The organism is Roseateles sp. NT4, assembly GCF_051857475.1.
Classification (GTDB): Bacteria; Pseudomonadota; Gammaproteobacteria; order Burkholderiales; family Burkholderiaceae_C; genus Pelomonas.
On sequence record NZ_JBPZGZ010000001.1, the window covers coordinates 1,897,688 to 1,952,222 of the forward strand.

Sequence of the window (54,535 nt, forward strand, 5' to 3'; positions counted from 1 at the left end):
GCGGCGCTGCTGTTCACGCTGCTGCATCTCGCGTTGCTGCTGCTCGCGTTGCTGCATTTCGCGCTGCTGTTGCTCACGCTGCTGCTGTTGCTGTTGCTGCATTTCCCGCTGCTGCATGTCCTCGCGGCGCTGCTGCATCTCGCGTTGCTGGGCTTCACGATGCTGGGCGTCGCGTTGCTGCATTTCACGTTGCTGTTGCATCTCGCGCTGCTGGGCTTCGCGCTGCTGCTGCTGCTGCTGTTGTTGTTGTTGTTGCTGCTGCTGTGGCTGGGCACGCCAGGGCATGTTGTCGCCACCGCGCTGCGGCTGCTCGAAGCCAGGCCGCTGCTGAGGCGTCTGCGGCTGCTGAACCACCGCCGGCACGGCCGGCTGAACCACGGCGGGCATGGGCGCCTGCGGCTGGGTTTCGGGTCCACGGCGCACCGGCACCTGGCCTTCGCTTCGCCAGCCCATATTGGGCTCGGGGCCGCGCGGCGTGCGATGCGGCAGATTGCCTTCGGCGGGCCGCGTCGGGGCGGCGGGCAGCACATTGGCCAGATCACCGCGACCGGGCGCCACGGGCAGCGGGCGCGCCCAACCCGGCTCGGCCTTGCGATCGGGACCGCGCACCGGCAGGGGCTGGATGGCCGCGCCGGGCGCCGGCAGCACGCTGACCGCCGTCGGCACGTCACGATAGCGGTGCGGGCGCTGCACGGTGACCGGGTCACGCACATCCCGCGGGTCGTTGACGCGGTTCACATAGCGCGGGCTGTGGTGATAGCCCGGCACAAACACCTCGCGCGGCGCCAGCGGGTACCAGCCAAAGCGCGGCGGTGCCGGACGGCTGCCGACGCTGATGCCCACGCTGACCGAGCCGCCCCCCACCCAGCCGACCAGAGCCGGGGCATAGACGGGGCGGTGCACATAGGGGCCTGGCGCCCAGCACCAGCGGCCACCCCAGCTGACCCAGCGGCCGTAGTGGAAGGGCGCGAAGCCCCAGGGGGCGTCGTCCACCCAGGTCCAGCCCCAATGACGCGACCAGGCCCAGTGGCCATAGCGGTAAGGCGCCCAGTCGGCAACAGCGACGGTCGTAGGGATCCAGACCGTGCCGTAGTCGGGCGCGGTTTCCCAGCGGCCGTAACGGTCCAGATCCTCGGCACCTGTCATCTCAGGCGACACATAGCGGGCCACCGGGCGCTCGCCCTCCTCGCGGCTCTCGGCCAGCACCCAGTCACCAAAGCCGTCGCTGAACAAAGGCCCACGCTCGGCGCGCGGGCCGTCCGGCCACCAGAACTCGGCCTGCTCACCGGTACCCAGGGACACGGGCGAGGCGCCCCGCGCCCATTCGAAGCGCAGCCGCCCTTGCCACACATAGGCCTTGGTGCCACGGTCCAACTGCTCGACGCGGTACAGGCCCTCGCGCTCCGGCTGCACCGTGCCTTCGCGGGTGCGCAGCCGGGTCTCGGCGGCGTTCTCGGGGTTGCGCAGCCGCAGGGCGACGTCGCCGCGGTCGATGTTCAGCAGGGTCTGGCCTTCGTCGAGCTGGCTCAGCTCGACGTCGCTGCGCTCGTCGACCCAGATGGTCGTGGAGCCGGCACGCAGGCTGACGCGGCCACGGTCGTCGGTGCGCACCCGGTCGCCCTCGCCCACCGTCTGGTTGCGCGTGAGGCGGGTCCATTCGCGGCTTTCGTGGTCGAACAGCCAGGCGTCGCCGACAACGTTGACGACGCGCGCCGCGCGGGTGGGCGGGTCACGGTCGGCGTCCTGGGCTTTCACGGCCGGCGCGATGGCGATCAGCAGCGTCAGGGCCAGCGCGCGCCAGCGGCTGCGGTTCAGGACAAGCTTGGATTCGATGGACGTGGTCATGAGCTGATGCTCCTTTACGCCTGCGCAACGCACAAGCCCGCGGTGAGGTGCACCGCATTTACAAGTGTTTCCATCTCAATCGTCGTCCGACGCCGGGTCCAGCTCCGGGAAGAGCACGGACGTGAAGCCAAAACGCGTGAAATCCTTGACCCGCATCGGGTAGAGGACACCGTCCAGATGGTCGCACTCATGCTGGACGACGCGGGCATGGAAGCCGTCGGCAATCCGGTCGATGGGAGTGCCATCGGCGTCGAAGCCGGTGTAGCGGATGCGTTCGTCGCGCTCGACGACGCCGCGCAGGCCCGGCACGGACAGGCAGCCTTCCCAACCCTCCGTGCGGCCGCCGTCCAGCACTTCGATGGTCGGGTTGATCAGCACGGTGGGCGGCACCGGCGGCGCATCCGGGTAACGCACGTTCTTGGTGTAGCCGAAGATGACCAGGCGCAGGTCCACGCCGATCTGCGGCGCGGCCAAACCAGCGCCGTTGGCCGCGGCCATGGTTTCGAACATGTCGGCAATCAGCGCCTTCAGTTCGGGCGTGCCGAACTCGGCGATGGGCTGGGCGACGCGCAGCAGGCGCGGGTCGCCCATCTTCAGAATCTCGTGAACGGCCAAGCGGGCCTCCTTCGGCTATCGTCGCCCGATTCTAGGAACAGCCTTCTTCATGCTCGATTTCATCGACGACCTCGGCCACGGCATCTACGCCATCGACACCGGCTTCCAGCGCCCGCGCTTCGACGCCGCCTATCTGATGGTGGAGGACGGCCGCGCCGCCTTCATCGACACCGGCACCAACCACGCGGTGCCCCGCCTGTTGGCGGCGCTGAATGCGCTGGGCCTGGCCACCGACGCCGTGGACTGGGTCATTCCCACCCACGTCCACCTCGACCATGCCGGCGGCGTGGGTCTTTTGATGGAGGCCCTGCCCCGCGCCAAGGCCCTGGTCCACCCGCGCGGCCTGCGCCACATGGTCGACCCGAAAGCCCTGTGGCTGGGCGCCCTGGCCGTCTATGGCGACGAAGAGATGCAGCGCAGCTACGGCAAGCTCGTTCCGGTGCCGGCCGAACGTGCCGACGCCACGCATGACGAGCAGGTCATCTCGCTCGCCGGCCGGCCCCTGCGCTTCATCGACAGCCCCGGCCACGCCAAGCACCACCACGCCATCTGGGACGAGAAGAGCCGCAGCTGGTTCACCGGCGACACCTTCGGCCTGTCCTACCGCGCCTTCGATGTCGACGGCCGCGCCTGGATCCTGCCGACCAGCACGCCCGTGCAGTTCGAACCCGACGCGCTGAAGGCCACGGTGGCCCGCCTGCTGGCGGCCGAGCCCGTGGCCATGCAGGTGACCCACTACGGCCGCATCGGCGGTTCGGTGGAGGAAGTGCGCCGCCTGGCCGCCGTCATGCTGGAGCAGGTGGACGAGATGGTCGCCCTGGCCGAGCTGCTGAAGGAGGTCCCCGGGCGCCACGAGAAGCTCAAGGGCGGCCTGCTGGCGGCCTACTTGGCCCGCGTGCAGGGCCATGGCTACCGCGGCAGCATGGCCGACGCCGCCGATTGGCTGGCCCTGGATGCCGAACTGAACGCCCAGGGCCTGGAAGTGATGCTGGACCGCCCGGCCCGCTGACGGGGCGGCGCGCCCCGGGCCGGTGCAATCCACCGCACCGCGGCAGTGCCGCGATCCTGCGAGCCACAGCCACAGACCTGGGAAGAGCGCCGCCGGCGACGCAGGCACGCGTCTTGCGGTGAGTTGAGCGGAAGCCCGCGCCGCAGCGGTCTTCTCCTCGCCAAAGAAGGCGAACCTCAGCGCCCTAGCGCACCCCGCTGGCCCCGCCCGAGCAGACAGCTGCTCGCGGGGCCTTCTCTTTTGTGCCTCCGACCTGGCCGCTCCCCGCGGCCCGGTCGATCGCGCCTGCCCGCAGTCAAGACCATGCACATCGTCCTCATCGGCCACGGAATGGTCGGCCAGAAGTTTCTCGAATCGCTTGCCGAAGGCCCCGCGGCGGCCGACGTGCAGGTGACCGTGCTGTGCGAGGAACCGCGCCCGGCCTACGACCGCGTGCATCTGTCGGAGTTCTTCTCGGGCAAGTCGGCCCAGGACCTGTCCCTGGTGCCCGAGGGCTTCTTCGAGAAGACGGGCTTCAAGCTGCGCCTGGGCGCCAAGGCCGTGGCCATCGAGCGCCGTGACCACACGATCACGCTGGCCGACGGCGAGGTCGTCCCCTATGACAAGCTGGTGCTGGCCACCGGCTCCTACCCCTTCGTGCCGGCCGTGCCGGGCCGCGACCGGCCCCACTGCCATGTCTACCGCACCATCGAGGACCTCGAGGGCATGCAGGCCAGCGGCAAGGTGTCCAAGAGCGGCGTCGTCATCGGCGGCGGCCTGCTGGGCCTGGAATGCGCCAAGGCCCTGCGCGACATGGGACTGCACACCCATGTCGTCGAGTTCGCGCCGCGCCTGATGGCCGTGCAGATCGACGAGACCGGCGGCCGCGTGTTGCGGACCAAGATCGAGGAACTCGGCGTCGAGGTCCACACCAACCGAAACACCGTCGAGATCACCGACGGCGTGACGGCCCGCCACCGCCTCGTCTTCACCGACGGCACCTGGCTGGAGACCGACATGCTGGTCTTCTCCGCCGGCATCCGCCCGCGCGACGAAGTGGCCCGCCAGTGCGTGCTGGCCATCGGCCCGCGCGGCGGCGTCATCATCGACGACCACTGCAGCACGAGCGACCGCAATGTCTACGCGATTGGCGAATGCGCGGCCTGGAACGAGCAGACCTATGGCCTGGTCGCGCCCGGCTACGAGATGGCTCGCGTGGCCGCCCGCCATATCGCCGGCGACAGCGAGGCCGCCTTCCCCGGCGCCGACCTGTCCACCAAGCTCAAGCTGATGGGCGTGGACGTGGCCAGCATCGACGACGCCCATGGCAAGACGGCCCACTGCCGCAGCTACCAATACGTCGACGAGCGCAGGCAGGTCTACAAGAAGATCGTCGTCAGCGAGGATGGCCAGTTGCTGCTCGGCGCGGTGCTGGTGGGCGATGCCGCCGAATACGGCACGCTGCAGCAGATGGCGCTGAACCGCATCAAGCTGCCGGCCGAACCCGAATTCCTCATCCTCCCGAGCAGCGACGGCAAGGCCAAGGTCGGCCTCGGTCCCGACGCCCTGCCCGACAGCGCCCAGCTCTGCTCCTGCAACAACGTCAGCAAGGGCCAGATCTGCGCGGCCGTCGGCGAAGGCTGCACCACCATCGGCGACATCAAGGCCTGCACCAAGGCCGGCGCCACCTGTGGCGGCTGCGTGCCCCTGGTCACGCAGGTCATGAAGTTCGAAATGGCCCGACGCGGCATGGCCGTCAACAACCACCTCTGCGAGCACTTCCCGCATTCGCGCCAGGAGCTGTACCACCTGATCCGCGTCGGCGGCATCAAGACCTTCAGCGACCTGCTGCACAAGCACGGCAAGGGCCTGGGCTGCGACATCTGCAAGCCCGCTGCGGCCAGTATCTTCGCGTCCTGCTGGAACGATTTCGTCCTCAAGCCCGAGCTGGCCGCCCTGCAGGACAGCAACGACTACTACCTCGGCAACATCCAGAAGGACGGCAGCTACTCGGTCGTGCCGCGCATGCCGGGCGGCGAGGTCACGCCCGACGGCCTCATCGCGGTCGGTCAGGTGGCCAAGAAATACGGCCTGTACACCAAGATCACCGGCGGCGCCCGCGTCGACATGTTCGGCGCCCGTGTCGAGCAGCTGCCGCTGATCTGGGAGGAGCTGATCGCCGCCGGCTTCGAAAGCGGCCACGCCTACGGCAAGTCGCTGCGCACCGTGAAGAGCTGTGTCGGCAGCACCTGGTGCCGTTATGGCGTGGACGACTCGGTCGGCCTGGCCGTCGAGATCGAGAACCGCTACAAGGGCCTGCGCGCACCGCACAAGATCAAGTTCGGCGTCTCGGGCTGCACGCGGGAATGCGCCGAGGCCCAGGGCAAGGATGTCGGCATCATCGCCACCGACAAGGGCTGGAACCTCTACGTCTGCGGCAACGGCGGCATGAAGCCGCGCCATGCGGAGCTGATCGCCAGCGACCTGACCAAGGCCGAGCTACTCCAGCTGGTCGATCGCTTCCTGATGTTCTATGTGCGCACGGCCGACCGCCTGCAGCGCACCAGCACCTGGCGCGAGAACCTCGAAGGTGGCCTGGACTATCTGAAGCAGGTCCTCATCGACGACTCCTTGGGCCTCGCCGCCGAGCTGGAGGCCCAGATGCAGGCCGTCGTCGACACCTATCAGTGCGAGTGGAAGACGGCCGTCGAGACGCCCGAGGTGCGCCAGCGCTTCCGCAGCTTCGTCAACAGCGAGACGCCGGACGAACAGATCGTCTTCGTCAAGGAGCGCGGGCAGATCCGCCCGGCGCGTGCCGATGAACGTGAGGAAGCCACCGCATGAACTACATCCCCATCTGCGACATTGACGACATCCTGCCCAACACCGGCGTGGCCGCCCGCATCGGCGACCGCCACGTGGCCGTGTTCCGCATCGGCGCCGAGCGCTTCCACGCCATCGACAACATCGACCCGCGCTCCGGCGCCAGCGTGCTGGCCCGCGGCCTGGTGGGCAACCTGGGCGAGCGCGTCGTCGTCGCCTCGCCCCTCTACAAAAACCATTTCGACCTGAGCACCGGCGAATGCCTGGAGGCCCCCGAGCAATCGGTGCGAGCCCATGCCGTGCAGGTTCGAGACGGTCGCGTGCTGGTCGCACTGAACTGATTTTTTGAAGGCGCTAGAGGAGACAACCCATGGCCTATGTCGTACCCACAGAGTTCGTCACGAAGATGGTCGACTCCGGTGAATCCAAGCTGCTGATGTCGACGCGGGACACGCTGATCCGCGCCTACATGGCCGGCGCCATCCTGGCGCTGGCGGCGGCTTTTGCAGTGACGGTCAGCGTCAATACCGGCAATCCATTGCTGGGCGCCGTCCTGTTCCCGGTCGGCTTCATCCTGCTTTACCTGATGGGGTTCGACCTGCTGACCGGCGTGTTCACGCTGGTGCCGCTGGCGGTGCTGGACAAGCGCCCCGGCGCCACCTGGGGCGGCGTGTTCCGCAACTGGACCCTGGTGTTCTTCGGCAACTTCGCCGGCGCGCTGACGGTGGCCGTCTTCATGGCCATCATCTTCACCTTCGGCTTTTCCGAGGCGCCCAACGCGGTCGGCCTGAAGATCGGCAGCATCGGCGAGGGCCGCACGGTGGGCTATGCGGCCCATGGCGCCGCCGGCATGCTGACCCTCTTCATCCGCGGCGTGCTGTGCAACTGGATGGTGTCGACCGGCGTCGTCGCCGCCATGATGTCGACCTCGGTGTCGGGCAAGGCCATCGGCATGTGGATGCCGGTCATGGTGTTCTTCTACATGGGCTTCGAGCACAGCATCGTCAACATGTTCCTGTTCCCCTCGGGGCTGATGCTGGGCGGCAAGTTCACCATCATGGACTACCTGATCTGGAACGAGATCCCCACCGTGGTCGGCAACCTCGTGGGCGGTATCACCTTCGTCGGCCTGTCGCTGTATTCGACGCACTACAAGACAGCACCGAAGAGAGTGCTCAACTGATGAGCCTCAGGCTGGCAATCGGCCAGCACTCCGAGGCCGGTCGCAAGCCGCTCAACCAGGACTTCCACGGCATCGCCCAGCCCACCGGCGCCCAACGCCGTTCGCGCGGCATCGCGCTGGCCATCGCCGACGGCATCAGCAGCAGCCCCGTCAGCCAGGTCGCCAGCGCGGCGGCCGTGCGCGGCTTTCTGGAGGACTACTACGGCACCTCCGAAGCCTGGACGGTGCGCCGCGCCGCGCAATGCGTGCTGTCCGCCACCAACGGCTGGCTGCACGCCCAGACCCAGCGCGGCGACGGCCGCTTCGACAAGGACCGGGGCCATGTCTGCACCTTCAGCGCCCTGGTCTTCAAGGGCCGTGAGGTGCATCTGCTGCATGTCGGCGACACGCGCGCCTACCGCGTGCATGCGACCGCCCTGGAGCAACTGAGCCACGACCACCGCGTGCGCCTGGACGGCGGCCAGACCTATCTCGGCCGGGCGCTGGGCATCAGCCCGCATCTGGAGGTCGACCACGCCTGCTGGCCCACCGAGATCGGCGAGACCTATCTGCTGGCCACCGATGGCGCCTACGAACACCTGGACGCGGCCCTGGTCATCAACACGATCAGCCGCCATGGCGATGACCTGCAGGCCGCAGCGCAAGCCCTGGTGACCACGGCCCTGGCGCGCGGCAGCCCCGACAACGCCACCGTCATGCTGGCCCGCGTCGAATCCCTGCCCGACACCGCCGGCCCGCCGATGCGGCACGAGCGCCTGCGCCTGCCGCCGCGCCTCGCACCACGCATGGAGTTCGAGGGCTACCGCGTCGTGCGCGAGCTCTACACCAGCGCGCGCAGCCAGGTCGTGCTGGCCGTCGACACCGAAGGCCGCGAATGGGCGTTGAAGCTGCCCTCGGCCGAGATGGGCACCGACCACCGCGCCCTGGACCGCTTCGCTACCGAGGAATGGGTGGCCCGGCGCGTCGACAGCCCCCACGTCATCAAGGCGGCGCCGGCCGAGAAGCGTCGCGAGCATCTCTTCACGGCGATGGAGTTCATCACCGGCCAGACCCTGGCCCAGTGGATGACCGATCACCCCCGGCCCGGCCTGGACGAGGTGCGCCAGCTCGTCGACCAGATCGCCCGCGGCCTGCAGGTCCTGCATCGCAAGGAGATGCTGCACCAGGACCTGAGGCCCGAGAACCTGATGATCGACCGCCAGGGCACCGTCATCCTCATCGACCTGGCCGCGGCGCATGTCGCCGGCCTGAACGAAGGCCGGGGTGATGCCCGCGCCACCGACATCGCCGGCAGCCTGCAATACACGGCGCCCGAATACTTCACCGGCGACGGCGGCACGCCGCTGTCCGAGCTGTTCTCGCTGGCCGTGCTGGCCTACCAGATGCTGACCGGCGCCCTGCCCTATGGCCTGCAGGTGCCCCAGGTGCGCGGCCCGCGGGACCTGCACCGGCTGCAGTACGTGCCGCTGCGCACCCGCCGCCCCGACCTGCCGGAATGGCTGGACCGCGTGCTGCGCAAGGCCCTGCATCCCCAGCCCGCGCGGCGCCAGCAGGCGCTGTCGGAGTTTGCGCATGACCTCTACGCCCCCAGCGCCGAGTTCATGGGCCGCGACCGCACGCCGCTGCAGCAACGTCACCCCCTGCTGTTCTGGCGCGTGCTGACCCTGGGTTTCGGCCTGTCGACGCTGCTGCTGCTGGCCCTGCGCGTGGCGGGGCGCTGACGGCAAGCCACATGCCGTCCCTCAGATGAATGGAGCGCCCCCCTAGTCTCTGGCCGGCCGCCCCTTGGTCAATCGAGACAGCCTCGCAAAATCACCGGAATCTTGCCGTACGCGACTGCCAGGAGACCAGCATGCACACCGCCTTCAAGACCTTGCCCGCTTCCTGGCTGCCGCGTGGGCTGCTGGCCGCAGGGCTGCTGGCGGCCTCGGCAGGCGCCAGTGCGCTGAACAGCTTCACCTTCGACCCGAGTGCAGCCGGCCTGGCTGGCACCTCCTTCACGGCCGACAACCTGCTGATCTCCGACTACGCGACGGTGACCCGCACCTCCACCACCACCTTCACCGAGACCGGCTTCCTGGCCATCACCGGCGCGCAGCTCGGCAACACGACGCTGACGATCCCCGGCCTGAACAGCAGCTACGGCCTTTACATCGCCTTCACCGGCAGCGGCACCACCGACGGCAACAACCCGCTGACGCAGGTTTCCGTCGGCAGCTTCACCTCGCTGACCTACACGCTCTACGGCTACAACGGCACTGCCAGCTTCGGCTTCAGCGGTACCACGCCGACCACGACGGCCGCCGCACCGGTGGTGCTGGCCACCGGCAGCCTGCTCAGCGGCGGCGTCGTCAGCTTCCCGGGCGGCGGCGCCTTCTCGCCGTCGGCCACGGCCTCGGTGTCCGTCGGCAATGTGTCACCGGCCTTCACCCTGCCCGCGGGCTTCTACAGCCGGGCCGACACCTCCTTCACCAACACCAGCTCGCAGGTGCAGCCCTTCGCCAACGGCTTCATGGTCCAGCAGGGCGGCGGCTCGATCAACTTTGCGGCCCCGGTGCCGGAGCCGATGACATCGACCCTGCTGCTGGGTGGCCTGGGTGTGATCGGCTTTTTGGCACGCCGCCGCGGCACTTCACGCTGACATCTTTGTAACCGTCACGCCCCGGGGCCTGAGGGCCTAAGGGTGACGGTGGACCAGCCCCCAAACCGAGGGAAGGACCGGTGGTCAGCCCCGGCGAATGTGTTTCAGAATGTGCTCATCCCGCAGCCAGCACCGAGAGTGCGGCACCGCCGATTCGCGGCGAGGGGCGTGGAGGGCATGAATGGGCAGTACGCCGTGGTTTCTGGAGAGCGTGGCCGCTGACGGTTCACGCGTGACGCATCGCATCGAAAGGCTGCCGTTCAGCGTGGGCCGCGATGTCGGCAATGACTTGACCATCGAGGCGCAGGGGCTGTCCCGGCGTCATGCTGAATTGCAGGCCAACGAGGTCGGCGGGCTGATGGTGGTCGACCTGGGCAGCACCAACGGCACCTTCGTCAATCACGAGCGTCTGGCCGGCCCGCGGCCGCTGGCGCCCAACGACATCATCCATTTCTGCACCGCCGAGTTCCGGCTGACCCACGACGAGACGCTGGCCGCTTCCACCGTGGCCGAGCCGCGCCCGATGCGCACGATGGTGGTGTCGAGCAACAACCCGCTGAGCCAGAACTTCGTCCGCAAGGAAGCGCAGTTCATGGAGTTCCTGGCCGGCCGCGGCCTGACCGCTGCGGCCCAGCCCATCGTCGATGCCCGCACGGGGCGCCTGCTCGCCTACGAGCTGCTGGGGCGCTGCACCCACCCCGACCTGCCCGGCTCGCCCATGCATCTGTTCATGATGGCGGCCACGCTGCGTCGTGAGGCCGAGCTGAGCGAAGCCTTCCGCTCCTACGGCGTGGCGGCGCTGGCACCCAAGGCCCAGGGCGTGCACGTCTTCGTCAATGCCCACCCGAGCGAGACCTTCTCGGAAGAGTTCTTCCAGTCCCTGCACACGCTGCTAGCCCTGCCGGTGCCACCCAAGCTGGTGGTGGAGGTGCACGAAAGCGCGGTCGTCGAAGTCGACCGCATGCGCGAACTGGCGGAGCGTCTCAAGAGCATCGGCGTGGCCTTTGCGTACGACGACTTCGGCGCGGGCCAGGCGCGCCTGAACGAGCTGGCCGAGGTGCCCGCCCATTTCGTCAAGTTCGACATGGGCATCGTGCGCAATCTGCATGAGGCCAGCGACCGCAAGCAGCGCATGGTGCGCGACCTGGTGCGCATGGTGCTGGAGCTGGGCTCCATCCCGCTCGCCGAAGGCGTCGAGCAGGAAGCCGAAGCCGAGATCTGCCGCGACATGGGCTTCCGCCTCATCCAGGGCTATCTGACGGGCAAGCCGGTGATGGTGGACAAGCTCTAGCGTCCGCGGCCCGCCAAGGCGGAGCCGACCACCACCAGACCCGCACCGGCCCAGAAGCTCAGTGGCAATGCCGTGCTCAGCCACAACGACGCGAACAGCGCCGACAGCAACGGCGTGGCATTGGCAGCGAGGCCCAGGGTGCCAACATTGCCGCGCAGGATGGCCAGATTCCACAGCGCATAGGCCGCGCCGACGGCGCTGCCGGCCAGCAGCACTTGGCCGACCGCGGGCAGCGACCAGTGCATGGATGGAGTCCCCGGCCTCAGCAGATGCAACGCCCAGAAGGCGACCGCACTCAGCGCCATGAAGAGCCAGACGCCATTGCAGCCCTTGGCGAGCCGGTTCGTGACGGTGCAGTAGAGGGCCCAGGTGACTGCTGCGCCCAAGGCCAGGCCATAACTGAGCGGGTTGCCCGTGGCGTGGGCGACAAAGCCGGACAAGCTGAAGCCATGCGCCGGCATGCAGGCCACGACGACGCCAGCAAAGGCCAGAGCCAGGCCCGTCAGCATCACGACACCCACGCGTTGGCGCAATGCAAGCGCGGAGCACACCACCGTCAAGCTGGGCCACAGATAGTTGACCATGCCGACCTCGATGGCCTCGCTGCGGCTGCGGGCCAGGCCCACGGCCAGCGCAAAGCAGAGCTGGTAGCCGACGAAGAGGGCCGTACCCAGCAGCAGATACAGGGGCGGGAAGGCCTTCAGCGGCGTGCGCTTCGTCACCGCGAACAGCAGCAGCGCACTCAACGTGTAGAGCACGGCCGCACCGCCGGTGGCCCCCAGATGCTCGGTGATGCCGCGCATGGTGCCAACCGAGGTGCTCCACAGCAGGATGGCGCCCAGGCCCATGGCGAGGGCGGCGCGAGACGAAACAGCCAATTCAACAACTCCCCGGCAAGCCGGGAAGCGGCGCCGCTCAAACGTCCAGACCCAGCTCCTGGATCTTGCGCGTGATGGTATTGCGGCCGATGCCCAGCTTCTGCGCGGCCTCGATGCGACGGCCGCGCGTGATGTCCAGGGCCGTCAGGATGAGCTGGGCCTCGAACTTCTTGGTCAGCGCATCCCAGACGTCGGTCTCGCCCGCAGCGAGGCGGGCGCGCGCGTCGGCAGCCATGTCGGCCAGCCAGCCTTCGCCGCTGCTGGTGCTGGCGGGCGCGGCGACGGGGGCCGGCACTGCGGCGCTGGGCTGCGCAGCGGGCAGGCTGGTCATGGCCGTGGTGGACGGCGCGGGGACATAACCGGGCTGCACCTCGTCCGGCAGGTCCTTGGGCTCGACGACCTGGCTGGGCGCCATGACGCTGAGCCAGTGGCAAATGTTCTCGAGTTGCCGGACATTGCCCGGGAAGTCGAAGTTGGTCAGCACCGTCAGGGCCGCATCCGACAGGCGCTTGGGCTCGACACCCAGTTCGGTCGCGCTGCGCTGCAGGAAATGACGGGCCAGCGAGGGCACGTCCTCGCGGCGCTCGCGCAGCGGTGGCAGGCGCAGGCGGATGACGTTGAGACGATGGAACAAGTCCTCGCGGAACACGCCCTGGCGCACGCGGTCTTCCAGGTTCTGGTGGGTGGCCGCGATGACGCGCACATTGCTGCGCATCGGGCTGTGGCCGCCGACGCGGTAGAACTGGCCGTCCGACAGCACACGCAGCAGCCGCGTCTGCAGCTCGAAGGGCATGTCGCCGATTTCGTCGAGGAAGAGCGTGCCGCCGTCGGCCTGCTCGAAGCGGCCGCGCCGCGAGGCCTGGGCGCCGGTGAAGGCGCCGCGCTCGTGGCCGAAGAGCTCGCTCTCCAGCAGGTCCTTCGGAATGGCCGCCGTGTTGATGGCCACAAAGGGGCCCTCGCCGCGCGGGCTGTGCTTGTGCAGGGCGCGCGCCACCAGCTCCTTGCCCGAGCCGCTCTCGCCCGTGATCATCACGGTCACATTGCTCTGCGACAGCCGGCCGATGGCGCGGAAGACGTCCTGCATGGCCGGCGCCTGGCCCAGCATCTCGGGCACCTGGGCCGCGGCTTCCTGCTCACCGGCCTCACGCTGGCTTTCTTCCTGGGCGCGGCGGATCAGCTCCACGGCACGCGGCAGGTCGAAGGGCTTGGGCAGGTACTCGAAGGCGCCGCCCTGGAAGGCCGACACGGCGCTGTCCAGGTCGGAGTAGGCCGTCATGATGATGACGGGCAGGGCCGGCAGCCGGGCCTTGACCTTGGCCAGCAGCTCCAGGCCCGAGCCACCCGGCATGCGGATGTCGGACACCAGCACCTGCGGTGAATCGTCGTCAAGCGCGGCGAGCATGTCGCGCGCATTGCTGAAGCTGCGCACCGGCAGCCCCTCGCGGGCCAGGGCCTTCTCGAGCACGAAGCGGATCGAGTGGTCGTCGTCAACAACCCAGATGGATTTCATGCGGTTCCTCAGCCCCTCCCGTCGGCTTGTGGCGTCAAGGCAGGGGCAGCGTGATTCGGAAATTCGTCAGGCCCGGCTCGCTCTCGCAATCGATCATCCCTTGGTGCTGTTGGGCGATCGTCTGCGCGAGCGTGAGTCCGAGTCCCGAGCCGCCCTCCCGCCCTGAGACCAGGGGAAAGAAGATGCGATCCCGGATCTCGGCGGGGACGCCGGGACCGTTGTCCTCGATATGCAATTCCAATGCCAAGCGCCAGCGCTGCTTGCCAATCGTGACCTGGCGGGAGACGCGGGTGCGCAGCACGATCTGGGCGTCGCCGGCCGAAATTCGCGAACCCAGCACCTGAGCGGCGTTCTGCACGATGTTCAACACCATCTGGATCAGCTGCTCGCGGTCGCCGCGGAAGTCGGGCAGGGAGGTGTCGTAGTCGCGCGGGATCACCAGGCCCTTGGGGTGCTCGATGAGCACCAGCGCCCTCACCCGCTCGCAGATCTCGTGGATGTTGACGTCGCCGACGACGTGGGCGCGGCGGTGCGGCGCCAGCAGCCGGTCCACCAGGCTCTGCAGCCGGTCGACCTCATGGACGATGACCTGGGTGTATTCGGTCAGCTCGGGGCTGCCGTCCTGCAGCTCCAGCGCCAGCAGCTGGGCCGCGCCACGGATGCCGCCCAGCGGGTTCTTGATCTCATGGGCCAGGTTGCGCGTCAGCTCCTTGGTGGCCTGCACCTGGTCGAGGCTGCGCTCGTCACGGTCCTGGCGGGCCTGCTGGGCGATCTCGATGAGTTCCACCAGCACGCGCGGCGTGCCGTCTTCCGCCGCATCCATCTGCGACACGATGACATGCACAGGCAGGCCGTCCTCGTGGGCCCAGGCGCCGCGGCGCAGCAGGGCGTCAAAACGGCTGCTGGAATAGTGGTTGGCGGCCACGCCGGCCAAGGTCTCCAGCAGGCGTTGGGCGTCGTCGAACCAGTCGGACAGCTGCGCCTTCTGCACGGTGCGGCGCGACAACCGCATGCCGTTCTCGAAAGCGGCATTGGCGAACAGGCATTCGCCGTCGGCACGCGCGACAACCACCATGGTCGCCAGCAGGTCCAGGCCGGCGAACTCGGCCGGCAGCAAGGGGGTATCAGTCATGAAGCGCCGAGGCGCTTCGCGCCTCAGGGGGGAAGTTTGCCGATCTCGCGCTTGAGCGCCTGGACATCGGACTCGTAGCGGGCGACGCTGTCCTTGAGCTCGGCCATGCGGTCCAGATACTTCTGGTAGTTGCGCTCGTCGCCGCGACGCTCGCCCTGGCCGCCGTTGAATTCCTTCTGGGCCGCGGCGAGGCGCTCCTCGGCTGTGCGCAACTCGGTCTGCAGCACACGGCGGCGCTCGTCATCGCGCGCGCGCTGCTGGCCGGCATCGACACGGCCGTCAGCACCACGCTGCCCCTCGGCCACCGGCGCGGCTCCCGTGGCGGGGCGCGGCTTGGGCGACTGCAGCACCGTGATGGGCGTGCCCTCGATGGAGCGGCAGCCCTTCTCGGCGGCTTCCTTGGCGGACAGCGCGTCGGTGTACAGCACCGGCGGACCGGGGCAGCGGTAGACGGTGCCCTGGGCTTGCGCGCCCAGGCTGGCCAGGACAAGCAGCGGTGCCAGCAATCGATTCAGCATGTGGGGATTGTGGCTCAGCGCGGGCAACAAAAAAGGGGCCGCGGCAGCGGCCCCCTTCTGCGGGGATGACACAGGCAGCGTGAAGGCTGCCCATGGCCATCACAGCGCGTAGTACATGTCGAACTCGACCGGGTGGGTCGCCATGCGGAAGCGCGTCACTTCCTGCATCTTCAGCTCGATGTAGGCATCGATATAGCTGTCGGTGAACACGCCACCCTTGGTCAGGAAGGCCCGGTCCTTGTCCAGATAGTCCAGGGCCTGGTCCAGGCTGTGGCAGACGGTCGGGATCTTCGCGTCTTCTTCCGGCGGCAGGTGGTAGAGGTCCTTGGTGGCGGCTTCGCCCGGGTGGATCTTGTTCTCCACGCCGTCCAGGCCGGCCATCAGCAGGGCCGAGAAGGCCAGGTACGGATTGGCGGAAGGATCCGGGAAGCGCGCTTCGATGCGGCGGCCCTTGGGGTTGCCGACATAGGGAATGCGGATCGAGGCCGAGCGGTTCTTGGCCGAGTAGGCCAGCTTGACCGGGGCTTCGAAGCCGGGCACCAGGCGCTTGTACGAGTTCGTACCGGGGTTGGTGATGGCGTTCAGGGCGCGGGCGTGCTTGATGATGCCGCCGATGTAGTACAGGGCGAATTCGCTCAGGCCGGCGTAGCCGTCACCGGCGAACAGGTTCTTGCCGTCCTTCCAGACGGACTGGTGAACGTGCATGCCGCTGCCGTTGTCGCCGACGAGCGGCTTGGGCATGAAGGTCGCGGTCTTGCCATAGGCGTGGGCGACGTTCTGGATGATGTACTTCTGCAGTTGCAGCCAGTCGGCGCGCTGCACCAGCGAGCTGAACTTGGTGCCGATTTCCATCTGGCCGGCGTTCGCCACTTCGTGGTGATGCACTTCGACCGGGATGCCCATCTGTTCGAGGATCAGGCACATCTCCGAGCGCATGTCCTGGCCGCTGTCGACCGGGGGCACGGGGAAGTAGCCGCCCTTGACGGTGGGACGGTAGCCGCTGTTGCCGTGCTCGTACTCCTTGGAGGAGTTCCAGGCGCCTTCTTCGGACTCGATCTTGAAGAAGGAGCCGGACATTTCATTGCCCCAGCGCACGCTGTCGAAGATGAAGAACTCGGGTTCCGGACCGAAATAAGCCGTGTCGCCCAGGCCGGAGGCCTTCAGATAAGCCTCGGCGCGCTTGGCCAGCGAGCGCGGATCGCGCTCATAGGCCTTGCCGTCGGCGGGATCGACCACGTCGCAGGACAGGATCAGCGTCGGCTCTTCGAAGAAGGGGTCGACGTTGGCGGTGTTGGGATCGGGCATGAGCAGCATGTCCGAGGCTTCGATGCCCTTCCAGCCGGCGATCGAGGAACCGTCGAAGGCGTGACCCGACGTGAACTTGTCTTCATCGAAATGGGAGACGGGCACGGAGACGTGCTGCTCCTTGCCACGGGTGTCGGTGAAGCGGAAATCAACGAACTTGATTTCGTTGTCCTTCACCATGCTCATCACATCGGCGACGGTCTTGGCCATCAATAGCTCCTAGCGGGATCGATCAGGGGTGGGTTGCCGCCGCCAACGCACGCGCGTCAGCGGCCACGGGGGTATTCAAAGCAGGTTGCATGCCAGATGCACCGACATGGGTTGCTGCCCGGCAGCGCCGGGCATTATGTGGCGACCCCGGTTACGGCGCGAGAACTATCGCACCAGCTCAGTGCTGATGGACGCACCAAATTGGATCACGCCCTGTTTGAGGGCGTCATAGGCGCTGTCGAGGCTCTCCGCCTTGCCTTTCACGCCCAGCTCGATGCAGCGGCCCCATTGCGGGTGGTCGACGCTGGGCAGGCTGAAAACCTTGATGCCGGCGAAGTCGGCTTCGACGGCTTCCATCAGCGGCGTCAGGCTGGCCTCCATGGCGCCCTGCACGATCAGCGAGCGCTCGATGACGCCGACCTGGCGGTGCAGCTGCGGGTAGCGGTCCAACACCCAGGCCATCATGGGATGGGCCATGACCGGAAAGCCCGGCACGAAGTGCACATTGCCGACAAAGAAGCCGGGGATCTTGTTGAAGGGGTTGGGGATGATGCCGGCGCCTTCGGGGAAGACGCCCATCTCGAAGCGGCGCAGGCTGTCGGGCTCGTCGATGGTGACCGTCTTGCCCTGCTCCGCCGCCATCTGCTGGATGCGCTGCCAGATCAGCTCCTGGGCCTCGGGATGCAGGGCCAGCGGTCGGCCCAGGGCCATGGCCGCGGACTGGCGCGTGTGATCGTCGGGCGTGGCACCGATGCCGCCGCAGCTGACGACGAGATCGCCGCTGGCAAACGCCTCGCGCAGCCGGCCCACCAGCAGCTCGCGGTCGTCGCCCAGGTATTGAGCCCAGGCCAGTTGCATGCCGCGCTGGGACAGCAGCTCGATGAACTTGGCCAGGTGGGAGTCCTGGCGCTTGCCGGACAGGATCTCGTCGCCAATGATGATCAGTCCAACTTGCATGCGTTCAGTTCTCTAAAAGGACAGCAGATTCGGCCACCGGTTCCGCCGCCCTGCGTGCCTGCAAGGCCGCCAGCGCGTAGTGCGTGAACCAGGCCGTGGAGAAGGCGAAGACCAGGGTGTAGAGCCAGATGGCCAGCAGCACGACGAAGGGCGCCAGGATGATGGCCGTCACGCCGACCACGGCCCAGATCAGCGAGGGCACGGCGCCCAGATAACCGCAGACGACGCCCATGGCCAGCATGGGGATGCGGTGCTCCTTCAGCAATGCGCGGCGTTCCTCGGCCGAGGCATGATCGGCCAGCACGTCGAAGCCAAAGACCCGGTAGGTCAGCCAGCCCCAGATCAGCGGCGGCAGCACCATGACCAAGGGCGGGATCAGCCACAGCGGCATGGACAGGATGATCAGCACCAGGGCGATCAGCGTTGCGCCCAGCGATGCGGCCACGCTCTGCAGCAGCGTGCCGCCGCGCTTCTTCTCCAGCAGCGGGAAGCGGCGCTGCGCGACGAGACGCACGATGGCCGGCGTCATCAGCAGGGCGACCAGCAGCAGGCTGAGCAGGATGACGACGGGCAGCACGCCGGCCAGCACCAGCATGCCGGTCAAGGTGCTGCGGAAGGACTCCATGTCGTGGTTGCCCAGCCATTTCAGCAGGCTGTCAATCAGGTGCCAGCTCTCCAACGTGGCCCGCACGCTGGCGTTGGCGGCCTCCCAGAAGAAGAACATGAAGCCAAACACCAGGCCGCCGGCGATGACCAGCGGCAGCAGGGACAGGCCGATCACGCGGGGGTGCAGGCAATAGGCGGCGGCGCGCCAGAAGGAATCGACGAGACCTTGCATCAGGCTGTTTTCCTGAACGAACCGAACAGACGGATCAGCCCCAGCCACTGCTGACGCCAGAAGCCGCGGCCGTAGTCACGGCCGCCCTCTTCGGGCAGCTGGTCGCGCACGCCGGTGGCATCAAAGCGGGGCTCGAAATTGGCGGTGCGGAACAGCAGGTCCCACAGCGGCAGCAGCACGCCGAAGTTGTGGCCGCCCAGGGTGCCGCGACCGCCCGACTCGTGGCCGATGCCGATGCTGTGATGCAGGCGGTGAAAGCGCGGGCTGACGAACAGGCGCTCGCCAATGCGGCCGAAGCTGACGCGCGCATTCGCATGCTGCAGGCTTTCGTGCAGCTGGGTGATGACGGTGATGGCGACGAACTGCCCCGGCTCCACGCCGATGAGGCGGGCCAGCAGGGCCATGGCCGTGCCCATCAGCACATCGTCCAGCAGGTGGTTGCGGTTGTCGCTCCACATCGTCATCTGGCGCTGGCTGTGGTGCAGGCTGTGCAGGGCCCACCACCAGTTGAACTGGTGCTGGGCGCGGTGCAGCCAGTAGCCCACGAAGTCGAAGACGAGGAGGTAGAGCAGCAGGCTCACCCAGGCGATGTCGGTCACGCCGGGCCACAGCCCATCCAGCTGCCAGGTCGACAGGCCGGCCATGCGCAGCTCGCCGGCGATGCCATCCCACAAAGGCTCGATGCTGAAGAACATCAGCAGGCGCACCAAGCCCAGGCGATGGATCAGGGTGTACAGCACATCGGTGCGAACGGCCGCGTGGTCGACGACGGGCTCGACCGGCCAGCGACGCTCCAGGATGCCGATGCCGAGCAGGATGACGGCGATCTGGATGAGGCCGAGCAGCAGCCAGCCGGTGGCGTCAAAGGCGTCTTCCAGCAGATTGCCGAAGCCCAGGCCAAACACCACCGGCTGCACGACGGACTCGTAGAGCCACAGCTGCAGGCTGTCGAAGGTGTTGGATATCCAGTCGATCACGGCTTGCGGGCGTAGGTCTTGGGTTCGGCCTTCAGGGCGACCTTGCTGTCCTTGGCCTCAGCGGCCTTGAACAGGCTGGCAAAGCGCGGATGCTCGCGCAGCGGTGCGAAGCATAGGCCCCGCTGCTCCAGGCCGCTCATCAGCGGCTCCAGCACCGCGGGCGCCCAGGGGTCCTGGCGCTCCCAGATGCCCAGGTGGGCGATCAGGATGTCACCGGGCTTGATGTCGCGCAGCGCCTTCTCCAGCAGCACCGCATTGGGATTGCTCTGGCTGGGCAGCTCGTCGCCCAGGAAGCCGGCGCGGCTCCAGCCGACGTGGCTGAATCCGCAGGCCTTGGCGGCATTCAGCAGCGCTGTCGACGAGCGTCCCGCCGGCGCACGGAAGATGGGCCCCAGGGGCTTGCCCGTCATGGCCTTGAAGCGTTCGCCGACCTTGTTCAGGCTCTCGCAGTACTGCTCGGGCGTCAGCTCGCGCACGACGGGCGGGTTGACGCCGGCCTGGGTCTTCACCTTGAAGCGAACCACCTTGCCGTCGGCGTCCAGCACATCCTCCATGAAGATGTCGTGGTCCCAGGTGTGGGAGCCGAAGTCGTGGCCCTCGGCCACGCGCTCGCGCCACCACGGCGCCCAGGTCTCGTCCAGCGTCGTGCCGCCGGTCAGCGTGGGTTCGCTGGCCAGGAAGAAGGTCGCCTTGGCGTTGTGCTTCTTCAGCGTCTCGGCGATCAGCGGCGCGACACCCATGTGGCCGGTGTCGAAGGTGAGATAGACCGGCTTGTCGCAAGACGGTTGCGCGGTGGCCGCAGTAGCCACCAGCGCCAAGAACCAGGCTTTCATTTCAATTTCTCTTTTCGGGCCGGGCGACGGGCCGCTCCCTAGCCGGCCCGCCATGGCGATGTGCTTGCCTGTCGAGCCGGCAAGCATCGCCGTCCCCGCGGGGGACCGGCCAAGGTACTCCTTGGACGAGAGGCGCCATTTCTATAGACGTGGCTGATGGTCCAGCGTCCAGATGCCGTGCGGCGACTTGCCCACCTTGACCTGCTTGACCACCTTGCGCGTGGCCGTGTCGATCTGCGTGAGCTTGCCGGCCCAGCGCGAGGTGACGAGCAGGGTCTTGCCGTCGGTCAGCAGCTCCATGTCGTCCGGCCCGGCCGGTGCGGGGAACTGGTCGACGACGGCCAGCGTCGTCAGGTCGATCTTGCTGATGGTGTTGGCGGCGCGGTTGCTGACCAGCACATGGCGCTTGTCGCCCCAGGCGCGGAAGGAGTGGGCGCCGGCGCCCGTCAGGATGCGCTTGGCCAGCTTGGGCGCCGCACCGCTGACGTCCCAGACCTCGACGAATTTGTCGCCCGTCAGGCCGATGAGGATGAAGCGGTCATCCGGCGTCAGATAGATGTCGGCCGGCATCTTGCCGACGGCCTGCTTCCACTTGACCGCCTGCGTCGCCAGGTCGATGGCCATCAGCTCGTCGCTGTCCTGCAGGCTGGCGTAGAGGGTGGTGCTCTTGCTGTCGATGTTGAGGTGACTCGGCGTCTTGGGCGCCGGGATGCGCTTGACCAGCTGCAGCGGCTCACCGGCGACGCTGCCCTGCCAGCGGTAGAGGTCAACGCGGTCCAGGCGGTTGGAGGCGGTGATGAACCACTTCATGTCCGGCGAGAAGCGCAGGTGGTAGGGGTCGGGCACGCCGCGCACGACGCGCTGGACCTCGGCCGTGCGGGGGTCGATGAAGGTCAGCGAATCGCCCAGGGCATTGGCGACGATGAGGGACTTCTCGTCCGGCGACAGGTAAAGGTGATGGGGCTCCTTGCCCGTCGGGATGCGCTTGACGACGGCAAAGCTGACCGGGTCGACGACCGAGATGTCGGCGTCCAGGGAATTCAGCACGAAGACCGGGGGACGGGTGTCTGCCTGGACCAGGCCGGCCAGCAGCATCAGGAGCGCGAAGGCGCTGCGACGAAACATCAGGAATCCTTGCAAAGCAAAAAGGGCGGCAGTTGCCGCCCTCTACAACGCCGCAGTTTACCGGGGCGCCTACTCGTCGTCCCCACCGAGGATGCTGCCCAGCAGGCCGCCGCCGGCAAAACCACCGAGAACCGAGCCCTCTTCCTTGTGGCCGCCCATCTGCGGCGCCGCCGCGAAGATGCGCGAAGCCAGGCGCGAGAAGGGCAGGCTTTGCAGCCAGACCTCGCCCGGACCGGCCAGCTTGGCCAGGAACAGGCCCTCGCCGCCGAACAGCGCCGTCTTGATCTTGCCGACGTACTGGATCTCGAAATTGACGTTGGGCGTGTAGGCCACGACGCAGCCCGTGTCCACCAGCAGCGTCTGGCCCGGCTGCAGGCTGCGGCGCACGATGGTGCCGCCGGCATGCACGAAGGCCAGGCCGTCGCCGTCGAGCTTTTCCATGATGAAGCCCTCACCGCCGAAGAAGCCGGTCGACAGCTTCTGCTGGAAGGCGATGCCCAGGGACACGCCACGCGCCGCACACAGGAAGGCGTCCTTCTGGCAGATCAGCGTGCCGCCGAGCTGCTTCAGGTCCATGGCGATGATCTTGCCCGGATAAGGCGCGGCGAAGGCGACGCGCTGCTTGCCGCTGCCGTTGTTGGTGTAGACGGTTGTGAACAGCGACTCGCCCGTCAGCAGGCGCTTGCCGGCGCCCATCAGCTTGCCGAAGAAGCCGCCCTGGCCGGCGGAGCCGTCGCCGAAGACGGCATCCATGCTGATGGCCGAGTCCATGAAGAACATCGAACCCGCCTCGCCGATGGCCGCCTCGCCGGGATCGAGTTCGATCTCGACGAACTGCATCTCGGCACCCTTGATCTCATAGTCGACAACATCCATGGCCATGTGGCTCTCCCGGGGTTCAAAAAACGGCCCGGATGATAGCCACGACTCGTGAACGCAAATTAAATTTCTGTATTGACAGAAATTTCCGCAGGAGTACTCTGCGAGCCATGGAACTTACCGACATCGCCCGCCGCTTCATCGTCCACTGGGGCGAGATGGGCTCCAACTGGGGCGTCAACCGCAGCGTCGCCCAGATCCACGCCCTGCTCTTCGTGCACGGCCAGCCCCTGCATGCCGAGGACATCGCCGACACCCTGGTGCTGGCCCGCTCCAACATCAGCAACAGCCTGAAGGAGCTGCTGAACTGGCGGCTGATCCGCGTCACCCATGTGCTGGGCGACCGGCGCGACTACTACGAGACCTCAGGCGATGTCTGGGAGCTGTTCCGCACCATCGTGCGCGAACGCAAGGAGCGCGAATTCGACCCCACGGTCGCCCTGCTGCATGAGCTGTCGCGCGATCCGGGGCTGGAGAAGGAGTCGCCCGCTCTGCAGGACCGGCTGCGCAGCACGCTGGACTTCATGCAGACCCTGGGCAGCTGGAGCGACGAGATGCTGCGACTGTCGCCCGCCACGCTGGAGAAGATCCTGCGCCTGGGCGCCCAGGTGCAGCGCTTCGTGCGGCCTGGCGACGCTGACGCGGCGCCCAGCGTCTTCCCCGTCACCCCGCCCATGCCGCCGATGGGATGACAACACCGGGCCTGCGACCAGGCCCCTTTTTTTGAGTTGCAATTTCACTTTTGACAGAAATAACAGCCATGAACGCAAATACACCTTCGGTCCACACCGTCTACTTCGACGGCGCCTGCCCGCTGTGCCGCGGCGAGATGGCCCTGCTGATGGCGCGCAATGGCGCCGGACTGCTCGAGTTCATCGACATCGCCCAGCCCGGTTTCGATCCGGCCCCGCTGGGCGCCAGCCTGGACGCCATGCTGCAACTCATGCATGTGCGCCGCCCCGACGGCGGCTGGCTCATCGGCATCCCGGCCTTCGTCGTCATCTACGAGGCCACCGGTTTCCCCAACGTCGCGCGCTGGCTGCGCAAGCCGTGGTTCGCCCGCCTCGCCGCCCGGGCCTACCCCTGGCTCGTCAAGCACCGCTACCAGATGCCTCACACGCTGGTGCGGACCGCCTTTCGCATCCAGGAGCGCGCCTGCCCGGTCGACGGCGCCTGCCGCATCCCCTGATCAACCCAAGGAGACCCACATGTCCGCCCTGAACTTTTCCCTGACCCTGGTCATCGCCATCCTCGGTCCCATCCTCGCCATCGGCTATCTGCAGCCCATCCTGCTGGTGGTGCTGGATTCACTGTGCGTCGAGCCCCTGCCCGGCAAGGTCGGTGCGCATTTCTGGGTGCGCAGCGCCTATGTGCTGGCCGTCGCGGGGACCCTGGTGCTGGCCCTGACCTTTGGCGACTTCTACGACAGCACGCTGGCCGCCGTGCACCGCGCGCTGAGGCTGACGGCCGCGGGCTGCTTCTTCAGCATCGCCGTCATCACCCGCCGCGTCTGGGGGCCAGTGCAGGCGAGGCTGGCCAAGCCTGTGGCGCCCCTCGGCCCCGTCGCGGCTGCCGCTGCATCGAGGTGAGGCCATGAAGATCCTCGTTGTCGGCGCCGGCGGCTTTGTCGGCCGCCACGTGATGGCCGCGCTGGCTCAGTCCGGGCATGGTGCCGTGCGAGCCGATCTCCGGCCCGTGGACTGCTGGGACCGGCCCGAGGCCTGGGAGGCTCAGCTCAAGGGCGTGGACGGCGTCGTCTACACCGCGGGCTGCCTGCGCGACCAGGCTGGCGGGGTCAGCGACCTGCTGGACCTGATGCACCACCGCGCCCCCGCCGCCCTGGCCGATGCCTGCGAGGCGCGCGGCATCACGCGGCTGGTGCATGTGTCGGCCTTGTGCGGCGGCGTCAGCGCCTATGCGCGCAGCAAGCAGGCGGGCGAGATCGCGCTGGCCGGCCGCGCCTGTATCGTGCGACCCAGCCTCATCATCGGCGTCGGCGGCATCAGCAGCCGCCTGCTGGACCGGCTGAGCCGCCTGCCCTGGCTGCCCCTGCCGGCCGCCGTCGCGCGTTGCCGCGTGCAGCCCATCCGCGTCGAGGACCTGGCCGCCGGCATCGTCGCGGCGCTGGCTTCTCCGCGGGCTGCCTCGTGGACCGCCGTCGGCCCCGAGGCCGCCACGGTGGCCGAGTGGATCGCGCGCCGCCGCATCCTGCGCGGGCTGAGCCCGGCACGCCAGGTCGAGTTGCCCGACGCCCTGACCCGCGCCTCGGCCCGCCTGGGCGATCTCATCCCTCTCGGACCCTGGTGCAGCACGGCGCTGGATCTGCTGGCCCACGACAGTGCGGAGGCGGTGCAGGCCACGCCGCTGGACCGGCCGCTGCGCAGTGCCATGGAAGGGGCCTGGGCATGAGCGCCGCCCGCCTCTCGCTGGCCCGCGCATCGCTGGTCCTGCTGTGGTCGGGCACCGTGGCGGCCAGCCTGCACGACGGCGGCGCTGCAGGCATAGACCTGCTGCAGAAGGCCACCGGCATGGGCGCCGGTCTGGCACTCGCCCTGGTGCTGCTGGGCAGCGCCTGGGACGCGGCCATCGGCCTGCTGATCCTGCTGCGGCCCGGCACCCACACCTACCGCCTCGCGGCCGCCGGCGTCATCGGCATGACGCTGCTGGCCACCGCGCTGCTGCCGTCGCTCTGGCTCGACCCCTTCGGTGCCCTGCTGAAGAACCTGCCCGTGCTGGCCCTGCTTCCCCTGCTGGACCCGGAGGCCAGCCGCGCATGAACCTCTATCTGCTCGTCAAGACGCTGCACATCGTGTCCAGCGTGCTGCTCGTCGGCACCGGCTTCGGCTCGGCCTTCTATCTCTTCTTCACCAACCGCGCCCCCAGCCTCGAAGCGCGCGCCGTTGTCGCCCGCCTCGTCGTGAGGGCCGACCTGTGGTTCACGACGCCCGCCGTCATCGTCCAGCCCCTCAGCGGCCTGTGGCTGGCCCACACCGCCGGCTGGCCACTCAGCACGCCGTGGCTGCTGGCCTCTGTCCTGCTCTACGCGGTGGCCGGCGCCTGCTGGCTGCCAGTGCTGTGGCTGCAGCTGAAGATGGCCCGTGAGGTCGAGGCCGCACTGGCCAGCGGCCGAGCGCTGTCGGCCCACTACGCGCGCTGGCAACGGGCTTGGGAATCGCTGGGCTATCCGGCCTTCGTCGCCATGCTGGCCGTCTTTTTCCTGATGGTGAACAAACCCGCGCTCTGGGCCTGATGCCATGTCCACGCCCTCGCCAAAACCACACACCGTCTACTACAACAGCGCCTGCCCTGTCTGCGACGCCGGCGTGTGCGCGATGCGCGCACGCATTGCCGAGGGCGAGGTCGAATGGGTGGACGTGCATCACAACCCGGAGCGCCTCGACGCACTGGGGCTGGATCTGGAAGAGGTCCGCGAGCAGCTGCATCTCGTCGACCCCGAAGGTCGCCTGCAGATCGGCGCACCTGCGCTGCTCACCACCTGGTCACTGCAACGGCGCTGGGGCTGGCTGCTGTGGCCGCTGACATGGCCCGGCCTGCGCACCCTCACGTCGTGGGCCTATGCCGCGTTCGCGCGCCAGCTCTACCGCTGGAATCGCCGCCGGGGCCACTGGTGATCCATTCAATCAAGGAGGAAAGATGAGCAAGCACAACAACTTTGATGCCGCAGAGCTCGACAAGTTCCAGGCGCTGGCTTCGCGCTGGTGGGACCCTGAGTCGGAGTTCCGGCCTCTGCATGCGATCAACCCCCACCGGCTCGAATGGATAGATCGCCTGGCGGTCCTGGCCGGCAAGCAAGCACTGGACGTCGGCTGCGGTGGCGGGATCCTTGCAGAGGCCATGGCACACCGCGGCGCCGCGGTGCTCGGCATCGATCTCGCCGACAAGGGGCTGAAGGTGGCCACGCTTCATGCGGCCAGCAGCAAGGCGGCGGTCTCCTATCGCCATGTGGCGGCAGAGGATCTCGCCGCTGAAGCGCCGGCTGCCTTTGATGTAGTGACCTGCATGGAGATGCTGGAGCACGTACCGAATCCGGCGCAGGTCGTAGCGGCATGCGCGACGCTGTTGAAACCCGGCGGCTGGGCGTTCTTCTCGACAATCAACCGATCGCCCCTCAGCTGGCTGATCGCCGTCTTTGGCGCGGAGCGTGTGCTGAAGGTCCTGCCGCGTGGCACCCATGATTTCGCCAAGTTCATCCGGCCTGCCGAGCTGAAGGCGATGGCCGCCGCGGCGGGCCTCGTGCTTCGTGACGAAAGGGGACTTCGCTACCACCCGGTCACCAAGACCTTCAGCCTTGGAAACTGGATGGGCGTGAACTACCTGCTGGCGATGCAGAAGGTCCGGGGCGCGCTCCAGCCTTGAGACGGCGCTAGCCGCCCGCAGCGGAAGCTGGCCTCGCTGAGGGGGTGGCCGCGGCGGGCGGGGCCATGCAGGCATCCGGCTGCCCCGCCCGGTAGTCCACCAGCAGCGTCTCGGCCTGCGCCTCCTCCAAGGCCGTCAGTGGTCGATAGAAGCGGCCATAACCCCAGCCATAGCCCCAGCGGAACGACGTGGGCAGGTAAGGCGTACCGCCGGTCCGCACGCCCGTCTCCATGCCCAGCCCCAGCACCGGGTCTCCCGTGGCGGCGCGTACGCAGGCCTGGAGTTCCGCATCCGCGGCGCGCCGCGCTTCGGCGGTTCCGCCGCGCCAATAGGCCACGTCATGCACGACACAGCAGCAGCGCCAATCCTTGCCCGCGAGGACATTGCGGTCGGGAAACATGCTGCAGCCGTCGGTCGTGAACGGCTGCAGGCTGCTGGTGCTGGCACAGCCCGCGAGAGCCACGGCCAGCAACGCCGGCACCCAGCGCCTGGACCGATTGAAGAAGGGAAGAAAGTTCACCAACGAAAGCCGAAAGAAGCTCGGCGGCCATGAAGGCCGCCGAGTGAAGGGCAGGAACCCGATGGGCCTCAACCCATGTGCATGCCGCCGTTGCAGGAGAAGTCCGCGCCGGTGGAGAAGCCCGAATCGCCGCTGGCCAGCCAGGCGACGATGGAGCCGATTTCCTCGGGCGTGCCCAGGCGCTTGACGGGAATCGTCGCGACGATCTTCTCCAGCACCTCGGGCTTGATGGCGCGGACCATGTCGGTGCCGATATAGCCGGGGCTGACGGTGTTGACCGTCACGCCCTTGCTCGCCAGCTCCTGGGCCAGTGCCATGGTGAAGCCATGCATGCCGGCCTTGGCCGCCGAGTAGTTGGTCTGGCCGGCCTGGCCCTTCTCGCCGTTGACCGACGAGATCTGGATGATGCGGCCCCAGCCCTTTTCCACCATGCCCGGCACCACCTGCTTGGTGACGTTGAACATGGAGTTCAGGTTGGTGTCGATGACGGCATGCCAGTCGTCCGGCGTCATCTTCAGGAACATGCGGTCCTTGGTGATGCCGGCGTTGTTGACCAGCACGTCGATGGCGCCATGCTCGCCGATGGCCTTCTGGAAGGCCTCGACGGTCGAGCCCCAGTCGGCCACGTTGCCGACCGAAGCGTGGAAGTTGTAGCCCAGGGCCTTCTGCTCGTCCAGCCACTTCTGGTAGTCGCGGCTCGGCCCGCAACCGGCGATGACCTTGAAGCCTTCCTTGTGCAGGCGCTGGCAGATGGCGGTACCGATACCGCCCATGCCACCCGTGACGTAGGCAACTTTTTGGCTCATGGAATGTCTCCTGTTGTGGTGGGTGAGGGTATCAACGTTCGACGGTCAGGGCCACGCCCATGCCGCCGCCGATGCACAGCGACGCGATGCCCTTCTTGGCGTCGCGCTTGACCATTTCATGCAGCAGCGTGACGAGCACGCGGCAGCCGCTGGCGCCGATGGGGTGGCCCAGCGCAATCGCGCCGCCATTGACGTTGACCTTGCTGAGGTCCCAGCCCATCTCGTTGTGCACCGCACAGGCCTGGGCCGCAAAGGCTTCGTTGATTTCCAGCAGGTCCAGGTCGGCCGGCTTCCAGCCGGCGCGCTCCAGCGCCTTGCGGGCGGCTGGCACGGGGCCCATGCCCATCAGGGCCGGGTCCAGGCCGGCGCTGGCGTAGGAGGCGATGCGCGCCAGCGGCGTCAGGCCCAGGGCCGCAGCCTTGGACGCCGTCATGACGACGACACCGGCGGCACCGTCGTTCAGGCCGGAGGCATTGCCGGCGGTCACGCTGCCGGCCTTGTCGAAGGCGGGGCGCAGGCCGGCCAGGGCTTCGGCGTTGGACTTGCGGTTGATGAACTCGTCGGCGGCGAACACGATGGGGTCGCCCTTCTTCTGCGCAATGCTGAAGGGGACGATCTCGTCCTTAAAGCGGCCGGCGTCCTGCGCGGCAGCGGCCTTCTGCTGCGAGCCGAGCGCCAGTGCGTCCTGCTGCTCGCGCGTGATGCCGTACTTCTTGGCCACGTTCTCGGCCGTGATGCCCATGTGGTACTGGTTGTACACATCCCACAGGCCGTCGACGATCATGGTGTCGACCATCTTCCAGTCGCCCATGCGCTGGCCGTCGCGCGAGCCCGGCAGCACGTGGGGGCTGAGGCTCATGCTCTCCTGGCCGCCTGCGATGATGATGTCGCTGTCGCCGTCGCGGATGGCCTGGGCCGCCAGCATCACGGCCTTGAGGCCGGAGCCGCAGACCTTGTTGATGGTCATGGCCGGCACGGCCTGGGGCAGGCCCGACTTGATGACGGCCTGGCGGGCGGGATTCTGGCCGACGCCGGCCGTCAGCACCTGGCCGAGGATGACCTCGTTGATCTGGTCGCCGGTCAGGCCGGTGCGGCGCAGCAGGTCCTGGATGACGGCCGCACCCAGTTCGCTGGCAGGCGTCTTGGCAAGGGTGCCTCCGAACTTGCCGATCGCCGTGCGGGCGGCGGCGACGATGACGATGTCTTCTTTGCTCATGGCTTGTCTTCCTTTCAGGCCTTGACCTTGACGTACCGGCCCGGTGCCGGCTCGATGGATTTGTGTTTGCGGCTGCCCGGCGTCTTGGGGGCGGCCTTCTTGGCGCCGGCATGCGAGGCCAACCAGGCGGACCAGTCCGGCCACCAGCTGCCGGGGTGCTCGGTCGCGCTCTTGAACCAGGCGTCGGAGTCTGCCGGCAGCGCCGAACCTTTGGCGATCCAATGGCTGCGCTTGCCCTTGGCCGGCGGATTGATGACGCCGGCGATGTGACCCGAGGCTCCCATCACGAAACGCTTCTTGCCCTTCAGGAGCTGCGTGCTGCGGTAGGCGGCCTGCCAGGGCACGATGTGATCCTCGCGTGAGCCGTAGATGTAGACCGGGGCTTCGATGGCGCCCAGGTCCAGCTTCTCGCCGCACACCGTCAGCTTGCCGGGCTGCTTCAACTCGTTCTGCAGATAGGTGTGGCGCAGATACCAGCAGTACATGGGGCCCGGCAGGTTGGTGGAGTCACCGTTCCAGTACAGCAGGTCGAAGGGCGGCGGCTGCTCGCCCTTGAGGTAGTTGCCGACGACATAGTTCCAGACCAGGTCGTTGGGGCGCAGGAAGCTGAAGGTCGTGGCCAGCTCCTGGCCATGCAGCAGCTGCGGGCCTTTGGGCGACTCGGGGCCGAGGGTGGCCTCGCGCAGCCTCACCATGGCCTCGTCGACAAAGATGTCCAGGATGCCGTTGTCGGCAAAGTCCAGCAGCGTGGTCAGCAGCGTCACGCTGGCGGCCGGCTGCTCGCCGCGCGCGGCCAGCACGCCCAGGGCGGTCGCCAGGATGGTGCCGCCGACGCAGAAGCCCAGGGTGTTGATCTTGTCCTGGCCCGAAATCTCCTGCACCACGCGGATGGCTTCGATGGCGCCGTGCTCGATGTAGTCGTCCCAGGTCAGCGCCTTGACCGATTCATCCGGGTTGCGCCAGCTGACGACGAAGACACGATGGCCTTCAGAGACGGCATAGCGGATCAGCGAGTTGTCGGGCTGCAGGTCCAGGATGTAGAACTTGTTGATGCAGGGCGGCACCATCAGGAAGGGCCGCGCATGCACCTCGGCCGTCAGCGGCGTGTATTCGATGAGCTGGAACAACTCGTTCTCGAACACGACATGGCCGGCCGTCGTGGCGACGTTCTTGCCGACCTCGAAGGCGCTCTCGTCCGTCTGCGACACATGGCCGCGCTGCACGTCGCCCCACAGATGCTGCAGGCCGCGCGACAGCGTTTCACCCTTGCTGTCCAAGGCCAGCTTCTGGGCCTCAGGATTGAGCGCCAGGAAGTTGCTCGGCGAGGCCGCATCGACGAATTGCTGCACGGCGAAGCGGATGCGCGCCTTGGTCTTGTCGTCGGCCTCGACGGCCGAGGCCATCTTGCCCAGCGTCTGGCTGTTCAGCAGATAGAGCTGGGTCATGAAGTTGGCAGCCGGATTGGAGCGCCATTCGGGCGCGGCGAAGCGGCGGTCGCCGAGCGCCGGAGCCTCGCCCTGCCCCAACGACGTGTTCCACAGCGCCGTGGCCTGCTTCAGGTAATCGGCCTGCAGTTCGGCCAGCGTGGTGGGCGAGATCTGCGGCAGATGCGCCATCTGCTGCATCAGGTCCGCAAACGCGGCCTGCCCCTCCATCGCGGGCGGCGCGTCGTTCTTCTTGCGTGTGGCCATGTCTTCCTCGGAGCTCCCGCGTCAGCGGTGTTGTCTCGATCCGTTGCAATAAGCTTGCCACATCTCGCTGACTCGGCTTTTTAACCGCACGCGCTGACGTGCCAATGACATATGTATCTCGTTGCGATTGCCTGGGCCTATGTGGCGCTGCTGATGGCCGCGGCCGAAGCGCTGAGCCCCCAGGGCACGCTCTTCGGGGCCTTCGTCACGCTGATGCTTTATGGCGTCCTGCCTCTGGGCTTGTTGATGTACATCCTCGGCACGCCGGGCCGCAAGCGTCGTCGTCGCGCCGCGGAATCAACGGCTGAGGGCAATGCAGGCGGCCATGCGGCCGCGGGGCCGGCCGAGGGCCTCGCCCCGGAACGAGAAGAAGCGTGAATCATCCGTCAGCGTGCACCAGGAACCGCCGCTGATTTGGGTGACATTGACCGAGGTCAAGCGTTCGCGAGCCAGCAAGGGCAGGTCGGCACGCCAGCGAGGCTCGGGATTCGGGCGGTACAGAAACCCCGGCTGATCACGCGCCAGCGACTCACGGCCAAAGGCCTGCACGACCTCGGGCCCGACCTCGAAGGCCTCGGGGCCGATGCAGGCGCCCAGCCAGGCCTTCACCTGATGCGGTTCGCAATTGGCGGCCTTGCACAGCGCGGCCACGGTGTTCTCCAGCACCCCCGCCGCCAGGCCGCGCCAACCCGCGTGCGCGCCAGCCACACCACCAGGCGCCGTGAACAGCACGGGCAGGCAGTCGGCCACCAGGATGGCGACGGCGAGATCCGGGTCAGTGGACACGGCCGCGTCGGCCTTGGGCGCGTTGTCGTCATGCCAATCGGCTTGCAGGCGCACGACATCGGCGCCGTGGACCTGGTCCAAAAACACGGGGCGCGCACCCAGCACTTCAGCAACGCGCGCGCGGTTGGCCTTGACCTCTTCGGCGTCTCCCGCCTTGCGGCCGAGATTGATGCCGCGCGTCGTCATGAAGGCCGTCACTCCGGGCCAGTCCGGCCGCAGCCAGTTCGGGTCAAGCTGCATCAGGACAGGCGCTCGGGTGTGTGTTGGCAAAGGCCGCCAGGGCCAGGCAGGCGGCGTTGATGCGCATCACCGTCGGGTAGTCGTCCAGCGGGCATTCGAAGCGCTGGGCGTTGTAGATCTGGGGCACCAGCACGCAGTCCGCCAGGCCGGGCGTGTCGCCAAAGCAGAACTGGCCGGCTGTCGCCGCCAGGCGCTTCTCGACGATGGCCAGGCCCGTCGCTACCCAGTGGCGGTACCAGCGGTCCACCGCGGCCTGTTCCTGGCCCAATTCGTTCTTCAGATAGCGCAGCACGCGCAGGTTGTTGATGGGGTGGATGTCGCAACCGATATCCTGGGCCAGCGCCCTCACCTGCGCCCGGGCGAGCGCACCGGCAGGCAGCAGCGGCGGCTCGGGATGGGTCTCGTCGAGGTATTCGAGAATGGCCATGGACTGGCTCAGCCACTGGCCATCGTCCAGTTCCAGCGCCGGCACCAGATGGGAGGGCTGCCGCTCGGCGAAGCTGCCGCTGGACTGCTCGTTCTTGACCAGATGGATGGGGGCGTAGTCGTAGTCCAGGCCCTTGAGCGCCAGGGCGATGCGCACCCGCCAGGAGGCCGACGAACGAAAGTAGTTGTAGAGCTTCATGCCCAGGATTCTGGTCCCTTCTAAACTGGTCCGCATGCCCTTCCCCAGCCCGCTCCGTTACTGCCCGAACTGCGGCACCGCCGTGGAATACCGCATCCCCGTCGACGACAACCGCGAACGCGCGGTCTGCCCAGGCTGCGGCGCCATCCACTACCAGAACCCGCTGAACGTCGTGGGCACGCTGCCGGTCTGGGAGGAAGACGGCCGCGTGCTGCTGTGCCGCCGCGCCATCGAGCCTCGTCACGGGCTGTGGACGCTGCCGGCCGGCTTCATGGAGCTGAATGAAACGACGGCCGAGGGCGCCTGGCGCGAGACGCGCGAAGAGGCCGGCGCCGAGATCGAGATGGGACCGCTGTACACGGTGCTGAATGTCGTGCGCGTCGGCCAGATCCACCTGTTCTACCGCGCCCGATTGCTGTCGCCGCACTTCGACCCGGGGCCGGAGTCGCTGGAAGCCCGCCTGTTCAGCGAGGACGAGATTCCCTGGGATGACATCGCCTTCAAGACGACGCGCGAGACCCTGCGCAGCTTCTTCGAGGACCGCCGCCGCGACGGCGGCTTTGCGTTGCACGAGATCGACATCCCCTGATTCCGGTACCTTGATCCCGCCAGGGCGGGCGCGCATCATCGACGCCATCTCCAGCAGAGGGACGGGCCATGTCGACACGACGCGTGTGGTGCAAGGCGGGACTGGGTTGGATGGCGGGCCTGGGTTTGGTGGGCCCGGCCCAGGCGACGCCGCTGCGGGCGGTCGGCGCGCAGTTCGCGCGCATCTTCGAGGGCAGCGAGGGCCAGGCGCCCAAGGGCCTGGCCGTGGAGCTGCTGGCCATGCTGTTCGGCGACAACGTGCGCTGCGAATGGCTGCCCTGGTCGCGCGCCCAGCTGATGATCGAACAGGGCGAGGCCGACATCCTCATCGGCCCCTACCGCACGCCCGAGCGCGAAGCCCGCATGTTGTTCAGCGTGCGCTCCTTCTATTCCGACGCCATGGTCTGGTACGCCCGCCGCGGCGAGGAAGGACGCTGGACGGGCGAGGTGGCCGAACTGAGCCAGACGCCGGTAGCCGCTGTGCGTGGCTGGGCCTATGGCAGCCGTTTCGAGCGCATGAAGACAGCGATGAACCAGCTGACCTGGGTGCAGAACGTCGACGCCGGCCTGCAGATGCTGACCAAGAAGCGCGTCGACCTGTTCGCCGCCAACGACCGCAACTGCCTGCCGGTGCTGCAGAAGCTCAACCTGACCGACGCCGTGACCCGCTGCTCGCCGCCGCTGGACGTGCTGCACGGCCATATGGCGTTTGCGCGCAGCGCCTTGGGCGACGACATCGCCCGGCGCTATGACCAGGCCTTCGAGCAGTGGCTGCGCACCGGCCCGGCGGCCGAGCTCTACCGGCGCTGGGGCGTGGACCGCCCCATCACGGCGACCTAGCGACCGCCGAGGACCCGAGCCGGCAGCGTGACGATGGCGCGCAGCAGCCCGAAGGCGCCATCGACGGCGATGCCCAGCAGCCTGAAGGGCAGCGTGATCAACCAGACCAGGGGCCACAGCAGCAGCGCCAGGAGGGCCAGCGGCCAGCAGATCACGAACAGGATGCACCAGAGCAGGAAGCTGAACATCGCGACCTCCTTACTTGCCCAGACCAGGCTTCAGATACTTGTCGAGGAACTCGACCATGCGGCGGTTGGCTTCCAGCGTGTTCTTCTTCTTGGAGAAGCCGTGGCCCTCGTCGTCGAAGACCAGGTAGTCCACCGGCACGCCGTTCTTCTTGACCGCCGCGACGATGTCGTCGCTCTCGGGCTTGATGACACGCGGGTCGTTGGCGCCCTGGATGACCATCAGCGGCTTCTTGATCTCCTTGGCGTGGAAGAGCGGTGACGTGGCCATCAGGAAGTCGCGGTCCTTCACCGGGTCGCCGATCTCCTGGTAGAGGGCCAGGCGGAAGGTCTCCCAGTAGGGCGGGATGGATTCCAGCGTGCGGATCCAGTTGGCGACGCCGAAGATGTCTATGCCGACCTTGAAGGCCTCGGGGCGGAAGGCCATGGCCGACAGCACCATGTAGCCGCCATAGCTGCCGCCGACGATGCCGATGCGCTCGGGGTCGATGACGCCGGTGCCGGCCAGGAAGGTCTTGGCCTCGACGCAGTCCCACAGCGGCTCGCGGCCATGCTTGCCGTCATCAGCCGTGAAGAAGCTCTTGCCATAGCCCGAACTGCCGCGGTTGTTGATGCCCAGCACCGCATAGCCGTTGTTGACGAAGTACTGCATCAGCGCCGAATAGCCGCGCTTGGTCTGGCCGCCGGGGCCGCCATGCACCCAGACGATGGCCGGCACCTTGTTCGTCGGCGAAGCATCCTTGGGCAGCATGTAGACCGACGGGATGACCATGCCGTCAAAGCTCTTGAAGCGGGCGATGGAGGCATCCACCAGCTCATGGGGGTCGATGCCCTTGGACAGGCTCTGCGTCAGCTGTTTCGGTGCGGCGTTGGAGCCGACGTCGGCGACAAAGAGGTTGTTGGGCGAGCGGTCGCCGTTGACGTAGAAGGCCATGCGTTTGCCGCTGCGCGAGAAGGCCACGCCGCGCACCTCGCCGCCGGGCAGCTTGGGCAGGGCGATGGGTTGGCCGTCGCGATACAGGCGCAGCACGGTGCTGGCATCGGCATTGACGCCGGTGACGCGGTGGTGGCCGTCCTTGGAGAAGGCGGTGTAGTCGACGTCCCAGTCGGCCTTCTCGACCTCGCGCATCGTGCCGCCAGCGATGTCATAGGCGACGACGCGGGCGAACTCGCCGCCGTCGTTGCTCGTCATCAGCAGTTCCTTGCCGTCGGGCGTGAAGTCCTGCGGGGCGTACTGGGCGACACCCGTGTGCTTGGTGATGTGCTTGATCTCGCCGCTCTTCAGGTCGGCCAGGTGGACGTCCGAATCGGCCGTCGTGTTGACCTTGGCCAGGGCCAGCCAGCGGCCGTCGCGGCTGATGTCGGCCACCTCCCAGCCGGCCTCGTTCTTGAAGACCAGGGTGCGGGCATAGGTCTTGGCGTCGAAGCGGTAGAGGTCGAAGAAGCGCGGGTCGCGCTCATTGGTCGAGACGTAGAAGGCGCTGTCGTCGCCGCTCCAGCCCCTGAACTGCGCCTTGAGCTTGTCGCCCGGCGTCAGGTCCTTCTCGCTGCCGTCGAGCTCACGCACATAGAGGTGGTTGAGCTCGTTGCCGGCCTGGTCGCGGGTGTAGAGGATGCGGTCGTCGCCCGGGAAGTAGCCGACGGCGTAGTGGCTGTCGGTCTTGGAGTTCGTCAGCTGCACCGGCTTGCCGCCACCGACCGGCATGGCGTAGACGTTGAAGATGCCGGTCTCGTTGCTGTGGAAGAGGATGCGGCTCTCGTCGGCCGAGAAGCTGGCGCCGCCGATGTTCACGGTGGCCATGAACTGCTCGATGGTGTAGCGCTTGGCCGGCTTGGGCGCCTTGGCGGCGGCGGCCGGCTTGTCGGCGGCGACGGCGGCTTGGGGCCCGGCGGCCAGCAGGGCCAGGGACGCGACGAGGGTCAGCAGGGGTCGGCTCAAGGAAGTCTCCGTTGAATTGAACGGGCTGACTCTAGCCAGCCGCCCCGCCCTCCCCCATCAGGGTTGTGACGAACAGGCGGATTTGCGGGACAGTCGGTTCAGATCCGTTGACGGCCTGCAACGTAGCAGGCGGCGAGGTTGCGCTCGTCGGCCAGCGTCATCCAGGCGAAGACGCGCTCGTGCAGCTCGCGGGCGACGGCGTCGCGCGCCTCGGCCACCGGGCCCTGGGCCCAGTCCCAGACGCAGATGTCGGCCATCTGCCCGACTGACAGCCCGCCGATCTCATCCCCCAGGCGCAGCGCCTCCGCCGCACCGCGCGTAGCCGCATGCAGGGCCGCCCAGGCCGTCATGCGATCGCCGCGCAGGGCCTGGATCTTGTAGGCGTCCGCCATGTTGCGCTGCAGGCTCAGCGAGGTGCCACCGCCCACATCCGAGGCCATGCTGATGTTGAACGGCGCGCCCGGCCAATCGAACAGGCCGCTGCCGAGAAAGAGATTGCTCGAGGGGCAATGCGCCACCTGGGCGCCGCGGTCGGCGATGACCACCCTGTCGTGCGGATCCAGATAGATGCCATGGGCCAGCACCGAGCGCTCGTGAACCAGGCCCACGCGCTCGTAGACGTCCAGATAGCTGCGCGCATCCGGGAAGAGCTCGGCCACCCAGGCGACCTCGGCACGGTTCTCGGCCACATGGGTCTGCATGTAGAGGCTGGCGTCGGCCCGGCACAGGGCGCCGGCCATGGCCAGCTGCTCGGGCGTGCTGGTCGGCGCAAAGCGCACCGTGACGGCATAGGCCAGGCGATCGCGGCCATGGAAACGGTCGATCAGGTCGATGCAGTCCTTCTCCGCCTGCGCCACATCGTCGCGCAGCCCGTCTGGCGCATGGCGGTCCATCAGCACCTTGCCGGTGATGAGGCGCATGCCGCGTGCCGCCGCGCTCTCGAACAGGGCTTCGGCCGACACCTTGTGCACGGTCGGGAAGACCACGGCTGAAGTCGTACCGCTGGCCAACAGGGCATCCAGGAAAACCTCGGCACCGGCGCGGCTGCGGGCGGGGTCGGCAAAAGCGCATTCGCTGGGGAAGGTGTAGCGCTTCAACCAGTCCAGCAGCTCGGTGCCATAGGAGCCGATGACCTCCAGCTGGGGGCAGTGGACATGGGTGTCGATGAAACCCGGCAGCACCAGCTGGCCGGCATGGTCCTTGCGCGCCCAGGAATCGTCCGGCGCCTCGGCCTGGCGGTCGACGATGCGACCGTCCTCGATCAGCAGCCAGTGGTCGCGGTCGAAACGCACCGCCGCCGACTCCGTGTCACCCCAACGTGGTGCAGAGGTGAAATCGAGCAGGTCGCCCCGCAGCGCCCAGCGGCCCGAAGCATTTGTGGCGAATTTTTCCTGGTTAGTAAAACTCATGTGGCAATTCTGGATCAACGGCCGACAATTCAGAGCAGCATGAATACCCGACCCATCCGTTTTTTCCATCGCGGCGGGGTTGTCGAGGTGGGAAACCTGCCCCCGACGACCACCGTGCTGCAGTACCTGCGTGAGCATGCCGCCTGCACCGGCACCAAGGAAGGCTGCGCCGAGGGCGATTGCGGCGCCTGCACCGTCATCCAGGGTGAACTGGGCGCCGACGGCCAGCTGGAGCTGCGCAACGTCAATGCCTGCACCCAGTTCCTGCCGACGCTGGACGGCCGTGCCCTGCTCACGGTCGAAGATCTGGGCGGCCCCGAGCAACTCAACCCCGCCCAGCAGGCCCTGGTGACCTGCCATGGCTCGCAATGCGGTTTCTGCACGCCCGGTTTCGTCATGAGCCTGACGGCCTGTTACGAAACCCACCAGGCCGCCGGCACCCAACCCACGCGTCAGCAACTGGCCGACGCCCTGGCCGGCAACCTCTGCCGCTGCACCGGCTACCGGCCCATCCTGGACGCCGGCGAGCAGATGTTCGACGGCCCGGCCCGATGTCTGGACAGGGCGCCGATCATGGCGGCCCTGAACGTCCTGGCCGCCGACGTGCCGCTGGACTACAGCCAAGGCGGTGCCCGCTTCCATGCGCCGCAGAGCATTCCCGACCTGGCCCTGCTGCGCGAGACCTATCCCCATGCGACGCTGCTGGCCGGCTCGACCGACGTCGGTCTGTGGGTCAACAAGCAGTTCCGCGACCTGGGCGACGTGATCTACACCGGCCGCGTCACGGCGCTGCGCGAGATTCGCCAGGAAGACGGCGGCCTGTGGATAGGCGCCGCCGCATCGCTGGAAGAAAGCTGGGCGGCCCTGACCGCCGCCGTGCCGCGCCTGCGCGAGCTGTGGCTGCGCTTTGCGTCGCCGCCGGTGCGCCATGCCGGCACCCTGGGCGGCAATATCGCCAACGGCTCGCCCATCGGCGACGGTGCGCCGGCCCTGATTGCCCTGGGCGCCGACATCCTCCTGCGCCGCGGCGCCACGCAGCGCCGCCTCAAGCTGCAGGACTTCTATCTCGACTACATGAAGAAGGACCTGCAGCCCGGCGAGTTCGTCGAGGCCATGCACGTCCCCCTGCCCTCGGCCGACTGGCGATTCAGCGCGCACAAGATAGCCAAGCGGCATGACAGCGACATCTCGGCCGTCTGCGCCGTGCTGGGTCTGAGGCTGGATGCCGGCGTTGTGCAGGAGGCGCGCTTTGCCTTCGGCGGCATGGCGGCCATCGTCAAGCGCGCTGCCGCGGCGGAAGCCGCCGTCGTCGGCCAGCCCTGGACCGAAGCCGCCGCCAAGGCCGCCGCCGCTGCGCTGGCCCAGGACTTCAAGCCCATGACCGATATGCGGGCCTCGGCCGACTACCGGCTCAAGGTCGCGCAGAACCTGTTCACCAAGCTGTGGCTGGAAACGACCGGCGCGGTGCCCATCGGCATCTGGCCCTCCATGCAGGAGGTGGCGGCATGAACAAGCCCGAAGCCCTTCCCGTCGCCCAACCCGTCGTCGGCAAATCGACGGCGCACGAGTCGGCCCATCTGCACGTCAGCGGCGCCGCGCCCTACACGGACGACCTGCCCGAGCCTGCCGGCACCCTGCATGCGGCCCTGGGCCTGTCGCCCATCGCCCACGGCAAGCTGGTCAGCGTCGACCTCGACCTGATCCGCCGCCAGCCCGGCGTCGTCGCGGTGCTGAGCGCCGCCGACATCCCGGCCGAGAACAACTGCGGCCCGCTGCTGCACGACGACCCCATCCTGGCCGCGGATGAGCTGCGCTACGTCGGCCAGCCGGTGTTCGCCGTCATCGCGACCAACCGCGAACTCGCCCGCCGCGCCGCCGGCCTGGCCAAGAAGGTCATCCAGGCCGAGCCACTGACGCCGGTGCTGACGGCCCTCGATGCGCATGCCAAGGGCCAGTACGTGCTGCCACCCATGCACCTGACGCGCGGCGAGCCCGACCAGCATCTGCCGACAGCCCCGCATCGCCTGCAGGGCACATGGAGCCTGGGCGGCCAGGAACAGTTCTACCTGGAAGGCCAGATCAGCCTGGCTGTGCCGCAGGAAGGCGGCGAAGGCCTGCTGGTGCATTGCTCGACCCAGCACCCCAGCGAGATGCAGCAGCTGGTCGCCCATTGCCTGGGCTGGCATGCGCACCGCGTGGCCGTGCAATGCCGGCGCATGGGCGGCGGCTTTGGCGGCAAGGAGAGCCAGTCGGCGCTGTTCGCCTGCGTGGCGGCAATAGCCGCGCTGAAGCTGAAGAAGCCGGTCAAGCTGCGTGTCGACCGCGACGACGACTTCCTCGTCACCGGCCGGCGTCACGGCTTCGACTACCGCTGGGATGTCGGCTTCGACGCGGAAGGCCGCATCCTGGCCGCCGAGATCGACCTGATCTCCAACGCCGGCCACAGCGCCGACCTGTCTGCGCCCGTCATGGCCCGGGCGCTCTGCCATTTCGACAATGCCTACTGGCTGCCGCACATCGCCATGCATGGCTACTGCGCAAGGACCAACACGCAGAGCAACACCGCCTTCCGCGGCTTTGGCGGCCCGCAGGGCGCCATCGCCATCGAGATGATCCTGGACGGCATCGCCCGCCAGCTCGGCCTCGACGCGGCCGTGGTGCGCCAGCGCAACTTCTACGCCGCCGGCAGCGACATGACGCCCTATGGCCAGCAGGTCGAGGAGCTGCACGCCCAGCCGTTGACGGCCCAGCTGCTGGCCAGCAGCCGCTATGACGAGCGCCGCGCCGAGATCGCCGCCTTCAACGCCGCCAGCCCGGTGCTGAAAAAGGGCCTGGCCTTCACGCCGGTCAAGTTCGGCATCTCCTTCAACGTCGCCCACCTGAACCAGGCCGGCGCCCTGGTGCATGTCTACGTCGACGGCTCGGTGCTGGTGAATCACGGCGGCACCGAGATGGGCCAGGGCCTGAACACCAAGGTCGCCCAGGTCGTCGCGCATGAGCTGGGCCTGCCTTTGAGCAGCGTGCGCTGCTCGGCCACCGACACCAGCAAGGTCGCCAACACCTCGGCCACTGCAGCCTCCACCGGCAGCGACCTGAACGGCAAGGCTGCGCAGGATGCGGCGCGCAAGATCAAGGCGCGCCTCGCCACCTTCGCGGCCGAACGCTTCGGCTGTGCGGCCGAGCTGGTCGCCTTCGAAGGCGGCCAGGTCAGCGGCGGCGGGCAGAGCATCGCTTTCGAAGAACTGGTTGCCGCGGCCTACCTGAAGCGCATCCAGCTCTGGAGCGATGGCTTCTACGCCACGCCCGGCCTGCACTGGGACCGCGCCAGGCTGCAGGGCCATCCCTTCTACTACTACGCCTGGGGCGGCGCAGTGTGTGAGGCCCTCGTCGACACGCTGACCGGCGAGAGCCGCATCACCCATGCCGACATCCTGCACGACGTGGGCCAGAGCCTGAACCCGGCCATCGACATCGGCCAGATCGAGGGCGGCTTCATCCAGGGCATGGGCTGGCTGACGATGGAGGAACTGGTCTGGCATCCGGTCACCGGCTTGCTGACGACCCACGCGCCCAGCACCTACAAGATCCCGACGGCCAACGACTGCCCGCCGGCCTTCCGCACCGAGCTGTTCGGCATTGCCAATGCCAGCGAGACCATCCACCGCAGCAAGGCTGTGGGCGAACCGCCGCTGCTGCTGGGTTTCGCGGCCCTGCTGGCGATCAAGGATGCCTGCGCGGCCTGCGGGCCGGAGCACTGCGACCCGCCGTTGCGCGCACCCGCCACGGCCGAGGCGGTGCTGAGCGCCATCGACGCCATTCGATGAGGCTGGCCGCCCTCGCCTTGCTGCTGGCCCTGGCCGGCTGCGCCAGCCAGCCTCAAGCACCGCAGATCATCCCCGTAGAAGCCTGGGGAGGCAGCCCGCCGACGGCGCGTGAAGAACCGCAGAGCATCAGCCGCATCACCCTCCACCACCAGGGCGAGATCTGGAAGGAAGGCGCCGACCCCGAGGCCTATCTGCGCCGGCTGCAGCAGTGGTCGCGCCTGACCAAGCACTGGGCCGACATCCCTTATCACTACGTCATCGCGCCCGACGGCCGCATCTACGCGGCGCGGCCGCTGAGCCAGGCCGGCGACACCAACACCGAGTACGACCCACGCGGCCATGCGCTGATCATGCTGGTGGGCAATTTCGAGGAGCAGCAGCCGACGCCGGCCCAGCTCAAGGCTGCGGTCGAGCTGACCGCCTGGCTGGCGCGCGAGCACCATCTGGGCCTGGACGCCATCGCCAGCCACAAGGACTACAGCCGCCAGACCGTCTGTCCGGGCAAGAATCTGTATGCCTATCTCGAGTCCGGCTGGTTCCAGGCCGAGGTCGGCAAGCGACTCAACTCCACACCCCGTTGATGAAGAAACTGCTGATCCTGTGGGCCGCCGCGCTGCTGGCCGGCCCTGCCCTTGCCGCGGGTGAGGACCCGTTGACCGTGAAGCTGCAGGCCGACGACGCGCGCCGCTTTGCCAAGGCCTTCGAGGCCGGCCGCACCAGCGCCGCCGAACTGCAGGCCGACTACCTGACGGGCGCCGGCCGCGGCGTCGAGATCTTCACGCCCGGGCGCATCCGCAATGCCGATGTGCTGGCAGCCTCGGTCGCCAAGCGTTCGGCCGACTATGCGCATGCCATCCGCACCTGCCTGCCGCTGATGGACGGCCTCAACGAAGAGCTGCGCGCCACCTATCTGGCCTACCGCGGCCTGCTGCCCGAGCTGCCCCTGCCCGCCGTCCACATCGTCTTCGGCGCCGGCAACAGCGGCGGCACGGCGGCGCCCGATGCCCAGGTCATCGGCCTGGAGGTGATGTGCCGGGTCGGCATCAGCGCGGAAGACTTCCGCACCACCATGCGCGGCATGTTCGCCCACGAGACGGCCCACACCTGGCAGAAGCAGCCCGAGGCCGAGCCCAAGGACGTGCTGCTCTACGCAGCCCTGGCCGAGGGCGTGCCCGACCTGCTGGCCCGCCTGGTGGCGGGCCGCCAGCCCAGTCCCGAACGTGAGGCCTGGGGTCGCGGGCACGAGGCCGAGATCTGGCGCCGCTTCGAGGCCGACCGCGCCCTGGTGCTGAAGGGCGATCAACCGGCCAAGGACGAGGCCGCCCGGCGCTGGTTCGCCAACTACGGCAACAAGTTCCCGACCCTGCCCGAGGGCTGGCCCAGCGAATTGGGCTACTGGGTGGGCATGAACATCGCGCAGGCCTATCTGGACAAGGCACAAGACCGCCGCGCCGCCCTGCGTGAACTGCTGGAGAACCGCGACCCCGCGGCCATCCTGAAGGCCAGCGGCTACGCGCCGCGCTAGGGCCTGATCAGGCTCGCGTCTTTTGCGTCGCGGCAACGACGGCCTGGGTGCGCGAGGCGACGCCCAGGGCCTTGAGCACGGCGGCCACATGGTCCTTGACGGTGTCGACGCTGACGCCCAGTTCGCGGGCGATCAGCTTGTTGGACAGGCCCTGCGTCAGCAGATGCAGCACATGCTTCTGGCGCGGCGTCAGCGGCAGCTCGGCCCATTCCGGTCGCGGTGCGGCCGCGGATGCCGGCGTGGGCGTGTCGTCGACGCGTGGCTTCAGCGGCGGCACATAGGTCCCGCCGGCCAGCACCAGATGCAGTGCCTGCACCAGGGTGTTGAGGTCGCTGCGCTCGGGCACATAGCCCATGGCACCGGCACCGAGAGCCTGCAGGGCCTCCTCGGTGTCGTCGCTGCCCGAGATGACCACCACGGGCAACAGCAGATGCTCTTGATGGATCTGTTGCAGCAGCTCGAAGCCGCCCTCGAGATGCAGGTCCAGCAGCACGAGGCGAGGGATGTCCTGGCTCAGCGCCGTGCGCGCCGCGGCGACGCTGTCGACCCCCTGGACCTGAGCGCCGGCGAAATGCTGCTCGATCAGGCCGGTGAGCGCCGCGCGCACCATCGGAAAAGCATCGACCAGCAAAACCTTCATCACCCCTCCTCGTTGAACGGCGGCATGATATTCAACGCAGAGCCGCCGCCAGCAAAGGTTTTGCCCAGGCGGGTACGCTGCGCAACGGCGCGTGAGCAATGACACGGCCGCGAAGCATCTGCAAAAGCAGCACCGGCTGGGGCCGCCGGCCGGCGCGCGGGTCGGCCTCGAAGCTGTTGTCGTAGACGCGCAGGCTGGCCAGATGCGGCATCAGCTTGACCAGGTTGCTGCGGCTGGCGTCAAAACGCTCGCGCACCTTGGTCTCGGGAATGTCGTGGCCCCCTGCCGCCACACGGGCCTGGATGCGGCGCAGATGCAGCTCGGGCGTGGCCAGGCCCGCATACCAGAGGTGCACTTCGGCACCCGCGCGCGCGCCCTCCAGCAGCAGCCTGGCGATGCTGTTGCCGCCCAGCGTCGTCTCGAAGGCATAGGTGAGGCCCTCGGCCAGCGCCTTTTCCAGGCCATGGCGACCCAGGGTCCAGGCCAAGCCGTTCGCCTGCTCCGCGGACAGGCCCGGCTGCTGCTCACGCAAGCGCGTGGCCACGACATCGGGGTTGAAGAACTCGGCGCCACTGGCCTGGATGGCCGCGCCGCCGATGGAACTCTTGCCGGCGCCATTGACGCCGGCCAGCACGTACAGGCTTGCCGGCAACTCAGCAGTCCATCCTGACGAATGGCATCGGGCCGAGCGCCGGGCCGCTCCCTGCCCGGCCCGTCAGACGATGTGCTTGCCGGTCAATCCGGCAAGCATCGTCGTCCCCCCGGGGGACCGGCCAGGTTGGCCGGCGTTCAGCGAGGCCAAGCTGGACGAGGGGTCGTCTCATTCAGGCGGCCTTGCGGACGGGTTTGCGAGGTTTGGCCGCCTTCACGGCGTTGGCGCCGAGGCCTTCGGGCGTCAGGGCGAAGGCATCGGCCAGCGCATCGCCCTGGTCCTGCATGCGTGCCAGCATCGCGTCGAACTCGCCGCCCAGGGTGCCCAGGTCGGGCTCGGCGGCGCGCTGCAGTTCGCGGTAGCGCTCGACGGACATCAGCACGAAGGCCGGCTGATCATGCTTGGTGATCAGCACGGCGCCATGGGCGGCCACCGTGCGTCCAACCTTCTGGATGCCCGCCACCAGCTGGGTGGCGGAGACGCTGGGCAATTGATCGGCCAGGGTGGGTTCGAGGACGGCAGACATGGGGGCTCCCATTGGGATTTCCGCTATTTTCCCTAATTTGTGGATTTTAGGAAATCCAGGGTTTTTCAGTGCGCTTCTTCCCAGTTGCTGCCCACGCCCACCTCGGCCAGCAGCGGCACCTTGAATTCGGCCACGCCGGCCATCAGGCGCGGCACCTCGGTGCGCATCCAGTCCAGTTCGGCTTCGGGCACTTCGAACACCAGTTCATCGTGCACCTGCATGACGATCTTGGATTGCTTGCCGGCGCGGTCCAGCTCGGCCTGCACGGCCAGCATGGCCAGCTTGATGAGGTCGGCCGCCGTGCCCTGCATGGGCGCATTGATGGCCTGGCGCTCGGCGCCGGCGCGGCGCGGGCCGTTGCCGCCGCGGATCTCGGGCAGATAGATGCGCCGGCCGAACAGCGTCGACACATAGCCCAGTTCCGCCGCGCTCGCCTTGGTCTCGTCCATGTACTTCTTGACGCCGGCAAAGCGCGTGAAATAGCGCTCGATGTAGTCCTTGGCCGCCTTCTGCTCGATGCCCAGGGCCGAGGCCAGGCCGAAGGCGCCCATGCCGTAGATGAGGCCGAAGTTGATGGTCTTGGCATAGCGGCGCTGCTCGCTGGACACCTCGTCCAGCGCGACGCCAAACACCTCGCTGGCCGTCGCCTTGTGCACGTCCTGGCCTTCCTGGAAGGCGCGCAGCAGGCCCGGGTCCTCGCTGATGTGGGCCATGATGCGCAGCTCGATCTGCGAGTAGTCGGCGCTGACGATCCTGAAGCCCTCGGGCGCAATGAAGGCCTCGCGCACCTTGCGGCCCTCCGCCGTGCGGATGGGGATGTTCTGCAGATTGGGCTCGTTGCTGGACAGGCGCCCCGTCACCGCCACCGCCTGGGCGTAGTTGGTGTGCACGCGGCCGGTGTGGGCGTTGATCTGCAGCGGCAGCTTGTCGGTGTAGGTGCTCTTCAGCTTGGACAGGCCGCGGTATTCCAGGATCTTGGCCGGCAGCGGGAAGTCGGCCGCCAGCTCGGTCAGCACCTCTTCGTCGGTGGACGGCGCGCCGGTGGCCGTCTTCTTGATGACGGGCAGGCCCAGCTTGGTGAACAGGATGTCGCCGATCTGCTTGGGCGACCCGATGTTGAAGGGCTGGCCGGCGATCTCGTAGCACTGCTGCTCCAGCAGCACCAGGCGCTGGCCGATCTCGTGGCTTTGCAGCTTGAGGCGCTCCGAGTCGATCAGCACGCCGTTGCGCTCGATGCGGGCCAGCAGGTCGGCCGACGGCATCTCGATGTCGCGGTAGATGCGCGTCAGGCCGGCATCGGCCTCGATCTGCGGCAGCAGCACGCTGTTCAGGTGCAGGCACATCTCGGAGTCTTCGCCCGAGTAGGTCGTCGCCTTGGCCACGTCGACCTGGGCAAACGGAATCTGGTGGGCGCCCTTGCCGCACAGGTCCTCGTAGCTCAGGCCCTTGCGGCCCAGGTGACGCTCGGCCAGCGCTTCCAGGTTATGGGTCTTGTGGGCTTCGAGCACATAGCTTTGCAGCAGGGTGTCGTGCTGCACGCCGGCCAGGTGGATGCCGTGGTTGAGCAGCACATGGCGGTCGTACTTCAGGTTCTGACCGATCTTCTTGGCCGACTCATCCTCCAGCCAGGGCTTCAGCCTGGCCAGCACCTCGTCGAAAGGCAACTGCTCGGGCGCGTCCGGGCCACTGTGGTGCAGTGGAATGTAGGCCGCCTCGCCAGGCTTGTCGGCGAAGGAGATGCCGACGATATGGGCGGCCATCGGGTCCAGGGAATCGGTCTCGGTGTCCAGGGCGCACAGGGGTGCGGCGCGCAGGCGGGCAATCCAGGCGTCGAGCTGGTCGAACGTCAGGATGGTGTCGTACTGGCGAGCAAGGTCAGCCGCGCCGGCCGGCGGCTCGGGCTCGTCGAACAGCCCCGGGTTGGCGACCGGGGCCGCCTTGGGCTTGACGGGCACGGCTTCACCGGTCAATTCCTCCAGCCAGGCCTTGAAGCCGTTGCGCTTGTAGAACTCGGCCAGCGGCGCCTTGTCGGGCTCGCGGAAAGCCAGCTCGTCGAGCGTGGGCCAGCCGGCCACATGCTCGGCCAGCTCGCAGTCCACCTTCACCGTGACCAGCTTGCGGCCCATGGGCAGCCAGTCCAGGGCTGCGCGCAGGTTCTCGCCCGCCTTGCCCTTGACGGTGGGCGCGGCGGCGATGACGCCGTCCAGCGAACCATATTCGGCAATCCACTTCGCCGCCGTCTTCGGGCCGACGCCGGTCACGCCCGGCACGTTGTCCACGGTGTCGCCCATCAGCGTCAGGTAATCGATGATGCGGTTGGGCGGCACGCCGAACTTCTCGAACACGCCGGCTTCATCCAGGCGCTCGTTGCTCATGGTGTTGATGAGCTCGACATCGGGGTTGACGAGCTGGGACAGGTCCTTGTCGCCGGTGGACACGATGACCCGGTGGCCCGCGTTGGCGGCCACGCAGCACAGCGTGCCGATGACGTCGTCCGCCTCGACGCCCGGCACCGTCAGCGTGGGCCAGCCCAGCAGCTTGACGACCTCGTGGATGGGTTCGATCTGGGCGCGCAGCTCCGGCGGCATGGGCGCGCGCTGGGCCTTGTATTCGGGGTACCACTCGTCGCGGAAGGTCGGGCCCGAGGCGTCGAACACGCAGACTGCGTGGGCCGCGCCGACGTCGCTCTGCAGCTTCTTCAGCATGGCCACCATGCCGCGCACCGCCCCGGTGGGCTGGCCTTCGGGGCCGCGCAGGTCGGGCATGGCGTGGAAGGCACGGTAGAGGTAGCTGGAGCCGTCGACCAGCAGCAGGATGGGTTTACTCATGGCGACGGATTGTCCGGTAGCCGGCCACCTAGAATCGGCAGCATGTTGCGCCTTGCCGTACCCCTGCTGATCGCTGCCTTTGCCGGCAGCGCCCTGGCCGAACCGCCACCCGAGCCCAAGGTTGAGAAAACCGTGGCCGAGGACGACCAGGTCCGCATCGAGGAGCTGAAAGTGCGCGGCGAGACCAAGAAGGTCACGGTCAAGAACAAGAACAGCAAGGCACCGGACTACGAAATCGTCGTCAACGACGCGGGCCGCGAATCGGCCGGCGGCACTGGCACGGGCCTGCCCAAGAGTGGCTCGGGCACGCGGGTCTGGCGAGTTCTCAATTTCTGATCGCGCGCGGCTCGAGGGCCGCTTTCTGGACCCATGGCCGTTTTCACCGAAGTCAGCCCCGAGCAGGCCCAGGCCCTGCTGGATCATCTCTCCCTCGGACGCCTCACGTCGCTGCGCGGCATTGGCGCCGGCATCGAGAACACGAACTACTTCGTGGACTGCGAGGCCGGCCACTATGTGCTGACGCTGTTCGAGCGCCTGACCGCCGAGCAGCTGCCCTTCTACCTGCGGCTGATGCAGCATCTGGCCCGCAAAGGCGTGCCCGTGCCCGAGCCGCATGCCGACGCCAGCGGAGAAATCCTGTTCGACGTTGCTGGCAAGCCGGCGGCAATAGTCGACCGCCTGCATGGCGGCCATCAGCTCGCGCCCGACGCCTTCCATTGCCGGCAGGTTGGCGCCACGCTGGCCCGCATGCACCTGGCCGGCCAGGACTTTGCGCTGCACCAGCCCAATCTGCGCGGCCTGGCCTGGTGGCGCGAGGTGTCGCCGCAGATCCTGCCCTTCCTGAACGCCGCCGAGGCCGAACTGCTGCAGAGCGAGCTGGCCTACCAGGAGCAGCTGGCCGCGTCGGCTGAATTCAGCCATTTGCTGAAACATCAATCAGGCCCCATCCACGCCGATCTGTTCCGCGACAACGTCATGTTCGAGCCCGGCGAGGGCCCGGGCCGCGAGCGCCTGACCGGCTTCTTCGACTTCTACTTCGCCGGCTGCGACACCTGGCTGTTCGACCTCGCCGTCTGCCTGAACGACTGGTGCATCGACCTGACCGACGGCCGCCTCATCGAAGAACGCGCCAGCGTCTTTGTCGAGGCCTATGAAAGTGCGCGGCCGCTTTCAGGCGCCGAACATCGCCTGCTGCCTGCCCTGCTGCGCGCCGCGGCCTTCCGCTTCTGGTTGTCGCGTCTGTACGACCTGCACCTGCCGCGCGAGGCCAGCCTGCTGAAGGCCCACGACCCGCGCCACTTCGAACGCGTGCTGCGTGAGCGCATCGCCAAGCCCTGGCATGCCCTGCACAACGGAGCGGCAGCATGACCATGCAGCTGCACCTGCAGCAGGTGCCGGCGGGCAATGGCCGGCTCTGGATACGCCATGGCTTCAAGGTCTTCCGCCGCGCGCCCCTGGCGCTGGCCTGCCTGTTCGGCCTTTTCATGTTCGTCGCCTGCGCGGTGCTGCTGGTGCCCGGTGTCGGCGTGATGCTGTTCCTGGCCTCGCTGCCGCTGCTGTCGCTGGGCTTCATGCTCGCCACCCACCTGGTGCTGCAGAAGAAGACACCGACCGTCAGCGTCTTCATCGCACCGCTGAAGCTGACGGCTGAACGCCGGCGCAGCCAGCTGCTGCTGTGCGGCGGCTATGCCACGGCCGTGCTGCTGATCGGTCTGCTGGCCGAATGGGTGGACGGCGGCGCGGGCCGGGAGTTCATGACCCGCTGGATGGCCGGCGACGCCAACGGCATGGCCGACAGCTTCGCCGACCCGCACCTGGCCTGGGGCATGAGCCTGCGCTTCGGCCTGGCCATGCTGCTCACCGTGCCCTACTGGCACGCGCCGGCCCTGGTGCACTGGGGCGGCCAGGGGGCGGCCCAGGCGCTGTTCTCCAGCGCCCTGGCCCTGTGGCGCAACCGCGCGGCCTTCGTGCTGAACGGGCTGCTGTGGGGTCTCATCATGCTGGCCGCCGGCATCCTGCCCGCGCTGCTGCTCGGCGCCCTCGGGCTGACCCTGCTGATCCCCGTCGTCGGCATGTTGGCCAGCATCGTGGCGTCGACGGTGTTCTACGCCTCGCTGTACTTCACCTTCGTCGACTGCTTCATGTTCGGCGCCCCGCAGAACCTGCTGGACGACCAGCAGGCCTGACGCATCGATCGGTGGACCGGGAGGTTCACCGATGCCGCGTTTTTAACGCGGATGACATGCTGGTTTCCTACATTGCGCGACTCGTGCCGGGCAGGCGCGTGATCCGCGCCCGCCCGGCTGTGCAGTCTTTTTCTGTAGCAGCCGCCAAATGTCCGAACCCCTGAATCGTCGCCACGCCCTCAAGTACATGGGCGCGCCCCTGATGCTCCCGCTGGGAGGCACGGCCGTCGCCAGCCTGCTGACCGGCTGCGGCGGTGGCAGCGACGACAACAGCGCCCCCCTCGCCACCTACTCGTCTGCCAGCTTCGTGGCCATGGCCGCGCCCAGCCTGGCCGCACCGGCCGACATGGCCAAGACCCTCGTCAACTCGACGCTGATGGTCAAGTTCAGCGACGACAGCAGCCAGGGCTTCTCGCTGTCCTATGCCCCCTTCTTCACGACCGGCGAGATGGTCACCGACGGCAAGGGCGGCAAGATCCTGGCCGGCGGCTATGTCGACTTCGCCGGCGCACCCATCGTCGACAAGACGGTGGCCGGCAAGGAGCGCCAGTTCTTCAGCGACTCGCCGGACGGCACCACGCTGCGCAAGCTCGACACCGCGGTGACCGTTCCCGGCATCAAGGGCAACCCCGTCTTCGCCGTCGTGCAGTTCGAATACACGACGCGCGCCCAGGACGACAAGACCGACATGTACGGCAAGCTGCCCTCGCCCATCGCCGTGCTGACGCTGGACCAGGACCCCGCCACCGGCAAGCTGACGCTGGCCAAGTACCACAACGTCGACACCTCGCCCGCCATGGGCCTGTGGATCACCTGCGGCGCCAGCATTTCGCCCTGGGGCTCGCATCTGTCCAGCGAGGAGTACGAGCCGGACGCCTTCACGATCGCGTCCAACACGATGTTCAAGGACTACAGCCGCAACCTGTTCGGCGACGAGACCAAGGCCAACCCCTACCACTACGGCCACCTGCCCGAAGTGACGGTCAACGGCGACGGCACCGGCACCATCAAGAAGCATTACTGCATGGGCCGCATCTCGCATGAGCTGATCCAGGTCATGCCCGACAACCGCACCGCCATCATGGGCGACGACGCCACCAACGGCGGCTTCTTCATGTTCGTCGCCAACACCGAGAAGGACCTCTCGGCCGGCAGCCTCTACGTCGCCAAGTTCGGCGCCGGCTTCTCGCTGGACCCCGCCGCCGCCGGTGCGCCCATCACCTGGATCAAGCTCGGCTCGGCCACCAGCGCCGAGATCAAGGCCCTTGCCGACACGCTCAAGCCCACCGACATCATGGACGTGGCCACCACCGACCCGGCCGACGCCACGTTCACCAAGATCTGGCTCAGCGGCAAGGTGCAGTGGGTGCGCGTCAAGGCCGGCATGGACAAGGCCGCCGCCTTCCTCGAGACCCATCGCTACGCCGCGCTGAAGGGCGGTTCCATGGCCTTCACCAAGATGGAAGGCACGACCGTCAACATCAAGGACAAGGTCGCCTACTCGGCCCTGCAGAACATGCAGAGCTCCATGGTCAAGGGCAACGCCGCCTGGAACGCCGACTACAACATCGGCATCGACAAGGCCCTGAACGCCGGCGGCGTGCTGGCCCACACGCTGAGCACGGGCCAGAAGGACACGGCCGGCACGGCCATCAACAGCGACTGGGTGCCGTCGCTGACCAAGACCCTGCTGGTCGGCGAAGACCTGGCCACGGCCGACGCCCTGGGCAACTTGGCCAACCCCGACAAGATCGGCGCGCCGGACAACCTGAAGTTCTCGGAGAAGCTGCGCACCCTCTTCATCGGCGAGGACAGCAGCTACCACGTCAACAACTTCGTCTGGGCCTACAACGTCGACACCAAGGTGCTGAGCCGCATCGCCTCCATGCCCTCCGGCGCCGAGGCGACCGGCCTGGGCGTCGTGGACGACATCAACGGCTGGACCTATATCACCGCCAACTTCCAGCACCCCGGCGACTGGGTTGCCAGCCTGCACGGCAAGGTACAAGCCACACTGGACCCGCTGGTGCGCGCCAACTACAACAACCGCTTCGGCGCCCAGGTCGGCTATCTGACCGGTGCCATCACCAGCATCAACCTGGCCAAGAAGCCGGTCTGACGGCTCGTCACGCGTGGCGTGTCACACAAGGGCTGCGCGAGCAGCCCTTTTTCATGGCGTCGTCTCGTCGTCGACTTCGCGAGCCGCGGCGGCACTCAGCTCGCCGGTGCCCGCACGGCGGCGCTCGCGGTCCTGCTGCTTGCCCAGCGCCGAGTCGAGCGCCCGCGTCAACTTGTCGGCGGCGCCCTCGATCGCCTGATGCAGGCTTTCGGCCTGGTGCTTGACCGCGATGTTCTTGACCCCTGCCACGCGCGCTTCCAGCAGGCAGCGCATGTCATCGGGACCCGACTTCTCGCCGCTGTTCATGTCGCCGAGGTGCGCCTCTACATGCGTCACCTGGCCCTGGTAATGGCCGACGGCGTCGCGGATCACGCCCTCGACATGCTCGATCAGCTTCTCATGGCCCTCGACATGGTTGTCGGTCTCGATCTGCACCTGCATGGCATTTCCTTTCGGCGCGCGAAAGTCGCGCGGTTGGAGACGAGGGGCAAGCAGCGTGCCCTGCGGCGCTTCAATGCATTTTGCGAAGTCGCTGGAGGCGCTAAGGTTTCCGGGTAGCGACGGGGTCTTCGCCGTAGTCACCTTCCAGCCAACCGTGATACCCCATGCACATACCGTCGCCGTCTTTGAGGTCCAGCTCCACGTCGATCTCTTCAGTATTCAGGTTCACAAGCCGAGCGTGAACGGCGACCTCCACACGTTGGGTCTGATTCGCGAGCGCACCTGTCACACCATCGAGCACCATCATCAAGCCATACAAGGCGTCGTCGATCCCCTTTTTTGCAGCGGCTTGCGCCTCAGCGGAAAGTGTCTGGTCTATTTGATCAATCGCATATCCGCGGACATCTTCAAACAGGATCCGCCCCGTCGCATGCTGCAACCAAAGTTCAAGCGCCCGATCTCCCTGAGGCGGTTCATGAAGTTCAAATTGCCATGACGCCATAGATGCGGCTCCTGCGCTTGCGCTCAACGTGTTCTCGGGAGAAAACCAGCACCGCTTAGACATCCAAGCCGCACCACAACACAACCAGGATCAGGCGCTGCAAGCGCTTGGTTCGTCTGAACGTTCTAGAAAAATTGCCGGGCGAAAAAGTCACTAGATTTCCGACAAAAGCGCGCCGTCAGCGCTCCCGGGGAATCGCATAGGTGCCGGTCGCGTGTGCCACCGGCTCGTCCTCACCCTCCGAGAAGATCCACACCTCGCCCACCGCCAGCGTCTTGCCCAGCTTCATCAGCCGGCAGCGCGCCATGATGCGCCGGTCGGCGCGCGGTTTACGCAGGAAGTTGATGGAGAGGTTGGTCGTCACCGCCAGCGGCACGATGCCGATGCGCGCCAGGATGGCCAGATACAGGGCCACATCGGCCAGGGTCATCATGACCGGGCCCGACACGGTGCCGCCCGGCCTCAGCTCGCTCTCGCCCACCGGGTGGGCGACGACGACGCTGCCATCGGTCTCATCCACCTCTTCCAGGGTGCAGCGGTTCTGCGGGAACTCGGCCTTCAGAAAGGCATTCAGCTCCGCGTGTGAGGGGCGGTGTTCGGTCATGGTCAATTGCAAGGAATTGCGAAGACAGCGCCGGCGAGCCTAGCACCGGCTCAGAATCGGCTCATGAACCTCACCGACCGCGGCTTCACGGGCTCCATCCCCGAGCTCTACGAGCGCTATATGGTGCCGCTGATCTTCGAGCCCTATGCGACCGACCTGGCTGCCCGGGTGGCGGCCCTGCAGCCCGCGCAGGTGTTGGAGATCGCCGCCGGCACCGGGGTGCTGACGCGCCGGCTGGTCACCGAGCTGCCACCGGAGGTCGGCATCATCGCCAGCGACCTGAACGCAACCATGATCGACATGGCCGCCACGCTGGGCACGGAGCGCCCCGTCGAATGGCGGTTGGCGGATGCGATGGACCTGCCCTTCGAGGACGCCAGCTTCGACCTCGTGGCCTGCCAGTTCGGCGCCATGTTCTTCCCCGACAAGGCGCTGGCCTTTGCCGAGATCCGCCGCGTGCTGAAGCCGGGCGGTTATTTCCTGTTCAACGTCTGGGACCACATCGACAGCAACGAGCTGGCCAGAACGGCCACCGAAGCCCTGGCCCAAGCCTTCCCCGACGACCCGCCGCGCTTCATGGCCCGCACACCGCACGGCTATCACGACATCCACGTGCTGCGCGCCGATCTCGCCGCCGGCGGCTTCGAGCGCGAGGCCGACATCGTCACGCTGCCGCTGCGTGCCAAGGCCGACTCGCCGTCGCCCGCGGCCCTGGGCTATTGCCAGGGCACGCCGCTGCGCACCGAGATCGAGGCCCGCGCGCCGGGCCGCCTGCCCGAGATGACAGCCCTGGTCGCCCGCGCCTTTGCCGATCGCTTCGGCGCCGGGCCTCTCGATACACGCATCCAGGCCCACGTGGTGATCATCGGGCGATAGCCACTTGGGTTTGCGGGCCGAGCGCCTGGCCGCTCCCTAGCC

General features: G+C 67.7%; 55 protein-coding genes (1 of these 55 only partly in view). 26 read left to right on the forward strand and 29 right to left on the reverse strand.

Annotated elements, in window-relative coordinates; genetic code table 11:
* Window positions 1-1,845 carry the 5' portion of a DUF6600 domain-containing protein gene (locus tag ACS5PN_RS08925; protein ID WP_439463561.1) on the reverse strand. Its footprint begins 180 nt before the window's first position, so only the first 1,845 of its 2,025 coding nucleotides appear in the window; it begins with the start codon at window positions 1,843-1,845; its stop codon lies off the left edge, out of view.
* A gap of 75 nt (window positions 1,846-1,920) precedes the next feature.
* The gene (gene def / locus ACS5PN_RS08930; protein ID WP_439463562.1) at window positions 1,921-2,460 is read right to left on the reverse strand and encodes a peptide deformylase; all 540 of its coding nucleotides are present in this window, start codon (window positions 2,458-2,460) and stop codon (window positions 1,921-1,923) included.
* 49 nt (window positions 2,461-2,509) lie between these two features.
* Here def and ACS5PN_RS08935 point away from each other — a divergent pair, with 49 nt between their 5' ends.
* The 7 genes from ACS5PN_RS08935 to ACS5PN_RS08965 all read left to right on the forward strand — a co-directional run bounded on the left by ACS5PN_RS08935 (window position 2,510) and on the right by ACS5PN_RS08965 (window position 11,386).
* The gene (locus ACS5PN_RS08935) at window positions 2,510-3,469 is read left to right on the forward strand and encodes an MBL fold metallo-hydrolase (protein ID WP_439463563.1); all 960 of its coding nucleotides are present in this window, start codon (window positions 2,510-2,512) and stop codon (window positions 3,467-3,469) included.
* Window positions 3,470-3,772: 303 nt separating this feature from the next.
* On the forward strand, window positions 3,773-6,292 hold the full coding sequence (nirB, locus tag ACS5PN_RS08940) for a nitrite reductase large subunit NirB (RefSeq protein ID WP_439463564.1): 2,520 nt from the start codon (window positions 3,773-3,775) through the stop codon (window positions 6,290-6,292).
* Window positions 6,289-6,612 carry a nitrite reductase small subunit NirD gene (gene nirD / locus ACS5PN_RS08945; RefSeq protein ID WP_439463565.1) on the forward strand — a complete coding sequence of 108 codons (324 nt, stop codon included), beginning with the start codon at window positions 6,289-6,291 and terminating at the stop codon, window positions 6,610-6,612. Before nirB ends, nirD begins: the two co-directional genes overlap by 4 nt.
* Window positions 6,613-6,641: 29 nt before the next feature.
* The gene (locus ACS5PN_RS08950; RefSeq protein ID WP_439463566.1) at window positions 6,642-7,454 is read left to right on the forward strand and encodes a formate/nitrite transporter family protein; all 813 of its coding nucleotides are present in this window, start codon (window positions 6,642-6,644) and stop codon (window positions 7,452-7,454) included.
* Window positions 7,454-9,175 carry a protein kinase domain-containing protein gene (locus ACS5PN_RS08955; protein ID WP_439463567.1) on the forward strand — a complete coding sequence of 574 codons (1,722 nt, stop codon included), beginning with the start codon at window positions 7,454-7,456 and terminating at the stop codon, window positions 9,173-9,175. Before ACS5PN_RS08950 ends, ACS5PN_RS08955 begins: the two co-directional genes overlap by 1 nt.
* A 131-nt stretch (window positions 9,176-9,306) precedes the next feature.
* Window positions 9,307-10,095, forward strand: a complete 789-nt coding sequence (gene pepA, locus ACS5PN_RS08960) for a flocculation-associated PEP-CTERM protein PepA (protein ID WP_439463568.1) — start codon at window positions 9,307-9,309, stop codon at window positions 10,093-10,095.
* A gap of 181 nt (window positions 10,096-10,276) precedes the next feature.
* Entirely contained in the window at window positions 10,277-11,386 is a 1,110-nt protein-coding gene (locus ACS5PN_RS08965; protein ID WP_439463569.1) for an EAL domain-containing protein, read from the forward strand.
* Here ACS5PN_RS08965 and yddG read toward each other — a convergent pair.
* The 11 genes from yddG to ACS5PN_RS09020 all read right to left on the reverse strand — a co-directional run bounded on the left by yddG (window position 11,383) and on the right by ACS5PN_RS09020 (window position 22,551).
* On the reverse strand, window positions 11,383-12,264 hold the full coding sequence (gene yddG / locus ACS5PN_RS08970) for an aromatic amino acid DMT transporter YddG (RefSeq protein ID WP_439463570.1): 882 nt from the start codon (window positions 12,262-12,264) through the stop codon (window positions 11,383-11,385). The two genes, ACS5PN_RS08965 and yddG, sit on opposite strands and share 4 nt — an antisense overlap.
* A gap of 37 nt (window positions 12,265-12,301) precedes the next feature.
* Window positions 12,302-13,774: a nitrogen regulation protein NR(I) gene (gene ntrC / locus ACS5PN_RS08975; RefSeq protein ID WP_439463571.1), complete on the reverse strand. Its 1,473-nt coding sequence runs from the start codon at window positions 13,772-13,774 to the stop codon at window positions 12,302-12,304.
* Window positions 13,775-13,808: 34 nt separating this feature from the next.
* Window positions 13,809-14,906 carry a nitrogen regulation protein NR(II) gene (gene glnL / locus ACS5PN_RS08980; protein ID WP_439463572.1) on the reverse strand — a complete coding sequence of 366 codons (1,098 nt, stop codon included), beginning with the start codon at window positions 14,904-14,906 and terminating at the stop codon, window positions 13,809-13,811.
* A gap of 23 nt (window positions 14,907-14,929) precedes the next feature.
* A complete protein-coding gene (locus tag ACS5PN_RS08985; protein ID WP_439463573.1) occupies window positions 14,930-15,424 on the reverse strand; it encodes a hypothetical protein in 495 nt (164 codons plus the stop codon).
* A gap of 99 nt (window positions 15,425-15,523) precedes the next feature.
* Window positions 15,524-16,939: a type I glutamate--ammonia ligase gene (gene glnA, locus ACS5PN_RS08990; protein WP_439463574.1), complete on the reverse strand. Its 1,416-nt coding sequence runs from the start codon at window positions 16,937-16,939 to the stop codon at window positions 15,524-15,526.
* Between the two features lie 165 nt (window positions 16,940-17,104).
* Window positions 17,105-17,896 carry a competence/damage-inducible protein A gene (locus ACS5PN_RS08995; protein WP_439463575.1) on the reverse strand — a complete coding sequence of 264 codons (792 nt, stop codon included), beginning with the start codon at window positions 17,894-17,896 and terminating at the stop codon, window positions 17,105-17,107.
* A gap of 4 nt (window positions 17,897-17,900) precedes the next feature.
* On the reverse strand, window positions 17,901-18,734 hold the full coding sequence (locus ACS5PN_RS09000) for an EI24 domain-containing protein (RefSeq protein ID WP_439463576.1): 834 nt from the start codon (window positions 18,732-18,734) through the stop codon (window positions 17,901-17,903).
* Window positions 18,734-19,708, reverse strand: a complete 975-nt coding sequence (locus tag ACS5PN_RS09005) for a sterol desaturase family protein (protein WP_439463711.1) — start codon at window positions 19,706-19,708, stop codon at window positions 18,734-18,736. The genes ACS5PN_RS09000 and ACS5PN_RS09005 overlap by 1 nt, the downstream gene beginning before the upstream one ends.
* Window positions 19,708-20,544, reverse strand: a complete 837-nt coding sequence (locus ACS5PN_RS09010; protein WP_439463577.1) for a polysaccharide deacetylase family protein — start codon at window positions 20,542-20,544, stop codon at window positions 19,708-19,710. Before ACS5PN_RS09010 ends, ACS5PN_RS09005 begins: the two co-directional genes overlap by 1 nt.
* 141 nt (window positions 20,545-20,685) lie before the next feature.
* Entirely contained in the window at window positions 20,686-21,684 is a 999-nt protein-coding gene (locus ACS5PN_RS09015) for a YncE family protein (RefSeq protein WP_439463578.1), read from the reverse strand.
* 54 nt (window positions 21,685-21,738) lie between these two features.
* Window positions 21,739-22,551: a TIGR00266 family protein gene (locus tag ACS5PN_RS09020; protein WP_439463579.1), complete on the reverse strand. Its 813-nt coding sequence runs from the start codon at window positions 22,549-22,551 to the stop codon at window positions 21,739-21,741.
* A 107-nt stretch (window positions 22,552-22,658) separates the two neighbouring features.
* Between ACS5PN_RS09020 and ACS5PN_RS09025 the strand changes: the two genes are divergently transcribed.
* From ACS5PN_RS09025 to ubiG, 8 genes are all read left to right on the forward strand, one after another.
* Window positions 22,659-23,240, forward strand: a complete 582-nt coding sequence (locus tag ACS5PN_RS09025; RefSeq protein ID WP_439463580.1) for a GbsR/MarR family transcriptional regulator — start codon at window positions 22,659-22,661, stop codon at window positions 23,238-23,240.
* A 68-nt stretch (window positions 23,241-23,308) separates the two neighbouring features.
* The gene (locus ACS5PN_RS09030; protein WP_439463581.1) at window positions 23,309-23,737 is read left to right on the forward strand and encodes a thiol-disulfide oxidoreductase DCC family protein; all 429 of its coding nucleotides are present in this window, start codon (window positions 23,309-23,311) and stop codon (window positions 23,735-23,737) included.
* A 19-nt stretch (window positions 23,738-23,756) separates the two neighbouring features.
* Window positions 23,757-24,137, forward strand: a complete 381-nt coding sequence (locus tag ACS5PN_RS09035; RefSeq protein ID WP_439463582.1) for a hypothetical protein — start codon at window positions 23,757-23,759, stop codon at window positions 24,135-24,137.
* A 4-nt stretch (window positions 24,138-24,141) separates the two neighbouring features.
* A complete protein-coding gene (locus tag ACS5PN_RS09040) occupies window positions 24,142-24,957 on the forward strand; it encodes a sugar nucleotide-binding protein (protein WP_439463583.1) in 816 nt (271 codons plus the stop codon).
* Window positions 24,954-25,325: a DoxX-like family protein gene (locus ACS5PN_RS09045; RefSeq protein WP_439463584.1), complete on the forward strand. Its 372-nt coding sequence runs from the start codon at window positions 24,954-24,956 to the stop codon at window positions 25,323-25,325. The genes ACS5PN_RS09040 and ACS5PN_RS09045 overlap by 4 nt, the downstream gene beginning before the upstream one ends.
* The gene (locus tag ACS5PN_RS09050) at window positions 25,322-25,798 is read left to right on the forward strand and encodes a DUF2269 family protein (protein WP_439463585.1); all 477 of its coding nucleotides are present in this window, start codon (window positions 25,322-25,324) and stop codon (window positions 25,796-25,798) included. The genes ACS5PN_RS09045 and ACS5PN_RS09050 overlap by 4 nt, the downstream gene beginning before the upstream one ends.
* 4 nt (window positions 25,799-25,802) lie before the next feature.
* The gene (locus ACS5PN_RS09055) at window positions 25,803-26,180 is read left to right on the forward strand and encodes a thiol-disulfide oxidoreductase DCC family protein (RefSeq protein ID WP_439463586.1); all 378 of its coding nucleotides are present in this window, start codon (window positions 25,803-25,805) and stop codon (window positions 26,178-26,180) included.
* Window positions 26,181-26,202: 22 nt separating this feature from the next.
* A complete protein-coding gene (gene ubiG, locus ACS5PN_RS09060; RefSeq protein ID WP_439463587.1) occupies window positions 26,203-26,925 on the forward strand; it encodes a bifunctional 2-polyprenyl-6-hydroxyphenol methylase/3-demethylubiquinol 3-O-methyltransferase UbiG in 723 nt (240 codons plus the stop codon).
* A gap of 7 nt (window positions 26,926-26,932) precedes the next feature.
* Here the strand turns inward: ubiG and ACS5PN_RS09065 are convergent, their stop codons facing one another.
* The 6 genes from ACS5PN_RS09065 to maiA all read right to left on the reverse strand — a co-directional run bounded on the left by ACS5PN_RS09065 (window position 26,933) and on the right by maiA (window position 32,809).
* Window positions 26,933-27,445 carry a hypothetical protein gene (locus tag ACS5PN_RS09065; RefSeq protein WP_439463588.1) on the reverse strand — a complete coding sequence of 171 codons (513 nt, stop codon included), beginning with the start codon at window positions 27,443-27,445 and terminating at the stop codon, window positions 26,933-26,935.
* Window positions 27,446-27,513: 68 nt separating this feature from the next.
* Window positions 27,514-28,251, reverse strand: a complete 738-nt coding sequence (gene phbB, locus ACS5PN_RS09070; RefSeq protein WP_439463589.1) for an acetoacetyl-CoA reductase — start codon at window positions 28,249-28,251, stop codon at window positions 27,514-27,516.
* A 31-nt stretch (window positions 28,252-28,282) separates the two neighbouring features.
* Window positions 28,283-29,467, reverse strand: coding sequence for an acetyl-CoA C-acetyltransferase (locus tag ACS5PN_RS09075; RefSeq protein ID WP_439463590.1), 1,185 nt, complete (start codon window positions 29,465-29,467; stop codon window positions 28,283-28,285).
* 14 nt (window positions 29,468-29,481) lie between these two features.
* The gene (phaC, locus tag ACS5PN_RS09080; protein ID WP_439463591.1) at window positions 29,482-31,158 is read right to left on the reverse strand and encodes a class I poly(R)-hydroxyalkanoic acid synthase; all 1,677 of its coding nucleotides are present in this window, start codon (window positions 31,156-31,158) and stop codon (window positions 29,482-29,484) included.
* 297 nt (window positions 31,159-31,455) lie between these two features.
* Window positions 31,456-32,184, reverse strand: a complete 729-nt coding sequence (gene pgeF, locus ACS5PN_RS09085) for a peptidoglycan editing factor PgeF (protein WP_439463592.1) — start codon at window positions 32,182-32,184, stop codon at window positions 31,456-31,458.
* On the reverse strand, window positions 32,174-32,809 hold the full coding sequence (gene maiA / locus ACS5PN_RS09090; protein WP_439463593.1) for a maleylacetoacetate isomerase: 636 nt from the start codon (window positions 32,807-32,809) through the stop codon (window positions 32,174-32,176). The genes pgeF and maiA overlap by 11 nt, the downstream gene beginning before the upstream one ends.
* Window positions 32,810-32,843: 34 nt before the next feature.
* Here maiA and ACS5PN_RS09095 point away from each other — a divergent pair, with 34 nt between their 5' ends.
* Window positions 32,844-33,398, forward strand: coding sequence for an NUDIX hydrolase (locus tag ACS5PN_RS09095; RefSeq protein WP_439463594.1), 555 nt, complete (start codon window positions 32,844-32,846; stop codon window positions 33,396-33,398).
* Window positions 33,399-33,466: 68 nt separating this feature from the next.
* On the forward strand, window positions 33,467-34,237 hold the full coding sequence (locus ACS5PN_RS09100) for a substrate-binding periplasmic protein (RefSeq protein ID WP_439463595.1): 771 nt from the start codon (window positions 33,467-33,469) through the stop codon (window positions 34,235-34,237).
* On the opposite strand, the gene ACS5PN_RS09105 is transcribed toward ACS5PN_RS09100, so the two are convergent.
* The 3 genes from ACS5PN_RS09105 to guaD all read right to left on the reverse strand — a co-directional run bounded on the left by ACS5PN_RS09105 (window position 34,234) and on the right by guaD (window position 37,770).
* A complete protein-coding gene (locus ACS5PN_RS09105) occupies window positions 34,234-34,425 on the reverse strand; it encodes a hypothetical protein (RefSeq protein WP_439463596.1) in 192 nt (63 codons plus the stop codon). The genes ACS5PN_RS09100 and ACS5PN_RS09105 overlap by 4 nt on opposite strands.
* 10 nt (window positions 34,426-34,435) lie before the next feature.
* Window positions 34,436-36,361, reverse strand: coding sequence for a S9 family peptidase (locus ACS5PN_RS09110; protein WP_439463597.1), 1,926 nt, complete (start codon window positions 36,359-36,361; stop codon window positions 34,436-34,438).
* Window positions 36,362-36,459: 98 nt separating this feature from the next.
* Window positions 36,460-37,770, reverse strand: a complete 1,311-nt coding sequence (gene guaD, locus ACS5PN_RS09115; RefSeq protein WP_439463598.1) for a guanine deaminase — start codon at window positions 37,768-37,770, stop codon at window positions 36,460-36,462.
* Window positions 37,771-37,809: 39 nt separating this feature from the next.
* On the opposite strand from guaD, the gene xdhA reads away from it, so the two are divergent.
* Genes xdhA through ACS5PN_RS09135 form a run of 4 tightly spaced genes read left to right on the forward strand, consistent with a single transcriptional unit; the run spans window position 37,810 to window position 43,119 of the window.
* Entirely contained in the window at window positions 37,810-39,279 is a 1,470-nt protein-coding gene (gene xdhA, locus ACS5PN_RS09120; RefSeq protein ID WP_439463599.1) for a xanthine dehydrogenase small subunit, read from the forward strand.
* Window positions 39,276-41,594, forward strand: coding sequence for a xanthine dehydrogenase molybdopterin binding subunit (gene xdhB / locus ACS5PN_RS09125; protein ID WP_439463600.1), 2,319 nt, complete (start codon window positions 39,276-39,278; stop codon window positions 41,592-41,594). Before xdhA ends, xdhB begins: the two co-directional genes overlap by 4 nt.
* Complete coding sequence (locus ACS5PN_RS09130) at window positions 41,591-42,175, forward strand: peptidoglycan recognition protein family protein (protein ID WP_439463601.1); 585 nt, start codon at window positions 41,591-41,593, stop codon at window positions 42,173-42,175. The genes xdhB and ACS5PN_RS09130 overlap by 4 nt, the downstream gene beginning before the upstream one ends.
* Window positions 42,175-43,119 carry a DUF2268 domain-containing putative Zn-dependent protease gene (locus ACS5PN_RS09135; RefSeq protein ID WP_439463602.1) on the forward strand — a complete coding sequence of 315 codons (945 nt, stop codon included), beginning with the start codon at window positions 42,175-42,177 and terminating at the stop codon, window positions 43,117-43,119. Before ACS5PN_RS09130 ends, ACS5PN_RS09135 begins: the two co-directional genes overlap by 1 nt.
* A gap of 7 nt (window positions 43,120-43,126) precedes the next feature.
* On the opposite strand, the gene ACS5PN_RS09140 is transcribed toward ACS5PN_RS09135, so the two are convergent.
* The 4 genes from ACS5PN_RS09140 to polA all read right to left on the reverse strand — a co-directional run bounded on the left by ACS5PN_RS09140 (window position 43,127) and on the right by polA (window position 47,765).
* Window positions 43,127-43,759, reverse strand: coding sequence for a response regulator transcription factor (locus tag ACS5PN_RS09140; protein WP_439463603.1), 633 nt, complete (start codon window positions 43,757-43,759; stop codon window positions 43,127-43,129).
* A gap of 31 nt (window positions 43,760-43,790) precedes the next feature.
* The gene (locus ACS5PN_RS09145; RefSeq protein ID WP_439463604.1) at window positions 43,791-44,411 is read right to left on the reverse strand and encodes an AAA family ATPase; all 621 of its coding nucleotides are present in this window, start codon (window positions 44,409-44,411) and stop codon (window positions 43,791-43,793) included.
* A 172-nt stretch (window positions 44,412-44,583) separates the two neighbouring features.
* Window positions 44,584-44,937 carry a type II toxin-antitoxin system prevent-host-death family antitoxin gene (locus tag ACS5PN_RS09150; protein WP_439463605.1) on the reverse strand — a complete coding sequence of 118 codons (354 nt, stop codon included), beginning with the start codon at window positions 44,935-44,937 and terminating at the stop codon, window positions 44,584-44,586.
* Window positions 44,938-45,002: 65 nt separating this feature from the next.
* On the reverse strand, window positions 45,003-47,765 hold the full coding sequence (polA, locus tag ACS5PN_RS09155; protein ID WP_439463606.1) for a DNA polymerase I: 2,763 nt from the start codon (window positions 47,763-47,765) through the stop codon (window positions 45,003-45,005).
* 42 nt (window positions 47,766-47,807) lie between these two features.
* On the opposite strand from polA, the gene ACS5PN_RS09160 reads away from it, so the two are divergent.
* The 4 genes from ACS5PN_RS09160 to ACS5PN_RS09175 all read left to right on the forward strand — a co-directional run bounded on the left by ACS5PN_RS09160 (window position 47,808) and on the right by ACS5PN_RS09175 (window position 52,070).
* Window positions 47,808-48,101, forward strand: coding sequence for a hypothetical protein (locus ACS5PN_RS09160; RefSeq protein ID WP_439463607.1), 294 nt, complete (start codon window positions 47,808-47,810; stop codon window positions 48,099-48,101).
* 33 nt (window positions 48,102-48,134) lie between these two features.
* Complete coding sequence (locus tag ACS5PN_RS09165; RefSeq protein ID WP_439463608.1) at window positions 48,135-49,133, forward strand: homoserine kinase; 999 nt, start codon at window positions 48,135-48,137, stop codon at window positions 49,131-49,133.
* A complete protein-coding gene (locus ACS5PN_RS09170; protein ID WP_439463609.1) occupies window positions 49,130-49,951 on the forward strand; it encodes a BPSS1780 family membrane protein in 822 nt (273 codons plus the stop codon). Before ACS5PN_RS09165 ends, ACS5PN_RS09170 begins: the two co-directional genes overlap by 4 nt.
* A 148-nt stretch (window positions 49,952-50,099) precedes the next feature.
* Window positions 50,100-52,070: a PhoX family protein gene (locus ACS5PN_RS09175; protein WP_439463610.1), complete on the forward strand. Its 1,971-nt coding sequence runs from the start codon at window positions 50,100-50,102 to the stop codon at window positions 52,068-52,070.
* A gap of 51 nt (window positions 52,071-52,121) precedes the next feature.
* Here the strand turns inward: ACS5PN_RS09175 and ACS5PN_RS09180 are convergent, their stop codons facing one another.
* From ACS5PN_RS09180 to ACS5PN_RS09190, 3 genes are all read right to left on the reverse strand, one after another.
* Complete coding sequence (locus tag ACS5PN_RS09180) at window positions 52,122-52,511, reverse strand: HPF/RaiA family ribosome-associated protein (protein ID WP_439463611.1); 390 nt, start codon at window positions 52,509-52,511, stop codon at window positions 52,122-52,124.
* Between the two features lie 100 nt (window positions 52,512-52,611).
* Window positions 52,612-53,013: a hypothetical protein gene (locus tag ACS5PN_RS09185; RefSeq protein ID WP_439463612.1), complete on the reverse strand. Its 402-nt coding sequence runs from the start codon at window positions 53,011-53,013 to the stop codon at window positions 52,612-52,614.
* Between the two features lie 178 nt (window positions 53,014-53,191).
* Entirely contained in the window at window positions 53,192-53,617 is a 426-nt protein-coding gene (locus ACS5PN_RS09190) for a PaaI family thioesterase (protein WP_439463613.1), read from the reverse strand.
* A gap of 63 nt (window positions 53,618-53,680) precedes the next feature.
* On the opposite strand from ACS5PN_RS09190, the gene ACS5PN_RS09195 reads away from it, so the two are divergent.
* Entirely contained in the window at window positions 53,681-54,493 is an 813-nt protein-coding gene (locus ACS5PN_RS09195) for a class I SAM-dependent methyltransferase (protein ID WP_439463614.1), read from the forward strand.
* Window positions 54,494-54,535 lie beyond the last annotated feature (42 nt).

What these genes read in the sequence shown, in the direction of transcription:
- polA (WP_439463606.1), bottom strand. Translation starts at nt 47,765, where the DNA reads ATGAGTAAACCCATCCTGCTGCTGGTCGACGGCTCCAGCTACCTCTAC.
- ACS5PN_RS08950 (WP_439463566.1), top strand. Translation starts at nt 6,642, where the DNA reads ATGGCCTATGTCGTACCCACAGAGTTCGTCACGAAGATGGTCGACTCC.
- ACS5PN_RS09100 (WP_439463595.1), top strand. Translation starts at nt 33,467, where the DNA reads ATGTCGACACGACGCGTGTGGTGCAAGGCGGGACTGGGTTGGATGGCG.
- ACS5PN_RS09160 (WP_439463607.1), top strand. Translation starts at nt 47,808, where the DNA reads ATGTTGCGCCTTGCCGTACCCCTGCTGATCGCTGCCTTTGCCGGCAGC.
- ACS5PN_RS09185 (WP_439463612.1), bottom strand. Translation starts at nt 53,013, where the DNA reads ATGGCGTCATGGCAATTTGAACTTCATGAACCGCCTCAGGGAGATCGG.
- ACS5PN_RS09175 (WP_439463610.1), top strand. Translation starts at nt 50,100, where the DNA reads ATGTCCGAACCCCTGAATCGTCGCCACGCCCTCAAGTACATGGGCGCG.
- ACS5PN_RS09165 (WP_439463608.1), top strand. Translation starts at nt 48,135, where the DNA reads ATGGCCGTTTTCACCGAAGTCAGCCCCGAGCAGGCCCAGGCCCTGCTG.
- ACS5PN_RS09195 (WP_439463614.1), top strand. Translation starts at nt 53,681, where the DNA reads ATGAACCTCACCGACCGCGGCTTCACGGGCTCCATCCCCGAGCTCTAC.
- ACS5PN_RS09045 (WP_439463584.1), top strand. Translation starts at nt 24,954, where the DNA reads ATGAGCGCCGCCCGCCTCTCGCTGGCCCGCGCATCGCTGGTCCTGCTG.
- nirD (WP_439463565.1), top strand. Translation starts at nt 6,289, where the DNA reads ATGAACTACATCCCCATCTGCGACATTGACGACATCCTGCCCAACACC.
- ACS5PN_RS09025 (WP_439463580.1), top strand. Translation starts at nt 22,659, where the DNA reads ATGGAACTTACCGACATCGCCCGCCGCTTCATCGTCCACTGGGGCGAG.
- ACS5PN_RS09075 (WP_439463590.1), bottom strand. Translation starts at nt 29,467, where the DNA reads ATGAGCAAAGAAGACATCGTCATCGTCGCCGCCGCCCGCACGGCGATC.
- ACS5PN_RS09105 (WP_439463596.1), bottom strand. Translation starts at nt 34,425, where the DNA reads ATGTTCAGCTTCCTGCTCTGGTGCATCCTGTTCGTGATCTGCTGGCCG.
- ACS5PN_RS09170 (WP_439463609.1), top strand. Translation starts at nt 49,130, where the DNA reads ATGACCATGCAGCTGCACCTGCAGCAGGTGCCGGCGGGCAATGGCCGG.
- ACS5PN_RS08935 (WP_439463563.1), top strand. Translation starts at nt 2,510, where the DNA reads ATGCTCGATTTCATCGACGACCTCGGCCACGGCATCTACGCCATCGAC.
- ACS5PN_RS08995 (WP_439463575.1), bottom strand. Translation starts at nt 17,896, where the DNA reads ATGCAAGTTGGACTGATCATCATTGGCGACGAGATCCTGTCCGGCAAG.
- ACS5PN_RS09095 (WP_439463594.1), top strand. Translation starts at nt 32,844, where the DNA reads ATGCCCTTCCCCAGCCCGCTCCGTTACTGCCCGAACTGCGGCACCGCC.
- ACS5PN_RS09150 (WP_439463605.1), bottom strand. Translation starts at nt 44,937, where the DNA reads ATGTCTGCCGTCCTCGAACCCACCCTGGCCGATCAATTGCCCAGCGTC.
- ACS5PN_RS09000 (WP_439463576.1), bottom strand. Translation starts at nt 18,734, where the DNA reads ATGCAAGGTCTCGTCGATTCCTTCTGGCGCGCCGCCGCCTATTGCCTG.
- phaC (WP_439463591.1), bottom strand. Translation starts at nt 31,158, where the DNA reads ATGGCCACACGCAAGAAGAACGACGCGCCGCCCGCGATGGAGGGGCAG.
- ACS5PN_RS09135 (WP_439463602.1), top strand. Translation starts at nt 42,175, where the DNA reads ATGAAGAAACTGCTGATCCTGTGGGCCGCCGCGCTGCTGGCCGGCCCT.
- ACS5PN_RS09130 (WP_439463601.1), top strand. Translation starts at nt 41,591, where the DNA reads ATGAGGCTGGCCGCCCTCGCCTTGCTGCTGGCCCTGGCCGGCTGCGCC.
- guaD (WP_439463598.1), bottom strand. Translation starts at nt 37,770, where the DNA reads ATGAGTTTTACTAACCAGGAAAAATTCGCCACAAATGCTTCGGGCCGC.
- glnA (WP_439463574.1), bottom strand. Translation starts at nt 16,939, where the DNA reads ATGGCCAAGACCGTCGCCGATGTGATGAGCATGGTGAAGGACAACGAA.
- ntrC (WP_439463571.1), bottom strand. Translation starts at nt 13,774, where the DNA reads ATGAAATCCATCTGGGTTGTTGACGACGACCACTCGATCCGCTTCGTG.
- ACS5PN_RS09140 (WP_439463603.1), bottom strand. Translation starts at nt 43,759, where the DNA reads ATGAAGGTTTTGCTGGTCGATGCTTTTCCGATGGTGCGCGCGGCGCTC.
- ACS5PN_RS09190 (WP_439463613.1), bottom strand. Translation starts at nt 53,617, where the DNA reads ATGACCGAACACCGCCCCTCACACGCGGAGCTGAATGCCTTTCTGAAG.
- ACS5PN_RS09180 (WP_439463611.1), bottom strand. Translation starts at nt 52,511, where the DNA reads ATGCAGGTGCAGATCGAGACCGACAACCATGTCGAGGGCCATGAGAAG.
- ACS5PN_RS09055 (WP_439463586.1), top strand. Translation starts at nt 25,803, where the DNA reads ATGTCCACGCCCTCGCCAAAACCACACACCGTCTACTACAACAGCGCC.
- pepA (WP_439463568.1), top strand. Translation starts at nt 9,307, where the DNA reads ATGCACACCGCCTTCAAGACCTTGCCCGCTTCCTGGCTGCCGCGTGGG.
- nirB (WP_439463564.1), top strand. Translation starts at nt 3,773, where the DNA reads ATGCACATCGTCCTCATCGGCCACGGAATGGTCGGCCAGAAGTTTCTC.
- ACS5PN_RS08965 (WP_439463569.1), top strand. Translation starts at nt 10,277, where the DNA reads ATGGGCAGTACGCCGTGGTTTCTGGAGAGCGTGGCCGCTGACGGTTCA.
- ACS5PN_RS09030 (WP_439463581.1), top strand. Translation starts at nt 23,309, where the DNA reads ATGAACGCAAATACACCTTCGGTCCACACCGTCTACTTCGACGGCGCC.
- glnL (WP_439463572.1), bottom strand. Translation starts at nt 14,906, where the DNA reads ATGACTGATACCCCCTTGCTGCCGGCCGAGTTCGCCGGCCTGGACCTG.
- ACS5PN_RS09050 (WP_439463585.1), top strand. Translation starts at nt 25,322, where the DNA reads ATGAACCTCTATCTGCTCGTCAAGACGCTGCACATCGTGTCCAGCGTG.
- pgeF (WP_439463592.1), bottom strand. Translation starts at nt 32,184, where the DNA reads ATGCAGCTTGACCCGAACTGGCTGCGGCCGGACTGGCCCGGAGTGACG.
- xdhB (WP_439463600.1), top strand. Translation starts at nt 39,276, where the DNA reads ATGAACAAGCCCGAAGCCCTTCCCGTCGCCCAACCCGTCGTCGGCAAA.
- phbB (WP_439463589.1), bottom strand. Translation starts at nt 28,251, where the DNA reads ATGAGCCAAAAAGTTGCCTACGTCACGGGTGGCATGGGCGGTATCGGT.
- ACS5PN_RS09035 (WP_439463582.1), top strand. Translation starts at nt 23,757, where the DNA reads ATGTCCGCCCTGAACTTTTCCCTGACCCTGGTCATCGCCATCCTCGGT.
- xdhA (WP_439463599.1), top strand. Translation starts at nt 37,810, where the DNA reads ATGAATACCCGACCCATCCGTTTTTTCCATCGCGGCGGGGTTGTCGAG.
- ubiG (WP_439463587.1), top strand. Translation starts at nt 26,203, where the DNA reads ATGAGCAAGCACAACAACTTTGATGCCGCAGAGCTCGACAAGTTCCAG.
- ACS5PN_RS08985 (WP_439463573.1), bottom strand. Translation starts at nt 15,424, where the DNA reads ATGCTGAATCGATTGCTGGCACCGCTGCTTGTCCTGGCCAGCCTGGGC.
- ACS5PN_RS09020 (WP_439463579.1), bottom strand. Translation starts at nt 22,551, where the DNA reads ATGGCCATGGATGTTGTCGACTATGAGATCAAGGGTGCCGAGATGCAG.
- ACS5PN_RS08955 (WP_439463567.1), top strand. Translation starts at nt 7,454, where the DNA reads ATGAGCCTCAGGCTGGCAATCGGCCAGCACTCCGAGGCCGGTCGCAAG.
- ACS5PN_RS09040 (WP_439463583.1), top strand. Translation starts at nt 24,142, where the DNA reads ATGAAGATCCTCGTTGTCGGCGCCGGCGGCTTTGTCGGCCGCCACGTG.
- ACS5PN_RS09010 (WP_439463577.1), bottom strand. Translation starts at nt 20,544, where the DNA reads ATGAAAGCCTGGTTCTTGGCGCTGGTGGCTACTGCGGCCACCGCGCAA.
- maiA (WP_439463593.1), bottom strand. Translation starts at nt 32,809, where the DNA reads ATGAAGCTCTACAACTACTTTCGTTCGTCGGCCTCCTGGCGGGTGCGC.